A 56,607-nucleotide genomic window follows, 5' to 3' on the forward strand; every position below is an offset into this window, starting at 1 on the left:
CACCGCCAAACACCCAAGGCAGGAGCCCGGTGCGCGAATCGCGCACGCCGGGATCTGTGCGGGGGGTGCTCAGTAATGGGCATTCCTACCGCGACATAGTCCCGCCCCGCGGTTCGGTCATCCCCCACGATTCTCAAATTGGGGCGCTTGCCCGCAAGACAGCAGCGCAGCGGCCGTCTTGGTATAACCTGAAACCGATGCCGGGCCGCGGCAACCATGTTGCGTCAGCAGGTTTGGCAGGGTCGCTACGGGAGATGCCATGGCGGAGTGCGGAAGCAGGGCGTGCTGGTTTGGGCTGGGCATTGTGCTGGGCGCGGCGGTTGGCGGTGCCTGCGCGATGCTGGTACGCACGGCAACGGCACAGGGGGCCTCGCAGCCCGGGGCGCAGTCCGGGGCGCAATCACCGGCACAGTCATTGACACAGCCGCAGCCGGATGCACCGCTGGTGCCTTCCGATTCCACCTCCGATCGCGCGCTGACCGATGCCGCCACCGACGTGGTCGAGTATCGCGGCTTTGTCATCCACGTGTTCTGCCACGCGCTGGGAGGGGGGCGTTTCAAGGCCTTGTGCGATATCTGGGAATCTGGTGCCGTGGTGCTGGAAGGCGGCGCCCCGCCGACCATCCACGCGACGCCGGACGAAGCACGCGCTGCCGCGATCGAATGGGCCCGTCAATGGGTGCAGCGCAATGGCTGAGCCCGGGGTTGCCGCGCTCATCGCCATGTCAAAACCTGCCGATCCGGACGACAGGCCTGATAATCGCGGCTGAGCAGGCATGGCCGCGCCGCAATCCGGCGGACGGCCGTGACCGGATCGCGCCCGGCTCAGAGCTTCCAGGGCGTCCGTTTTAAGGAGAATTCATGTTTGTTTGTGGGAACCAGGCTTGCGGCGCGCGCTGGGAGCCGGATGAGGTGCAGATCCGCAACGAGGGGCAGGGGCCGGTATTCCGCTGCCCGCTATGCGGAGCGCGCAACCACGTCGAGGCACGCAAGGCGCGCGATGGCAGTACGGTCTACCGCCAGGTGACCGCGAAGCCGGCGCCGCGCTAGCCCGGCCGGGCGGCCCGCTGTGTTACCCCCACGCATGTGGGGTCAAATTCACGCGGTGGCCGCCTTAAGCTCGCCTGGGCGGGACCGTTAAACACAAAATGGACTTTGCCGACCTTCCCCAAGACTCTGCCTCCAATGCCGAACGCATGGGGTGGGCGAGCGCTTCGCCAGAAGTGATCGCCAAGGTGTTGAATTCGGCGCTGGCGGCGCAGGACCTTTCGGGGTTCGCCGCGCTGCTGTCGGATATCGCGCGCGACCGCGGGCTGAAGGGCCAACGCGCGGCGCACCAGTCGATCTATGACATGCCGTACGCCAGCCTGCTGCCGCGGCAGAAGCACTTGTTGTCCGATGCCTTCGAGCTGCTGATCCTGCTCGGTCTCGAGCTGCATCCGCGCCGTGCCGATGAAGATCCCGGCGCCGACTCGGACCATGAGGCGGACCACGACACCGATACGGACGCACACAGCGACGCGGACGAATAACCCACACCGCCCGGCATCGCCCGGCACACCCCACGCGCTACGCTAGGCGCGCTCCAGCATGCCGATCTCGCGCACCGCCACAGACAGCATCGACAATCCGGCTGCCCCCGAGGCGCGCTGGTCGGCCAGCATGCGCGTGAAGCGTTCGAGCGCGCCATGGCGGCTGGCCCGCCAGCCATCGATGCGCGCGTCGGGCGTATCGACCTCGCCGGGCTGCGACAGCACGCTGACCGTCAGCGCGCGCTTGAGCCGTCCCAGGTCTTCCAGCGTGGTGGTGCGCGCCAGCAGGTCCCAGTGCGTGTCCGAGGGCAGCGCCAGCGCGCGTTCGCGCAGCCAGCTGAAGCTGAGGTGGCTGTCCAGCGCAAAGTAGACCCCGGCCACCAGCTCCAGGCTGCGTTCGCAGGCGGCGGCCACTTCGGCGATATCCAGCGCCGCGGCGGAGATCTCGCTGCCCGCCACGCGCATCGCCAGGGCCTCGCCGACCCCGGCATCCATAAATGCCTTGGCGCGCTCCTGCAGTGCCGATGCATCCGCTGGCGGCAGCAGTCGCGGCAGTTGCGGCACCAGCCACTGCGCCGCCTGCGCAAAACGCGCCAGGTCCTCGCCCGCCTTGCCGCCGGCACGCAGATAGCGAATGAACCACAGGCAGGCGCGCTCCAGCAGCACCGCCACGGCGCCGAACATGCGCGCCTGCTCGGCATCGGGCACCCGGTTATCGAGCGCATCGATCTGCTGCCACAGCTCGGTCAGGCCGAACACATCGCGCGCGATCAGGCAGGCGCGCACGATATCGGCGGGGCGCGCGTCGGTTTCTTCCATGATCCGGTGCACGAAGGTGGCGCCGATGCGGTTGGCCAGCATATTGGTCAGGTGCGTGGCCAGGATCTCGCGCCGCAGCGGGTGGCGCTGCATCGCGTCGGCGTAGCGCTGGCGCAGCGGCACCGGGAAGTAATCGGCCAGCATGCCGGACACCAGGGAGTCCTCGGGCACATCCGAAGCCAGCAGCTCGTCGTACAGCCACATCTTGCTGTAGGCGAGCAGCACGGCGCGCTCAGGCGATGTCATCCCTTCGCCGGCCAGCTTGCGCTCGGCGATCTCTTCATCGGAGGGCAGGAATTCGAGCGCGCGATTGAGCCGCCCGGCCCGTTCGAGCCAGCGGATCAGGCGCGCCTCGCCGTCGAGCAGCGCGGCGCCGCTGCGCCCGGCCACCGACAGCGCCTGGGTCTGGTAGTAGTTGTCCTGCAGCACCAGCAGGCCGACTTCGTCGGTCATCTCGGCCAGCAGCTTGTTGCGCTGCTTCTCGGTCATCTCGCCGTCGGCCACCACCAGCCCCAGCAGGATCTTGATATTGACTTCGTGGTCCGAACAGTCCACGCCGGCCGAATTGTCGATGGCATCGGTATTGATGCGCCCGCCCTTGCGCGCGAACTCGATGCGGCCAAGCTGCGTGAAGCCCAGGTTGCCGCCTTCGCCCACCACCTTGCAGCGCAGCTCGTTGCCGTTGACGCGCACCGCGTCATTGGTGCGGTCGCCGGCCTGCAGGTGCGTTTCCTGGCTCGACTTGACGTAGGTGCCGATGCCGCCGTTGTAGAGCAGGTCCACCGGTGCCATCAGGATGGCGTGGATCAGCTCGGCCGGTGACAGCGTGGTGGCCGTGACGCCGAGCACCGCCTGCACCTGCCGCGACAGCGGGATGGTCTTGGCGGTGCGCGGATAGATGCCGCCGCCCTCTGAGATCAGCGTGGTGTCGTAGTCGGCCCAGCTCGAGCGCGGCAGGTTGAACATGCGCGCGCGCTCCTGCAGGCTCGAAGCCGGATCGGGGTTGGGATCGAGAAAGATATGGCGGTGGTCGAACGCAGCCACCAGCCGGATATGCGGCGACAGCAGCATGCCGTTGCCGAACACGTCGCCAGACATGTCGCCGATGCCGGCCACGGTGAAGTCGGTGGTCTGGATATCGATGCCCATCTCGCGGAAATGCCGCTTGACCGATTCCCACGCGCCGCGCGCGGTGATGCCCATTTTCTTGTGGTCGTAGCCGACCGAGCCGCCGGAGGCGAAGGCATCGTCCAGCCAGAAGCCGTACTCGGCGGAGATCGCATTGGCGAAGTCGGAGAACGTGGCGGTGCCCTTGTCCGCGGCCACCACTAGGTAGGGATCGTTGTCGTCGTGGCGCACCACGTCTGGCGGCGGTACCAGCTGACCGCCGACCAGGTTGTCGGTGAGGTCGAGCAGCCCGCGCAGGAAAGTCTGGTAGCAGCCGATGCCTTCCTGCAGCAACGCGTCGCGATCGGTGGGCGGCGGCGGGCGCTTGACCACGAAGCCGCCCTTGGAACCCACCGGCACGATCACCGTGTTCTTGACCATCTGCGCCTTCATCAGGCCCAGCACCTCGGTGCGGAAGTCTTCGCGCCGGTCTGACCAGCGCAGCCCGCCGCGCGCCACCCGGCCGCCGCGCAGGTGTACGCCTTCAACGCGCGGCGAGTAGACCCAGATCTCGAACATCGGCCGCGGCTCGGGCAGGCCGGGCACGCGCGCCGGATTGAACTTGAACGACAGGTAGGGACGCGGCTTGCCATCCTCGCCATGATGGAAATAGTTGGTGCGCACGGTGGCGTTGATCACGCCGAGGAAGAGCCGCAGGATGCGGTCCTCGTCGAGGTTGGGCACCTTGTCGAGCGCGGCTTCGATATCGGCCAGCAGCTTGTCGCAGCGCGCCTGGCGCGCGGTATCGGCGGCCACCTGGCTGTGCGTGTCGAAGCGCGCGACGAACAGCGCCACCAGCATGCCGGCGATGCCGGCGTTGCAGGTCAGCGCGCGTTCGATATAGGCGTCGCTGAAGGTGGAACCGACCTGGCGCAGGTAGCGCGCATAGGCGCGCAGGATGGTGACGTCGCGCGCGGCCAGCTCGGCGCGCAGCACCAGCCGGTTGAGGTCGTCGTTCTCGATCTCGCCGCGCCACGCACGCGCAAAGGCGTCCTCGAACAGCGCCTTCACGCGCGCGATATCGAAGTCCGCCTCGCTGCTGCCGTCGGCGATCTCCAGCCCGAAGTCGTGCACCCATACCGGCGTGCCGCTGTCGGGCTCGATCAGGTAAGGGCGCTCCTCATCGACGCGCACGCCGAGATGCTCGAGCATCGGCAGGCTCAGCGACAGCGCGATCGGCTCGCCGGCGCGGTACACCTTGAAGCGGAACGCGCCCGGCGCGGCTTCAATCGGGCGGTACAGGTTCATCGCCATACCGTTGCCGTGCAGTGCATGCTCCATCAGGTCGATATCGCGCACCGCGGTGCGTGCCGGGTAGTCCTCGCGATAGCCGGCGGGGAACGAGCCGCCATAGCGTTGCAGCAGCCGGTTGCCTTGTTCTTCGCCGTGGCTTTCATGCAGCGCCTCGGCGAGATCGTCCTGCCAGCGGCGGCTGGCGTGGACGATGCGATCTTCCAGTTCGCCCGTATCGACATGCGGCATCGTGCCGGGCTCGCCGCGCACGGTGAGCTGGATGCGTGCCAGCGGCGATTCGGACAGCAGCGGCGTGAATTCGCAGCTCGTGCCGTGGAAGGCCGCGGTCAGCAGCTTCTGGATCTTCTGGCGCAGGTCGGTGTTGTACTTGTCGCGCGGCACGAAGACCAGGCACGAGACAAAGCGGTCGAAGCGGTCGCGGCGCACGAAGAGCCGCGTACGCTGGTGCTCCTGCAGCCGCAGGATGCCGATGGTGATGTCGAACAGTTCGTCTTCGCTGGCCTGGAACAACTCGTCGCGCGGGTATTGCTCGAGGATGGTCACCAGCGATTTGTACAGGTGGCCCTTGGCGAGGAAACCGGTACGCGACAGGATGTTGGCGCACTTGCGCCGCACCAGCGGAATCTCGGCGATCGGCGCCATGTAGGCGGTCGAGGTGTACAGGCCGACAAAGCGGCGCTCACCGAAGAGCTGCCCCTGCTTATCCAGCAGCTTGACGCCGACATAGTCCAGATAGCCGGGCCGGTGCACGGTGGCGCGCGAATTGGCCTTGGTCACGAAGATCGGCGACGCGCCTTCGATGATGTCGGTGGCCGCGGCGGGCAGCGGCGTCAGGTCAGCGGCATCGGGTTCGCGCAGGCTCTCGCGCAGGATGCCCGCGCCCGAGTCCGGCACGCCCCGCAGGAAATAGCGCCCGTCCTGCGACACGAGCTGGTAGTCGCGCTGGCCGAGGAAGGTGAAGTGGTCGTCCATCATCCATTCGAGGAAGGCGCGCGCTTCCTCGCTTTCCGGCGAGGCGGCATCGGGCCCCTGGGCCAGCGCGGCGATGGTGGCCTGGGTGATCTCGCCCATCTTCGCCCAGTCTTCCACCGCCGCGCGCACGTCGACCAGCACCTGGCCGATGCCGCTGCGCAGCGCGTCCAGCCGCGCGGCCTCGCCGCTGCGGTCGATCTCGAAATGGATAAAGGATTCGAGGCGCGAGTTGTCGCCGGCCTCGCCCGCGCCGCCCGGCGCGATGCGCTCGATGCCGCCGCGCGTGCCGCGCCAGACGCGGAACACCGGGTGGATCGCGGAATGCAGCGCGAGCCCCTGCCGGTTGATCTCCATCGTCACCGAATCGACCAGGAAGGGCATGTCGTCGTTGACGATTTCCACCACGGTGTGGTCGGAGTGCCAGCCGTGCTCTTCCAGGTTGGGGTTGTAGACGCGGATGCGGGCCGTGCCGGGAACGAATTTCTGCGCGGTCTGCCAGTGCGCCATCACGGCGCCATAGAGGTCGGCGACTTCGCGCCGCAGCAGGTCTTCAGCGTCGGCCTGGTCGTAGTAATGCCGCAGGAAGGGCTCGACCACGCTGAAGGTTGCCGCCGGCAGCCGCTCGCGGGCGAAGGTGACCAGTTCGTCCAGCAGGTGCGCGACTTTGTCTTCGTTCTCCTGCGGCATGTTCCCTCCTCGCGGTGTCGATGGGTGCCGTGCCGCCGCGGGGGCGCAGCGGCCGCGACATGTGCCGGGGCATGCTCATACTTTAGGAAAAAACCGAGCTCCCGGCGCAATAAAGTGGCCGGGCATGGCGAGGATGAGAAGAGGAGGGGAAAGCGGAGGAGAAAGCGGAGGAGAAAGCGGAGGAGAAAGCGGCCGGTCCCGGCGCAGCTTGGCGGGACCGGCTTGCAGGACGCGTCAGGCGTCAGAACCGGACGCGGGCGAGAATGGGCGTTGACGCAGGGCGGTGCGCGATGGGCGGCAGGCCGGTGCAGGTGACGGGCGTGGCCGGTTTGTCCTGCGCTTCGCCGCCGACGCGGATCTGGCGCGTGGTGTGGTCGCTCAGCGTGATCTTCATCCGCTCGAGCAGGCTGCCCAGCGCCACGCGTTCCTGCGAGTTGAACGGCGCAACCGACACGCTATGCAGCGCGCTGAGGGCCTGCGAGGCGCGCTCGAGCCGGCCGGCGGCGGATTCGGCAATGCGCGGGGGAAGATTGTCGGAATACTCGATCCAGCCGTCGCGCTCCAGCTCGGCCAGCAGCAGCTCGGATCGGGTGGCATCGATCGGCATGGCGCCCGGCAGGGTCGAGCCGCGCACGAAAGCACCGCGCCGGATGGCGCGCAACAACAGCCATTTGGCGTAATTCAGGCCAGAGGCGGAGAGAGTCTGTTCTAACGCATCCTGCCAGGCGGTCACGGCATCTACCAGGGCAAGGACAACCGGCTCGTTGGGTTCGAGGGGTCTTGGCTGCATGAATGGCGTCTCCTGTTGTGAGTTCGCCGCCACTGCGATGCTAAAAGGCCGGAGCATGGCCGGCCCGGGCGGCACGGACGCCGATGCCTCTTTGGCGGGCACGGTCGACCGATGGGGCAGACACTAACAGAAACTGTTGCCGATGTTGTGACATCAAGGAAAGCCCCCCGACTACCGAGGGGCATAGTGCCGCGCGAGTCCCATCAGAGCGGTGTGGTATGAGGAAAGCGACTGGTTTCCATGCAGCACGCACATGATGAACGGCATCGGCGGCTTCGGTGGCTTTGCGCGCAATGCGCACCTGTCGGTGTTCGTGACCAAGTCGGTGGCCAAGGGCGGCATGTCTCAAATATCGTGCCGATGGTGGCGCATGTCGGCGTCCGCGACCGCGGCACCCTGCGGCCGCAGGAACCGGTGAAGCGACATCCGTGAAAATGGTATCGGCGCTGGCCGCCTGACAACCGGCGCGTCCCGATGCAAACGGCCCGCCGAAGCGGGCCGTTTTGGGTGGGTGCCGCCCGCGCGGGCGGCGGCGCGCAGAGGTTACTGCGCTTTGCCAGCGTTGCTGGCGGGAGCCTTGGCGCCGTCGGTGTACGGGTCCCGCTTGCCGGCCTTGGCGCCTTCGGTGTAGGGATCGAACTTGCCGGCCTTCGCGCCATCCGTGTTCGGGTCGAACTTCTTGCCCGAGCTACTGGTCAGGTCCGCCTTGGTCGATTGCTTCGCGCCATCGGTGTAGGGGTCGAACTTGCCTGACTTGGCCGGGTTCTGGTTCGGGCTGGCCTTCTTCTTGGTGTGGCCGCCGCTGTAGAGGTCGCCGCCGTCGGTGTAGTTCTTCTGCGCATAGGCCTGGGTCGCGCCGAGCGCGGCCAGTGCTGCAACAATCAGGGTCGGAACGGTTTTCGTCAGCATCTTTTTATCCTCGCGATGGTTGGCCGCGCAGCGCCTGCGCGAAGCCGGTTTGGGGCCAGCGTTGGCCGGCTTGCGCCGGTGGTGTGGCGGAGCACCCGGCTAATGTACCGAGTCGGCGCTGGTCCGCAAAGTGAATGTTTCTTCTACGTGTATTGAAGACAGTCGGCGCCGCCGGCGTACTGCGCGGGATCAAGTCGCAGCGGATTCGAGAAGCGATGGAGGGCCGCGGTGACCGTGCAGGCCTACGCGGAAAAGAAAACGGCTGCCGTTGCGGCAGCCGTTTTGCATGACCCTCTCGGGTTGCGCGTTGTCCCGCTTTATTCCAGCGTGATGTTCTGGTCGCGCGCGATCTTCTTGCGCAGGTCCAGTTCGCGCTTGATCTGCGCGGCGAACTGCGCCGAGGTATTGCCGTCGGTGAAGGCGCCGCTTTCAGCCAGCCGGCGCTTGACGTTCGGGTCCTGCAGCGCCTTGACCGCGGCATCGTGCACGCGCGTGACGATCGCCGCCGGCGTGCCGGCCGGTGCCACCAGGCCGTACCAGGCCATATTGTTCATGTCCTTCATGCCGGCTTCGGCGAAGGTCGGCACGTCGGGCAGGCCCTCGACGCGCTTGGGCGCTGCCACTGCCAGTGCGCGCAGCTTGCCGGCCTGGATATGCGGCATCGACGACGGCAGGTTGTCGAACTGGGCGTTGACCTGGCCGGCCAGCGTGTCGTTCAGCGCCGGGCCCGATCCCCGGTAGGGGATATGGACCATGTCGGTCTTGGTGATGTCCTTGAACAGCTCGCCGTCCAGGTGCGAGATGCTGCCCTTGCCGGCCGACGCGTAGCTGTACTTGCCGGGGTTGGCCTGCAGCAGCGCGACGAATTCCTTCACGGTCTTGGCCGGCACCTTCGGGTTCACCGTCAGCACGTTGGGCACGTTGACCAGGTTGGTGATCGGCGCGAAATCCTTGAGCGGATCGTACGGGTTCTTCGGGTTGGTGGCCGGGTTGGTCGCCATCGTGCTGACGGTGGCGATGCCCAGCGTGTAGCCGTCTGCCGCGGACTTGGCCAGCGCGTCGGCACCGATCGCGCCGCCGCCGCCGCCACGGTTTTCCACCACCACCGGCTGGCCCAGTTCTCGGCCCAGGCCGTCGGAGACTGCGCGCGCGACGATATCGGTGGTGCCGCCGGCCGCGAACGGAACGATCAGGCGGATCGGCTTGTTCGGGTAGGACTGCGCCTGGGCAAGGCCGGCGTGCGCCAGGCCAAGGGCGGCGAGGCAGGCGGCCGCGCCTGCGCTGAAGAGGGTAGGTACTGCTTTCAAGGATGCCTCCGTTCTTTCTTCACTGATGGCGCGCCGGGATTGTTCCGCGATACGGAACTATGTTCCACTATGGGCGCCGGAGCGATTGAAACGGGAAAGTGCTGGCAACGGAATTGGTGACAACCCGCGTATCAAGAAAACGGCGTTGGTGCCGTCCGCGCGAGGGCGTCGCGGGTGGGGCAGGAAACCCGATGCGGAAATGAAAAAAGCCGGAAGCAAGCTTCCGGCCTTTCATGAATTCGCTGGTGGGGCGTGAGTGACTCGAACACTCGACCTACGGATTAAGAGTCCGCTGCTCTACCAACTGAGCTAACGCCCCAACGAAGAAAAAGATTGTAGCAAGGTACCGGATGCGGCGCAATACCCTCTCGTCATTTTTTGCGAGCCGGGGTTGTGGCTGCGAGCCTGCCGACCGCTACAATGCGCACGCCCGCCTGTCACCCAGTCCCGCACCTAGTCCCGCACCCCTCCCATGCACGCCAGAGTCCTGCGCTATCTCGACGAGGTCGTCCGCCGCGGTTCGATCCGCAAGGCGGCCGAGCACCTGCACGTGGCGCCCACCGCGGTCAACCGCCAGATCCTGGACCTGGAGGCGGAGCTGGGCGCGCCGCTGTTCGAGCGCATCAACAAACGGCTGCGGCTGACACCGCTGGGCGAGATGGTGCTGGCCCACGTGCGCGAGACCCTGCGCGAGCACGACGCGCTGCGCGAACGCATCGCCGACTTCAAGGGCGCCCGTCGCGGCGACGTCACCGTAGCGGTCACCGCGGGCCTGGCGGGCTCGCTGATGCCGTCGCTGGTGCACGATTTCCGCCAGCGCTACCCGGGCATCGTCGTGCGCATCCATGATCTGCCGGTGGCGGATATCGTCGCCGCGGTGGAGCAGGGCGATGCCGATCTCGGCCTCGGCTACGACCTGCCCGAACTGCCCGCCTTCCGCGCGCTGGCCTCCAGCGACTGGCAGATCGGCGCGGTGGTGCCGCCGGGCCACCCGCTGGCCGCGCAGCCGTCGGTGCTGCTGAGCGAATGCGTGGGCCACCCGCTGATCCTGCCGGCGCCGTCGTTGTCGATCCGCGCGATCCTCGACGATGCCTTTGCCCGCAATGCCATCGAGGTGTCGCCGGTGGCCGAGTCCACGTCGACGGTGCTGATCCGCCAGCTGGTGATGCTGGGCACCGGCATCGCGCTGCTGAATCCGCTCGACGTGATGGAGGAGCGCGCGCGCCAGGCGCTGGTCTACGTGCCGCTGCGCGACCGCCACCTGCAGGGCCAGACGCTGACGCTGGTGGCACGCTCCCGCGCCCCGCTCAGTGCGGCGGCGGAGCTGATGGCCGAGCGCATCGCCGAAGCGCTGGCCGCGCTGTTCGCACAGGCGCGCTGAGCTGGTGTCCCGACCGGCGCTGTCCACTTTTTGTGGACACGATGGTCGGAATTCTGCGCTTAGGGACTGGCATCGCGGCGCCGTAGACTGGGGTCCATCCCATCTGACTCCCCAAGCAAAAGGAATTCCGCCATGACCCTGATTGCCCTGAACGCCGATGTGCTGGTCACCATGGACGCGCAGCGCCGCGAGATCCGCGATGGCGCCCTGGTCGCCGAAGGCCCGGCCATGCAGTGGGTCGGCGCCACGGCGGAACTGCCGCCGCAGTACCGCCGCATGGTCGACGAAGGCAGCGCACGGGTGCTCGACATGCGCGGCCGCGTGGTCACGCCAGGGCTGGTCAATACGCACCACCACATGTACCAGAGCCTGACGCGCGCGGTGCCTGCGGCGCAGGATGCTGAGCTGTTCTCATGGCTCACCAACCTGTACATGCTGTGGTCGCACCTGACGCCGGAAATGATCGCGGTATCCACCCGGACCGCGATGGCCGAGCTGATGCTGTCGGGCTGCACCACCACCAGCGACCACCTGTACCTGTATCCCAATGGCGCGCGGCTGGACGACTCGATCGCCGCGGCGCAGGAAATGGGCATGCGCTTCCATGCCGCGCGCGGCTCGATGAGCGTCGGCCGCAGCAAGGGCGGCCTGCCGCCCGACGTGGTGGTGGAACAAGAGGACGCGATCCTGCGCGACAGCCAGCGGCTGGTGGAGCAGTACCACGACAGCGCGCGCCACGCGATGCTGCGCATCGTGCTGGCGCCGTGCTCGCCATTCTCGGTGTCGCGCGACCTGATGCGCGAATCGGCCAATATGGCGCGGCACTATGGCGTATCGCTGCACACCCACCTGGCCGAGAACGACAACGACATCGCCTACTCGCGCGAGAAGTTCGGCCTGACGCCGGCGCAGTATGCCGAGGACCTGGGCTGGGTCGGCCATGACGTGTGGCACGCGCACTGCGTCAAGCTCGACGAGGAGGGCATCGCGCTGTTCGCGCGCACTGGCACAGGCGTGGCGCATTGCCCTTGCTCGAATATGCGGCTGGCCTCCGGCATTGCGCCGGTGCGGGCGATGCGCGATGCGGGCGTGCCGGTGGGGCTGGGCGTCGATGGCAGCGCGTCCAACGACGGCGCGCATATGCTGGGCGAGGCGCGCCAGGCGCTGCTGCTGCAGCGCGTGGGCTACGGCCCGGCGGCGATGAGTGCGCGCGAGGCGCTGGAGATCGCCACGCTGGGCGGCGCGCGCGTGCTGAACCGCGACGATATCGGCGCGCTGGCGCCGGGCATGTCGGCGGACTTCGTTGCCTTCGATATGTCGGGTGTCGGGTTTGCCGGCGGCGGCCACGATCCGGTGGCGGCGCTGGTGTTCTGCACGCCGGCCAATGTCGCGGCGAGCGTGATCAACGGGCGTGAGGTGGTGCGCGACGGCGCGCTGCTGACCGCCGATTTGCCGAACGTGCTCGTGCGCCACCGCGCACTGGCACACACGTTGTTCGAGCGCGCCAGCATCGGCGCCTGACAGAATCCGCGCCCGCCTGATTCAGCGGAAAAAGCAAAAGGCCGGAAGCATCGCTGCTTCCGGCCTTTCTGTATTCGCTGGTGGGGCGTGAGTGACTCGAACACTCGACCTACGGATTAAGAGTCCGCTGCTCTACCAACTGAGCTAACGCCCCAACGAAGAACGAGATTCTATCATGATTTTTTGCGCTGTCAAATGTTCCGTGAGCGCCCCGGCAAAACACGTCGGGGCGTCGCGGATGCGGCGTGTCGTCGCGTGCAGGGAACCGAACGCCAGCGCGGACGGTCTCCGGATTGAGCGCATTCGCACAGGCTCAACCATACGATTTCGCCTGAGCCATGTTAGGATTCTTCTCCACTTGCATATGGAGGGCTGCACCGATGGAAATCAAATTCCAAGAGCAAGAGCGCTACGACATCAACAATGAAGGCTTGCTCTTTCAGGCGATCGTCAATGGCGAGAAGGTGACTTGCGTGGTGACACGTGAAGCACTGTGGGAAGGCTTCAGCGCCGATCAGGTGCTGTCGCTGGAAGAGGCATTCCGTGCCGGCCGTGAAACGATCGAACGCGCCGCCGTGGTGCTGATCGAGCAGGGCGCGCCCCAGCCTATCGTCGTCAAGCGCGCCCACGTGGCGCCGATCTGATGAGGATGGATGCCCCGGCCAGCCCCAGGCATGCCGCGGGCGCCCATCCGTTATCAGCTACGTTGTCCAGTTTCCCAGCGTAGGGCCGTCCGGCCTTGCGTGCCCAGCCCGGCAACGCCGGTCCAGGGCGTCCGCAGTATCCCCCTTCAGTCTTTTTTAAGTCCCTTTTTCAGGTCTTTTCACTCGCCTTGCCATGCGCGGCGGGGCCGGGCCGCGATGCGCATTCGTCGAAGATGCGGGCCTGGCACTGGGCACAGATTTCCGGCGACAACTTGCCGATGATCGTGTGCAGCGCCTGCCGCTTGGTCGGGAAGACATGGTCCGGCCCGAGCTTGTCGGTGAAGCCGGTCTGTTCCCACGTCTGCAGCACTTGCGTGCGCGGCCGGTGGAAGTAGAGGTCGCCGCCCAGCGCACGGCGCTCGGCGAGTTCGCTTTCCCACATCTCGGCGCCGGCCAGGTCGATAAAGTTCATGCTCTTGGTCATCGCCAGCAGATGGGTCTGCCCGGGGTTGACCGTGCGCAGCCAGTGCAGGCGGTCGGTCACGTACTGCACCGCGCCGAAGTAGATCGCGCCTTCCATGCGCAGCAGCTTCAGTTGCGGGCATTCCGGCTGTGGGCGGCGCAGTTCGTCCAGCGGCGTGAAGCGACGGTCGGGGTCGTCGGCATCGGGTACCAGGCTACGCACCGCGGGCCGGGAGGTGCGGTACAGGTAGGCCACCAGCGACAGCACGGTGCCGAGCAGCACCGCCATTTCCAGCCGGATCACCAGCGTCGCGGCGAAGGTGCCGATGGCGATGGCGAACTCCGTGCGGCTCAGTGTGAAGATGCGGCGCAGCCGGGCGATATCGAGCAGGCCCCAGGCCACCAGCAGCAGCATCGCGGCGATCGCGGCCATCGGGATCTGTGCCAGCAGCGGGGCGCTGATCGCCACCAGCGCCACCAGCCACAGCGCCGAGAACACGCTGGCCAGCGGCGTGCGCGCACCGGCCTCGAAGTTCGGCACCGAACGGTTGAGCGAGCCGCACGAGATATAGCCGGAGAAAAAGCCGCCGACGATATTCGACAAGCCCTGGCCGATAAATTCGCGGTTGGCGTCGATATGCTGGCCGGAGCGCAGTGCCACCGCCTTGGCGATCGAGATCGACTGGCCCAGCGCGACGATGGTCAGCGCCGACGCGATCCCCAGCAGGTCAGGCAGCTTGCGCCAGTCCACGTCGGGCACGTGGAAGTGCGGCAGCGCCGACGGGATCGGACCGACCACATTGACATGCTGTCCGCCCACGCCGGCCCGGTTCAGCAGCAGCGCCACGCCGTACCCGGCCAGCAGCCCGAGCAGCATGAACGGCAGCTTGCGCCACAGCCGTTTGCATAGCAGCGTCACCGCCAGCGTCACCGCGCCCACGATGAGCGCCGAGCCGTTGATCGTATCGGCGTTCTCGAACAAGTGGCGCAACACGCCGAATGCGCTGGTGCCGGTCGGCACCTCCAGCCCGAACAGGTCCTTCAGCGCATACAGGCCGATCAGCGTCGCGGCACCGCAGGTGAAGCCGAGCAGCACCGATGGCGAGATGAAGTTGGCCAGCGACCCGAGCCGCAGCGTGCCTAGCGCAAGCTGCATCACGCCCACCACGATGGTGACCGCCAGCGCCAGCCCGATATAGGCCGGGCTGCCGGCAAAGGCCAGCGGGCTCAGCATGGCGAACAGCGCCAGGGAATTGGCATTGGTCGGCCCTGACATCACGTGCCAGCTCGAGCCGAACAGCGCCGCCACGATGCATGGCACCACCGCGCTGTAGATGCCGTACTGCGGCGGCAGGCCGGCCAGCGTGGCGAAGGCCACGCCCTGCGGCAGCACCAGCACGGCGCCGAGCAGGCCGGCGATGAGGTCGGCGCGCAGCGTGGCGGGGTCTACGCGCCGGCCCCACGGGAACAGGCGGGTGAGGATGGAGCCGGGATGGGACGCGGGCATGGGACGAAATGGCAGGGCTCAGCGCCGCCCGTCGCCGGGCGGCGCCGTAGCAGCGTTCAGCCGCAATGCAGCGTGGCAACCACCGGGGTGTGGTCCGACGGCTGGTCCCAGGTGCGCGGCACGCGGTCGATCACGCATGCCGTGCATTGCGCGGTCAGCGCCGGCGACAGCAGGATATGGTCGATGCGCAGGCCGGCATTGCGGCGGAACGCCAGCATGCGGTAGTCCCACCACGAGAACGCCTTCTCCGGCTGCTCGAACTTGCGGAAGGCATCCGCCAGCCCCAGCTCCACCAGCGCGGCAAACGCGGCGCGCTCCGGTGGCGAGACCAGGTTCTGGCCTTCCCACTTGGCCGGGTCGTGCACGTCGCGGTCTTCCGGTGCGATATTGAAATCGCCCAGCAGCGCCAGGCGCGGGTAGCGCGTCATTTCCTCGCGCAGCCACGCCGTCATCGCTTCCAGCCACTTCAGCTTGTAGGCGAACTTCTCCGACTCCGGCGACTGCCCGTTGGGGAAGTAGGCGCAGACCACGCGCAGGTCGCCGTAGGTGGCGGCGATCACGCGCTGTTGCGCATCCTCGAAGCCGGGGATGTTGCGCACCACGTCGGCGGGGCCGGGCATGCTGGCGTCGCGGGCGAGGATGGCCACGCCGTTGTACGTCTTCTGCCCGGTGTAGATGCTGTGGAAGCCGGCGTTCTCCAGCTCGGCGAGCGGGTACTTGTCGTCCGGCAGCTTCAGTTCCTGCAGGCACAGCGCGTCGATCGGCGCGCCGGCCTGCTCCTGCTCGGCCAGCCATTGCAGCACCTGCGGCAGGCGCACCTTCAGCGAGTTGACGTTCCAGCTTGCAATGCGAAGCGGTCCCTGAGTAGGCAAGGCCACCGCGCTCATGCCGCCATCCCGCCGTGGCGCAGCAGCACATCGATCTGCGGCGCGCGGCCGCGGAACGCGACGAAGGACTCCATCGCCGGACGGCTGCCGCCCACCGACAGGATTTCGCGCTGGTAGCGCGCGCCGGTCTCGCTGTCGAGCACGGTGCCCGACAGTTGCGCCGCTTCCTCGAACGCCGCGTACACGTCGGCCGACAGCACCTCGGCCCACTTGTAGCTGTAGTAGCCCGCCGCGTAGCCGCCGGCGAAGATATGGCTGAAGGTGTTCGGCCAGCGCGACAGCGGATGCTGCGGCACCACGTGCACGCGGTCATTGATCTGACGCGACAGGTCCAGCACCGACGCCTCGCCGGCCGGATCGAAGTCCGTATGCAGATGCATGTCGAACGACGAGAACACGATCTGGCGCAGCGTCATCATGCCGTTCTGGAAGTTCTTGGCGGCCAGCATGCGGTCGAACAGCGCGCGCGGCAGCGGCTCGCCGGTCTCGACATGCTGCGTCATGCCGGTCAGCACTTCATATTCCCAGCAGAAGTTCTCCATGAACTGCGACGGCAGCTCTACCGCATCCCATTCCACCCCGTTGATGCCCGACACGCCCAGCTCGCCCACCTGCGTCAGCATATGGTGCAGGCCGTGGCCGAACTCATGGAACAGCGTGATGACTTCGTCGTGCGTGAACAGTGCGGGCTTGTTGCCGACCGGCGCGGAGAAATTGCAGGTCAGGTAGGCCACCGGGGTCTGCACGCCGCCTTGCTCCAGCACCTTGCGGCCGCGCGCATCGTCCATCCACGCGCCGCCGCGCTTGCCTTCGCGCGCGTACAGGTCGATATAGAACTGGGCCAGCAGCGTGCCGTCGGCGGTGCTTACGCGGAAGAAGCGTACGTCCTTGTGCCAGGTCTGCGCCTGCTCGGGCTCGATGCGCACCGAGAACAGTTTCTCCACCACGCCGAACAGGCCTTCCAGCACCTTGGGTTCCGGGAAGTACTGCTTGACCTCGTGCTCGGAGAACGCATAGCGCCGCTGGCGCAGCTTTTCCGAGGCATAGGCCACGTCCCACGGCTGCAGGTCGGTCAGGCCGAGTTCGGATGCGGCAAACGCCTGCAGTTCGGCCCAGTCCTTCTCGGCATAGGGACGCGCCTTCACCGCGAGTTCGTCGAGGAACTTCAGCACCTCGGCGGGCGACTCGGCCATCTTCGGCACCAGCGAGACCTCGCCATAGCACTGGTAGCCCAGCATCTGCGCTTCTTCGCGGCGCAGCGCGAGCTGCTCGCGCATATTGGCGGTGTTGTCCCAGTCGGCCTGGCCCTGGCCGTATTGCGGGGCGAGCTCGGACGCGCGCGTGACGTTGGCTTCGTACAGCGTCTGGCGCAGCGCGCGGTCATCCGCGTACTGCAGCACCGGGAAGTAGGAGGGAAAGTGCAGCGTGAACTTCCAGCCGGCCTTGCCTTCCTTCTCGGCGGCGAGGCGGGCGGCTTCCTTCGCGTCGTCGGGCAGGCCGGCCAGGCGCGCCTCGTCCTCGACGTAGAGCGCATAGGTATTGGTGGCGTCCAGCACATGGTCGGAGAACGCCTTGGACAACTGCGCCTGCTGCTCCTGGATCTCGGCGAAGCGCGGCTTCTGGTCCTCGGGCAGTTCGGCGCCGCCCAGGCGGAAGCCGCGCAGCTCGTTGTCGATCAGCTGGTGGCGCGCCGCACTCATGCCGGCAAACTCGGGGCTGGTGGCCAGCGCCTTGTACTTGTCATACAGCGCCAGGCTCTGGCCGAGCGAGGACCAGAATTCGGTCATGCGCGGCAGGTTCTCGGCGTGCGCCTTGCGCAGCTCGGGCGTATCGGCCACGGCGCTCAGGTGGCTGACCACGCCCCAAGCGCGGCCCAGCGGCTCGGTGGCCGTTTCCAGCGCCTGCACGGCGTGGGCCCAGTCGGCCGGCGTGGCGGGGTCCTCCGCGCGCGCGACGGCCTGCTGCGCGCGTTCCAGCAGCACGTCCAGCGCCGGGCTGATGTGCTCGGGCCGGATCTCGGCAAAGCGGGGCAGGTCGGAAAAGTCCAGCAGCGGATTCTGGGCGTTGGCAGCTTGGTCCATGGCGTGTTCTCGGTTGGCTGGCCTGATGGGGCAATGTCCCGCAGATGGGGCCGGGGCGCCGGCTTTTCCAGTGCCCCGGGTGGCGTATGGTACGTATCGTACGCCGAAGCAATGTTAGCCCGCGGCGCGCTCCGCTGCTTCCAGCGTGTTTACCAGCAGCATGGTGATGGTCATCGGGCCGACGCCGCCGGGCACCGGCGTGATGTAGCCGGCCACCTCGCGGACGCCGGCAAAGTCGACGTCGCCGCACAGCTTGCCGTTGTCGTCGCGGTTCATGCCCACGTCGATCACGACCGCGCCGGGCTTGACCATGTCGGCGGTGATCAGGTTGCGCCGGCCGACCGCCGCCACCACCACATCCGCGTCACGGGTATGGGCGCCGATATCGCGCGTCTTGCTGTTGCAGATGGTGACGGTGGCGCCGGCCTGCAGCAGCAGCATCGCCATCGGCTTGCCGACGATGTTGGAGGCCCCGACCACCACGGCGCGCGCGCCGCGCAGCGGGAACTGGATCGATTCCAGCATCTTCATGCAACCGTAGGGGGTGCACGGGCGGAACAGCGGCGCGCCGGTCATCAGCGCGCCGGCGTTGGCCACGTGGAAGCCGTCGACGTCCTTTTCCGGGGCGATCGCTTCCAGCACCTTGTGGCTGTCGATGTGCTTGGGCAGCGGCAACTGCACCAGGATGCCGTGGATCCTGGGGTCGTGGTTCAGGGCATCGATGCGGGCCAGCAGGTCGGCCTCGGACAGATCAGCCGGGTAGCGGTCCAGCGACGAATAGAAACCGTTGTCCTCGCAGGCCTTGACCTTGTTGCGCACATAGACCTGGCTGGCCGGATCCTCCCCGACCAGGACCACCGCCAGGCCGGGCTGGTGGCCGCGTTCGGTCAGGCGGGCGGCGCGCTGGGCGGCTTCGGAGCGGATTTGTTTGGCAAGGGCGTTGCCGTCGATCAGTTGGGCGGACATGGAGGAATAGCGGATTTGTGACCGGAGGGGGATGCACCCGCGTACTTCGCGCGGGTTGCAAAGGCTAAAGGCGGATTATAAAGGTTGCGAGGCAGGGTGCGCGGGCACAGCGGCACGCAGCTTGACCGGAGGCGGTACCGCGCGCCGGCAGGGCTGGTAGCATCGGCCGCATGCTCACCGCGCTCCCGTCCCTGTTGTCCGATCCCTTGCTGGTCCTGGTGTCCCTGGCCGGGCTGCTATGGGCGCTGACGTGCCGGCCCTGGCAGCTATTGCGGCGCGATGCCCTGCAGAACGCGATGGCGCCCGGCCTGCCGCTGAGCGTGGCCGACACGCTCGCGGCCACGGTGATCCTGGCCTTTGGCGAAGCCTTCCTGACCGGCATGCTGGTGGCAGTCTTTGTGGTCTACCGGCCACAATGGGTGGTCACGTTCCGGGACGAGGAATACCTGAAGAGCTGAAGGACCGGGCGCCCGAGGGCGCCCGGAAACAGGCTGGCCAGGGAGAGATGAGGGGGCCAGCCGGCGCCTTGATTAACTGTTGCGCGACAGCGCCAGGCGCAACAAGTCGGCCACCGTGTTGACGTTGAGCTTTTCCATGATGTTGGCGCGGTGCGCCTCCACCGTCTTGATGGAAATGCCCAGGTCATCGGCGATCTGCTTGTTCAGGCGGCCGGCCACGATGCGCTCCAGCACCTGCTGCTCGCGCGTGGTCAGCTTGCCCAGCAGGTCCTTGGCGGCGCGCTGCTCGCGCGCGGCGGAATGGTCGGTGCGGGCCTTCTGCAGCATGCGCTCGACCAGCGCGCGCAGCTCCGACTCGTCGAACGGCTTCTCGATAAAGTCGATCGCGCCGCGCTTCATCGTCGATACCGCCATCGGCACGTCGCCGTGGCCGGTGATGAAGACGATCGGGATATTGATGTTCTCGGCGATCATCCGTTCCTGCAGCTCCGGGCCGCTCATGCCGGGCATGCGCACATCGAGGATCAGGCAGGACACCTGGCTGGCATCGTAGGCGGCGAGGAACTGTTCGGCGCTGGTGAAGCTGCGCACCTGATAGCCATTGCCCTCCAGCAGCCAGGTCAGCGAGTCGCGCATGGCTTCATCGTCGTCGACGATGAACACGGTCTCGCCGCGGTGGGGCGTGGGGTTTGGCGTTGCGGTCATGTAGTCTCCTCGGGACAACAATTCATTGCTGCGAAGTGTAACCGGCAGCGACCCTCTGTGGCGAGACAGGCCCCCCTCGTCGGGGGGGATGTGGGCGGCCGGCGGGCTCCGGAAGCTGGCGGCGGGTGTAGGCAGGTGTAGGCAGGTGAGGCGGGTGTGTCGACGGGGGCGGGCGTCGGCCCCGAAGGCGCGCCCCGGGTGTTATTGCTCGGCCATCACCGGCTGCAGCGGCAGCATGATCTTAAATGTACAACCGATGCCGTCGATATTGTTCTCCACCCACAGGCGGCCCTGGTGCGACTCGATGATCGAGCGGCAGATGTTCAGTCCCATGCCCATGCCGTCGGACTTGGTGCTGAAGAAGGGTTCGAACAGCCGTTCTTTGGTGGTCTCGTCGACACCCGGTCCCTGGTCGATCACATCGATATGGATGTTGTCGCCGATCTCGCCGTGCTCCACGCGCGCATGCAGCCGCACCACGCCGCCGGCGCGCAGCGCGGGCAGGCCGGCCATGGCTTCGACCGCGTTCTTGAGCAGGTTCACCAGCACCTGCTCGATGAGCACCGGGTCGACATAGACGGTCAGCGGCGGCGCCGGCAGCCGGGTCAGGATGGTGACGCGGCGGCGCGTGGCCTCCAGGTCGGCCAGGCCCACGGCGTCGGCGACGATATCGTGCAGCGAGGCCTCGCGGCGCTGCGGCTGGCTGCGCTTCACGAAGCCGCGGATGCGGCTGATGATGGTGCCGGCGCGCACCGCCTGCGCCGAGGTCTTCTCCAGTACCGGGATCAGGTCTTCGGGGGTGCTGCGGCCGGAATGCAGCCGCGCCACCGCGCCCATGCAGTAATTGTTGATCGCCGCCAGCGGCTGGTTCAGCTCGTGCGCCAGCGACGACGCCATCTCGCCCATGGTGGTCAGGCGGCTGGTGAACTGCAGCCGCTCTTCATGCTGGCGCGCCATTTCCTCGGCCGCCTTGCGCACCGTGATGTCGGTGGCGATCTGCATCTGCGCCAGGTGGCCGTCCACCCACTGGATATAGCGGCGGCGCACTTCGAACCACTTCTGCATGTCCGGCACGAACACCTCGCGCGCATCGGACGCATACGGCATCAGTTCGGAGGCGGGCAGGCCGGCGTAGGCGTCGATGTAGTCGGTGTTATCGCCCGAGACCTGTTCCTTGTCGAGCTCGTCGCCGGCCAGCTTCAGGTGGCCTTCGGCCTCCCAGCCGAACAGCTGGCGATAGTAGCGGTTGGCGAACAGCAGCTCGGCCTTGTCGGTGGCCAGCACCGAGACGGCGGCGTCCAGGCTCTCCAGCACCGTGGTGAAGCGGTCGTGGGCGGCGGCCAGTTCCTCGCGCGCGCGCTTGGGCTCGGTGATGTCCGTCATCGAGCTCATCCAGCCGGTATGGCGGCCGCGGCTGTCGACCAGCGGCGACACATACATGCGCGCGTAGAAGCTGCTGCCGTCGCGGCGCATCACGCGCATCTCGTAGCCGCCGGCGGGCGACTTGCCCTGCAGCGTCAGGTCGATCTGCTTCTGCATTTCCTGCTGGTCGTTGGGCGGCCAGTAGGGGAAGGGCGGCAGGCGGCCCACCAGGTCGTTCTCCTGCCAGCCGGTCATGCGGCAGAAGGCAGGGTTGACGTAGGTGATGCGGCCGTTCAGGTCGAGCGCGCGCAGGCCGATCAGCATCGAGTTTTCCATCGCGCGCCGGAACGAGGTTTCGGCCAGCAGCGCGCGCTGCGCCTCGGAGCGGCGGCTGGTGTGGCGCCACATGCTCCACAGGCTCCACAGCAGGAAGCACGACAGCCCCACCACCAGCCACAGCAGCATGTTGTTGGGCAGGTTCGACGGTGGCGGGTAGGCGTCGGCGCGCAGCGACAGCGAGTGGCCCGGCGGATCCAGCAGCACCTCGTACGACAGCGCATTGCCCGGCACCGGCCGCAGCGAGGTGCTGGCGCGGGTCTGGTTGTTCTTGTCGATCAGCGAGAAGCGGTAGCGCTCGGTCAGCTCTGGCGGCAGCAGGTGCGTCAGGATGCCGTTGATCGAGTACAGCGCGCCGAGCGTGCCGAGGAACTCGTTGTCGCGCACGATCGGCACTTCCATCAGCATGAAGCTGTCGCCGCGGTCATTGACCAGCGGGCGCGAGTACACCACGCGCTGGGTCTCGCGGGCGGCGTCGAAGGTGTCGAGCACTTCGGGCTCGAGCGGCTGGTCCTGGCTCTCGCGCAGCCGGTTGGCGAACTCGGAGGTCGATGGCAGCGACCAGCGCCCGCGCTTGGTGGCGTCGAGCCAGTTGACGAAGACGATCTCCGGGTTCTCGCGCAGGATTTCCTGCGCCGCGGTGCGGTAGGCGCCTTGCTCCAGTTGCGCGGCGGCGATGTCGCGCGCCAGCGAGGCGAGCTGGTCCTGGTTGCTCAGCAGGGACAGGCGCACGCGCTGCTGCGCCCAGGCGGCGTCACGGTACAGCGCGTCGCGCTGCTGCTGGCGCTCGGTTTCGTGCAGCGACCACAGGATCACGCCCATCGCCACCGTGAACAGCACGATGGCGACCAGCGGGATAAACATGAACCAGCTCGTGGCGACCAGGTTGCGCCAGCGCAGCCACCACAGCCCGCGCGGCGCCGCCACCGGAGCGCCGTCGTCCGGCCCCAGCGCCTCGATCGGGCCCAGACCGGCCGCCGGCGAGGGGGCGTGGCCGGTATCGCCATTGGCCGCCTTGGCTCTGCCCGAGACTTCGGGAGGGAGCATGGCGGCGCGCAGGCGGGAAAGAAATCGGGCGAGAAACTGGGCGGGAAACGGCATGGGAGGGATTGACGGCTGACCGACCAGTGTACCGAGATTATTGCAGTGCGTCGCTTGGGGAAAGCGCCAATGAATTTGCAGGGTTTTCTGCGCGGCCGGCCCGCTGATGGCTGGCCGGTCGCCGGCGATCAGGTGATTCTTTGTGCGCTGCCGCAATATTTCACATTATAAGAAACGATATCGCAATTTGAAAATTTCACTTGTGTTGGACTTTGGGCTTCCATAGAATCGGTTCGACCCAAGAATGCGGGCGGTAGCCATGCGCCTGCCGCGCGGAGAAACCGGAACAGGTTTCCCGGCGGTGGCCCGATGCACGGCGCAGCAGCCGCCGGACCCGCAACAGTGCGAGTCAACCCGTAGAGCCCCCAGGCCGGCGCTGCAAGCGCGGGCACGGAAGCACGAATTCACCCAGGAGACAGTCATGTCCGCCGTACCAGAGCAGATTCTCGGCGCGTCCAGCGCCAACGACGCCGATCCCCAGGAAACGCATGAATGGCTTGACGCGCTGCAGGGCGTCCTCGCTGCCGAAGGCCCCGAGCGCGCCGCGTTCCTGATCGACAAGCAGATCGAATACGCGCGCGTGAACGGCGTGACCCAGCCGTTCCACGCCGAGACGCAGTACATCAACACCATCCCGGTGGAGCAGCAGGCCCGCATCCCCGGCGACCAGGACATCGAGCACCGGATCCGCTCGTACACCCGCTGGAACGCGATGGCGATGGTGCTGCGCGCCAACAAGCACACCAACGTCGGCGGCCATATCTCGTCGTTCGCGTCGGCCGCGACGCTGTACGACGTGGGCTACAACCACTTCTGGCACGCCCCGTCGGACAAGCACGGCGGCGACCTGGTCTTCGTGCAGGGCCACTCGGCTCCGGGCGTGTACTCGCGCGCCTTCCTGCTGGGCCGCCTGACGCAGGACCAGCTCGACAACTTCCGCCAGGAAGTGGACGGCAAGGGCATCTCGTCGTACCCGCACCCGTGGCTGATGCCGGACTTCTGGCAGTTCCCGACGGTGTCGATGGGCCTGGGCCCGATCATGGCGATCTACCAGGCGCGCTTCATGAAGTACCTGAACAGCCGCGGCCTGGTGAACACCGAAGGGCGCAAGGTCTGGGCCTTCCTGGGCGACGGCGAGACCGACGAGCCGGAATCGCTGGGCGCGATCGGCATGGCCGGCCGCGAGAAGCTCGACAACCTGGTCTTTGTCATCAACTGCAACCTGCAGCGCCTGGACGGTCCGGTGCGCGGCAACGGCAAGATCATCCAGGAACTGGAGTCGGAATTCCGTGGCTCGGGCTGGAACGTGATCAAGGTGGTGTGGGGCAGCCGCTGGGATTCGCTGCTGGCGCGCGACACCAAGGGCCTGCTGATGAAGCGCATGATGGAATGCGTGGACGGCGAGTACCAGACCATGAAGGCCAAGGACGGCGCCTACGTCCGCGAGCACTTCTTCAACACGCCTGAGCTGAAGGCGATGGTGGCCGACTGGTCCGACGAGGACATCTGGCGCCTGAACCGCGGCGGCCACGACCCGCACAAGATCTACGCCGCCTACAAGGCCGCCAGCGAGCACAAGGGCCAGCCCACGCTGATCCTGGCCAAGACCATCAAGGGCTATGGCATGGGCGACGCCGGCCAGGCCATGAACGTGGCCCACCAGCAGAAGAAGATGCCGGTGGACGCGATCCGCAAGTTCCGCGACCAGTTCAGCATCCCGGTGCCCGACGACAAGCTCGAAGAGGTGCCGTACATCACCTTCGAGGAAGGCTCGAAGGAACTGGAATACATGCGCCAGGCGCGCATGAACCTGGGCGGCTACCTGCCGACGCGCCGCCAGAAGGCTGAAGCGCTGCAAGTGCCCCAGCTGTCGGCGTTCGAAGCGCTGCTGAAGGCCACCGGCGAAGGCCGCGAAGTGTCCACCACCATGGCCTTCGTCCGGATCCTGAACACGCTGCTGAAAGACAAGCAGATCGGCAAGCACGTGGTGCCCATCGTGCCGGACGAGTCGCGCACCTTCGGCATGGAAGGCCTGTTCCGCCAGGTCGGCATCTGGAACCAGGAAGGCCAGAAGTACGTGCCGGAAGACCATGACCAGCTGATGTTCTACAAGGAATCGCAGACTGGCCAGGTGCTGCAGGAAGGCATCAACGAAGCCGGCGCCATGTGCGACTGGATTGCCGCCGCCACGTCGTACTCGACGCACGGCGTGCAGATGATCCCGTTCTACATCTACTACTCGATGTTCGGCATCCAGCGGATCGGCGACCTGTGCTGGGCCGCTGCCGACATGCGCTCGCGCGGCTTCCTGCTGGGCGGCACCGCCGGCCGCACCACGCTGAACGGCGAAGGCTTGCAGCACGAGGACGGCCACTCGCACGTGTTCCACGCCGCGATCCCGAACTGCATCTCGTACGACCCGACCTTCCAGTTCGAACTGGCGGTGATCATGCAGGACGGCCTGCGCCGCATGTACGCCGAGCAGGAAGACATCTACTACTACCTGACGGTGATGAACGAGAACTACGAGCATCCGGAAATGCCGGCTGGCGTAGAGCAGGACATCGTCAAGGGCATGTACCAGTTCCGCAAGGGCGTCGAGAACAGCAACGCGCCGCGCGTGCAGCTGCTGGGCTCGGGCACGATCTTCCGCGAGGTGATCGCCGCCGCCGAACTGCTGAAGCAGGACTGGGGCGTCGAGTCCGACCTGTGGGGCTGCCCGAGCTTTACCGAGCTGGCCCGCGAAGGCCAGGCCGCCGAGCGCCACAACCTGCTGCACCCGACCGAGACCCCGCGCGAGGCGTTCGTCACGCAGAAGCTGAAGTCGGCCCGCGGCCCGGTGATCGCCTCGACCGACTACGTGCGCGCCTTCGCCGAGCAGATCCGTCCGTTCGTGCCGCGCCGCTACGTGGTGCTGGGCACCGACGGCTTCGGCCGCTCGGATACGCGCGAGAAGCTGCGCCACTTCTTTGAAGTGGACCGCCACTGGGTCACGCTGGCCGCGCTGAAGGCACTGGCCGACGAAGGCGCGATCGGCCGCGACAAGGTGGCCGAGGCCATCAAGAAGTACAACCTCGACCCGAACAAGCCCAACCCGATGTCGGTCTGATCCGGCAGCCTGCACCAACCCCCGCAGTACGGCGACGCCGTGCCGCGGGCGCCCCGGCCCCGTGCCGGAAGCGCCTTGCGGCACGGCGGCGTGACAGAAGCGGGCGGCGAAGGTAATCTCGCCGCTTGCGGATGTCGCGCGTGCCGGCCTGCCCAGGAGACACTGAATGAGTCAAGCGATTGAAATCAAGGTGCCGGATATCGGCGACTATGACGCCGTTCCCGTCATCGAAGTGCATGTGAAACCCGGCGACAGCATCAACGCGGAAGACGCGCTGGTGACGCTGGAATCGGACAAGGCCACCATGGATGTGCCCTCGCCGCAGGCCGGCGTGGTCAAGGACGTTCGCATCAAGGTGGGCGACAACGTGTCCGAAGGCTCGGTGCTGGTGATGCTGGAGGCGGCCAACGAGCCCGTCGCTGCATCTGCACCGGCACCGGCACCGGCCCCCGCTGCCGCGGCGCCGGCTCCCGCCGCCGCAGCCCCGGCACCCGCTCCCGCGCCGGCAGCAGCTCCCGCGGCTGCCCCGGCCGCAGGCGGTGGCGGCACCATCGAAGTCAAGGTGCCCGATATCGGCGACTACGACGCCGTGCCGGTGATCGAAGTCCATGTCAAGCCGGGCGACACCATCAACGCCGAAGATGCGGTGGTGACCCTGGAATCCGACAAGGCCACCATGGACGTGCCCTCGCCGCAGGGCGGCGTGGTCAAGGAAGTCAAGGTCAAGGTGGGCGACAACGTGTCCGAAGGCACGCTGCTGCTGATCCTGGAAGGCGCTGCCGGGGCGGCTGCCGCGGCACCGGCTGCTGCCGCTGCCGCACCTGCCCCTGCCGCCGCAGCGCCCGCACCGGCTGCGGCCCCCGCCGCCGCTCCGGCGCCTGCCGTAGCCCCGGCTGCCGCGCCGGCCCCGGCTGGCGTCACCGGCAAGGCCGCCCACGCCAGCCCCTCCGTGCGCAAGTTCGCGCGCGAGCTGGGCGTCGAGGTGTCGCGCGTGCCGGGCAGCGGTCCCAAGGGCCGCATCACGCAAGAAGATGTGCAGCGCTTCGTCAAGGGCGTGATGAGCGGCCAGACCGCCGCGCCGGCGCAGGCTGCCCCGGCTGGCGCCGGTGGTGGCGAGCTGGGCCTGCTGCCGTGGCCGAAGGTCGATTTCACCCGCTTTGGCGAGGTGGAAAACAAGGCCCTGTCGCGCATCAAGAAGATCTCGGGTGCCAACCTGCACCGCAACTGGGTCATGATCCCGCACGTCACCAACCATGACGAAGCGGACATCACCGACCTGGAAGCCTTCCGCGTCCAGCTCAACAAGGAAAACGAGAAGGCCGGCATCAAGGTGACGATGCTCGCATTCATGATCAAGGCCACGGTCGCGGCGCTGAAGAAGTTCCCGAACTTCAATGCCTCGCTCGACGGCGACAACCTGGTGCTGAAGAAGTACTTCAACATCGGTTTCGCTGCCGACACCCCGAACGGCCTGGTCGTGCCGGTGATCAAGGACGCCGACAAGAAGGGCGTATTCGAGATCAGCCAGGAAATGGGCGAGTTGGCCAAGCTGGCGCGCGACGGCAAGCTCAAGCCTGACCAGATGCAGGGCGGCTGCTTCTCGATCTCGTCGCTGGGCGGCATCGGCGGCACCTATTTCACGCCGATCATCAACGCGCCGGAAGTCGCGATCATGGGCGTGTGCAAGTCGTTCCAGAAGCCGGTGTGGGACGGCAAGCAGTTTGAGCCGCGCCTGACGCTGCCGCTGTCGCTGTCGTGGGACCACCGCGTCATCGACGGTGCCGAGGCGGCGCGCTTCAACACGTACTTCGCGCAACTGCTGGCGGACTTCCGCCGTATCCTGCTCTAACGCGGCGGCAGTGCACACCGGCACGGCGCCGGTGTGCGGCCAGGCTGAACGATAGGAGCGAGCCATGACTACCTGTGTTGTCGTAAGGAAGGGTTCCGAAGTGGCGATCGCGGCGGACGCGCTGGTCACCTTCGGCGATACGCGCCTGTCGCGCGCCTACGAGCGCAACCAGAAGGTCTTCCCGGTAGGCGACGGCTTTATCGCGCTGGCCGGGACCACCGCGCACTTTCCGGTCATGCGCACGCTGCTGGCGGGCCTGGGCGAGGAGTGCCGGCTGGGCTCGCGCGACGACGTGTTCCGTACCTTCCTGAAGGTGCACGAGAAGCTGAAGTCGGATTACTTCGTCAACACCAAGGAAGACGAAGACGATCCCTACGAGTCGTCGCAGATCGTCTGCCTGATCGCCAATCCGGCGGGCATCTTCGGCGTCTATTCGTACCGCGAGGTGTTTTCGTTCGACCGCTTCTGGGGCATCGGCTCGGGCCGCAACTACGCGCTGGGCGCGATGCATGCGGTGTATGACCGGCCGGACCTGGACGCGGGGGAGATCGCGCGCATCGGCGTCGATGCGGGCGTTGAGTTCGACAAGAGTTCGGCCGGACCGATCGAGGTCCATACCGTGCGGCTGCATGAGTGCGGCGCCACGGTGACTGCCGCCGAGGATGCGGAAGACATGGCGGCGGAAGACCTGGAGCCGGAAGACCAGCCGGCAGCGGACCACGAGTCAGACGACCCGGCAACCAACAACGACGGCGCGACCTGAAGCCGCAAGGCGGGCGCGCATTGAGGAGCAAAGCATGAGTGTGATCGAAGTCAAGGTGCCGGATATCGGCGATTTCGACGCGGTGGAAGTGATCGAGGTACTGGTCAAGGCCGGCGATACGGTCGAGATGGAACAGTCCCTGATCGTGCTGGAGTCCGACAAGGCGAGCATGGATGTGCCGTCGTCGGCCGCCGGCAAGGTGGTTGAGGTCAAGGTCAAGGTGGGCGACAAGGTTGGCCAGGGCGCGGTGATCTGCACCGTCGAAGCCCAGCAGGCCGCTGCGGCCCCCGCACCCGCGCAAGCGCCGGCTCCCGCAGCAGCGCCTGCCCCAGCCGCTGCCGCCCCGGCCCCCGCACCCGCGGCAGCCACGCACAGCGGCGGCGCCGACATCCAGTGCGAGATGCTGGTGCTGGGCGCCGGCCCCGGCGGCTACTCGGCCGCGTTCCGCGCCGCCGACCTGGGCATGAATACCGTGCTGGTGGAGCGCTACAGCACGCTTGGCGGCGTCTGCCTGAACGTGGGCTGCATCCCGTCCAAGGCGCTGCTGCACAACGCCGCGGTGATCGACGAAGCCAAGGCGCTGGCCGCCCACGGCATCCTGTTCGGCGAAGCCAAGATCGACCTGGACGGCCTGCGCCACTACAAGAACCAGGTGGTCGGCAAGCTGACCGGCGGCCTGGCCGGCATGGCCAAGGCACGCAAGGTGCAGGTGGTGCGCGGCATCGGCAACTTCCTCGACCCGCATCACATGGAGGTCGAGCTGACCGAAGGCGAGGGCAAGCGCAGCACCGGCAAGAAGACCGTGATCCGCTTCGAGAAGGCCATTATCGCCGCCGGCAGCCAGGCGGTGAAACTGCCCTTCATCCCGGAAGATCCGCGCATCGTCGACTCGACCGGCGCGCTGGAACTGCCTGAAGTCCCCAACAAGATGCTGGTCATCGGCGGCGGCATTATCGGCCTGGAAATGGCCACGGTGTACAGCACGCTGGGTGCCGAGATCGATGTCGTGGAAATGCTCGACGGCCTGATGACCGGCGCCGACCGCGACCTGGTCAAGGTCTGGGAAAAGAAGAACAAGGACCGCTTTGGCAAGGTCATGCTGAAGACCAAGACGGTTGGCGTGGAAGCGAAGCCGGACGGCATTTACGTCAGGTTCGAAGGCGAGCAGGCCCCGGCCGAGCCCGTGCGCTATGACCTGGTGCTGGTGTCGGTGGGCCGCGCGCCTAACGGCAAGCGCATCAGCGCCGAGAAGGCCGGCGTGGCCGTGAGCGAGCGTGGCTTTATCAACGTCGACAAGCAGATGCGCACCAACGTGCCGCATATCTTCGCGATCGGCGATATCGTTGGCCAGCCGATGCTGGCACACAAGGCCGTGCATGAAGCCCACGTTGCCGCCGAAGCGGCGCACGGCGAGAAGGCCTACTTCGATGCCAAGCAGATCCCGTCGGTGGCGTTCACCGATCCGGAAGTGGCCTGGGCCGGCCTGACCGAGGACGAGTGCAAGGCGCAGGGCATCAAGTACAGCAAGGGCGTGTTCCCGTGGGCCGCTTCGGGCCGCGCCATCGCCAACGGCCGCGACGAAGGCTTTACCAAGCTGATCTTCGACGAGGAAACCCATCGCGTGATCGGCGGCGGGATCGTCGGCACGCATGCGGGCGACCTGATCAGCGAAGTGTGCCTGGCGATCGAGATGGGCGCGGACGCGGTGGATATCGGCAAGACCATCCACCCGCACCCGACGCTGGGCGAGTCGATCGGCATGGCGGCGGAAATCTACGAAGGCGTTTGTACCGACGTGCCACCGCCGCGCAAGCGCTGAGCGTAGTTCGGTGCCATCACAGAACCCGCCCAACGGCGGGTTCCTTTTTGCCGGATTTTGCAATTAACCGCCAAGGCTTCCTTCCACACACGACTTAATGAGCTTGCAGCGAGTGGGGGTCCCAATAAAAAACGCCCCGTGGCGAAGCATCGTGCTTTTGCCACGGGGCGAATCGCAGTCGATTCGATTCAGTGGTTGTATTCGACGCTGGTATTGAACGACAGGTCGAAGGCGTCCGACCAGGTCACATTGACGAATGACGAGTCGGTTGCCCCGGTCGCGGCGGCGACGGAGGGGAAGGCCGTGCCCTGGTCGCCCGGCACATCCAGAGTGAGCGTCGTGCCCGGTGCAGCCGGCCTGGCCCGCGCCGACCCGTTGACGAAGACTTGTGGCGCGGCGCCGATGGTCGAGCGGATCTGCACGCTGCTCCGCTTGACGAACGGCACGCCGGCTGCGGACGTCCAGCTTACCGGGAACGTCGGGCCGCCCGTGAACGCGGCACCGGAGCCCGGCGTCAGCAGGTTGCGCACGGTCTGGCTGACCTCCTGCCACGCATACTGGCGCAGCGATTCCGGCGCCAGCGGCGGCGTGCGCAGCCTGACCTGGTATGTGCGCGCAGGCGTTGCGGTATTGCCGCCTTGATAAATGTCGAAGGTGTACACGCTGAACGGCGTGATGGCCGCGAGTTCCGAGGCGCTCAGCTGCGGATTGGACCAGGCCGCGTTGCCGACCGGCCAGGTGAGCTGTGCCGACGTATCCTGCGCCGCCCCGGCGAGCCGGTAGTTGTTGCGGCAGGCGTTCTGGCGGCTAAGCGCCGCGGCCTGGGCCGGGGTCTGCGAGGCGGTCAGTTGCGCGCGAATGTTCAGCGTATCGCAAACCCCGCCCGCGCCGACCGGCTGCAGGAAGATGCCATTGCGCAATCCCGGTCCCTTCACGATAGCGAAGTCGACCGGCACGCCGTTGCGGTCGACCGTTCCGACCTGCAGGCTCAACGAACTGACAAAAGCGTTGGCACCCGCGGTTGCCTTCGTCGGGTTCAGCCAGTCCCATTTCTGGACCAGGCCCACCACCCGGGTCAGCACCTGGCGCTGGTTGCCGACCATGCGCCAGCCGGTATCGTCGCTGGTTCGGGCGCCTGGCTGCAGGGCCACCTGGACGATCGCCTGCGTGCCGTCACGGATGCCGTCGGTGCGGGTCCATGACAACTTGATCCAGAGCTTGTCCGTCGCCTGGACGCGGATGACCTCGGGCAGGCTGAAGGTGGCGCCGTTCATCGCATCATCGGCAAAGATGCCCGGCGCGCTGGCGCCCTGCGGCATGGCGAACTCCTGCTCGGCGTCAGCACCATTGTTCAGGTAGCTCGGCGGCACGCCTGGCTGCAGGGCGCCGGCGTCAACATCATCGACGAAGATGCGGCTGCATGCGGGCACGTTGCCATCCACGCGCGCCGTAGCCGTCGAGCTGCCGCCGAAGCACTGGTTGAAGGCAGCCTGCAGGCCGGCCAGGTCGCTGGCGGCCGGAAGGTCAGACACAGGGATGCCGCCGATGGTGGCGACGCTTGGCAGGCTGGCCGCGTCGCTGGCGCTCGGCGCTACGCCCGGTGCGAGCTGGAGCAGGGCAGGCGTATCGCTGGACGCTCCGGCCACCGACGAGAGCTGCACGCCGCCGTTCGGCAGCACGTTGACCTTCACCTGGTCGAGCAGCCGGTCGAGCCCCGGGGCGCCGGCCGTCAGCGGGCCTGAAATCAGGTCGACGCCGGCGTTGCCGGTGGCGCTCAGGAGGTCGGCCAGCGCATCCGAGTAAGCCTTGACCGTGGTGCTGATCGCAGTCGGCGTGACCTTGGACTGCAGCAGGCCGGAGTCCGTCAGCAGTCTGGTCGGGTTGTCACCGACGATGGTCGCCGCAATGGCGTTGGTCAGCGGCGTGATGTTGATGGTCTGCGTCCCCGCGGTCGCGCTCAGGCTGATCAGCGTGGCCTGCGAGTCCGCGACATTGCCGGTGGCCACTAGCACGAACGGCGCCGCCAGCCCGGTCACGTCGCACTGAAAGGAGCCGGTGGTGGCGTCCGCCGGGCAATCGACCGATTTGCCGCTGGCATCGCTCAGGGTCACGGTGGCGCCTTGCATCGCCGCGCCGGTAGCCGCCACGCCGCTGACCGTTTGTTTGGTGGGTGTCGTCGTGACCGGTGGCGGGCTGGTGGTGCCGGTGGTGTCGCCGCCGGACGAATCGCCGCCGCCGCAGGCCGACAAGGCCAGCACGGCAATGCCGAGTGCAATGGGTGTGAGCTTCATGATTTCCCCGGTTGTTCAGGTAATGAACTGCAAGCCAGTGGCAGATATCTTCTGGAGGGCAATCTGCCTGAGTGGCCAGGGGGAATTGGATGGAGTCCGGATTCGCCTGGCTCGCCGGGATTCTCCGTAAGGCCAGCGAGGGTCCGCATCATTCATCCGGATGAAACAAGTAAATACCCCCAATCCGAGGGGCATGAATCGGCCACCAGCTTGTGCAAGCTACCGGTAATCAAGAAAAGAAAAGACGGCGGCACCCGGCTCGTCAAGCGGCTGCTGAACTGACGGACAGGGGAGCGGGGGAAATGCAAAAGGACCATCTGATCGGGGACTTGTATGAGGCCGCGCTGCGTGAGGACGGCTTCCTGGAGGTATTCCAGAACGTCGCCGAGACCCTGGGCGCCAATGTATTCCACATGTTCAGCTGGGATGCCATGCGCAACGCGCCGCATCTTTCCATCTACACGCCCGACCGGGACTGGGACACGGTAGTCCGGCGCTACGACCAGTATTACGGCGCCCTGGATCCGCGGCGCAGTTTTGTCGAGAAAGCAGGCATCGGTAATTTTGTCTGCTGCCAGGATTACCTGACCGACGAGGACGTTGCGCGCAGCGAGTTTTTCCAGGATTACCAGATTCCTTCAGGCTTGCGTTACCTGATGGGTGTACGCCTGGCGCGCGCGGGCAGCGACGACATTCTGCTCGGCTTGCTGAGGGCCAATGACCGGCCGCCGTACACACAGAACGAGCGCGCCGCCGCGGCCGGCATGGCCGGCCATCTGCAGCGTGCCATCAACCTGTGGCGGGACGCCCGCATCCTGCATCGCGATGCCGCGCTTGGCAATGAGCTGATGGCGCAGCTGGGGCTGGCCGTATTCGCGCTCGACCGGCGGATGCGGGTCGTATTTGCCAACCAGGCCGCGGAGGCCATGTTGCGCGCCACGATGTGCCTGAGGCTCGAGCATGGCCGGCTGGCGGCGGGCAGCGCCGTGGAAAATGAAGCCATGCAAGCTGCCATGGCGCGTGCGGAAAAGACGCGCAAAGGGGAGAGCCTGGCACTGCGGACAGCAGCGGGGCTGCCGCCCGAGATCTTCCTCTGTATTGCAAGCCTGCCGGCAGGGGCCACGCGCACGGCATTTGGCGATGCCACGTTGCTGGTGACTGCCAGGCGGCGCGGCACGGCCCCGCTGGTTGCCGCCAAGGCATTGCAGCAGGCCTTCAGGTTGTCGGCCGCCGAGGCGGCGGTGGCCGAAGCGCTGATTTGCGGCAAGACTCCCGACGAGTACGCTGCCGGTGCCGGGGTATCCCTTGCCACCGTGCGTACGCAGTTGCGGGCGATCTTCGAGAAGACCTGCACGCGATCGCAGGCCGAAGCCGTGGGCGCGATGCTGTGGGTCCTGTCACAGCCAGGGGGTGACCGCTAGCGCTTGCCGATATTTGCGCCGAAGGCAAAAAAATACCCGACCTCAAGAGGTCGGGCTTAACGATACCTTTGGACAAGGAGACCGCGGTACCGAGGAGACATCGGCAGACAAGGCAGCGCCGGTCACTCGGGCGGGACGCTACCTTCATCGTTGGCAAAACACACCGCGTGTGGATCCATGCAATGCCAGCTTTCGATCCCCGATGCGCTTTGCCAACGGACCGGCCGGAGCCGGTCCATCGGATGATGCTGACTGCTACTGCCGCTACTGCGATCAGGCAGCCGTGGCCGGCTTCTTGGCAGCCGCCGTACGCGCCGCGGTGGCGCTGGCTTGCTGGGCAGCCTTGGTCGCAGCCGTCGCCGCAGCCTGGAAGTTGGTTTCAGCGATTTCGACCGCTTGCTTGGTCGCCTTCTGCACCGACTCGTAGGCGTTGTTGGCGGCGGAGATCGCCGACTTCACGATGGCCACGGTCGATTCCGAACCGGCCGGGGCGTTCTTGGCGAAGTTTTCGACCAGAGCCTGGACGTTCTTCGAGCCTTCGGCCAGCTGGGCCTCGGCCACCTTGGCGAATTCGCTCTGGGTTTCCGAAGCGATTTCGTACAGGTGACGGGTGTAGGCCAGGGTCTTTTCGGCGACCGGCTGCACGGCTGCGGCCTGGATGGCCAGCAGTTCCTGTGCGTCCTTGGCCGACAGGGCCTTCTTGGCGTTGTCCACGTTTTCAGCGAACGTGGTCTTGACGACCTGCAGGTTCAGCTCGACAAGCTTCTCGACGCCTTCAAACGCCTTGGTAGTCAGGCCGAACAGCGTTTCGAGGTTGGCTTTTTGCGCTGCTGCGACTTGTTCCGGGGTGAGGATCATTGCTGGTCTCCAGTGGTGAACTTCAAGGTCAAGCAAAATTAAGCCGCCTAGATGTCAGGGCCGTGACGGTGTTAAACCCGCTTCGGCCAGCCCAGGCGTATGGGTAGGTCAGGGCGCACCCCGTATTTTGGTGCGCCGCAACAATTGCCATTCTAGAGATGCTTTTTTCAATGTCAAGTGAATTTTGTGCAATGCACAATGAAGTCTTGCTTAGAGTACTGGCAAGTGCTGAGAGCGCCATCCTGGCCGCCCTCAGGCGATGGCGGGGCGAGGGTGCTACCATCGCGGATTGCCTCGCCCGCCCGGCGTGGCCGCCGCCGCGATACCGACAAGACGTGAACAGAACCGCCCAGGCCACTCCATGCTAGCTTATTACGCCGACCATTTTGTGCTGCCGCTGCCGCCGGGGCACCGCTTTCCGATGCGCAAGTACAGCATGCTACGCGACGCGGTGGCGGCGGGGGTACCCTCCCTGCGGCTGGCCGAAGCTCCGCGCGCCGGCGACGATGCGCTGCTGCTGGCACATACGCCGGAGTATGTCGCGGCGGCCTCCGCCGGCACACTCGACGCGGCCCGCCAGCGCGAGATCGGTTTCCCGTGGTCCGAGGCCATGGTCGAGCGCTCGCGGCGCTCGGCCGGCGCCACCATCGCGGCGTGCCGGACGGCGATGCGCGAAGGCGTCGCCGTGAACCTGGCCGGGGGCACGCATCATGCCTATGCCGACAAGGGTGGCGGTTTCTGCGTGTTCAACGATGCCGCCATCGCCGCGCGCGTACTGCAACGCGATGGCGACCTGCGCCGCGTGGCGGTGATCGACCTCGACGTGCACCAGGGCAACGGCACCGCGTCGATCCTGCAGGGCGATCCGTCGGTGTTCACGCTGTCGCTGCATGGAGAGAAGAACTACCCGTTCCGCAAGGAGGCCAGCGACCTCGACGTCGGCCTGCCCGACGGCTGCGACGACGCCACTTATGCGCAAGCGCTGCGGGACGCGCTCGATGCGCTGTTCAGCCGCTTCGATCCCGACCTGCTGATCTACCTGGCCGGCGCCGATCCGCACGAAGGCGACCGCCTCGGGCGGCTCAGGCTGACCATGGCGGGGCTGGCGCAGCGCGACCGGCTGGTATTCGACGCCGCGCTGGCGCGCAGGCTGCCGGTCGCGGTGGCGATGGCAGGCGGCTACGGCAACCGGATCGAAGACACCGTTGCGGTGCACGTGCAGACCGTCGGCCTGGCCGCGCAGTATCACGCCCGCCACGCCGAGCTGGCGGTGGTGTCATGAGCGGCGTGGCGGAGCAGCGGCGCGTCGCCGCAACCAGCACCGGGGCCGCGCTGTGGCTGGCGGCGATGCCGTGGCTGTTCGTGCTGATCTGGAGCACCGGCTTTATCGTCGCCAAATACGGCATGCCGTATGCCGAGCCGATGACCTTCCTGTTCCTGCGCTTTGCCGGCGTGGTGGTGCTGATGGTGCCGTTCGTGCTGCTGGCGCACGTGCCGCTGCCACAGGTGGCAGGCAGCAAGCAGACCGACTGGCGCGTGGTCGGCCATATCGCCGTGGCGGGGCTGCTGCTGCAGGCGGGCTACCTTGGCGGGGTATGGGCCGCGATCAAGCTGGGCATGTCGGCGGGGGTATCGGCACTGATCGTCGGCATGCAGCCGATCCTGACCGCGCTGATCGCCTCGCGCCTCGGTGAGCGCATCGGCTTGCGCCAATGGCTGGGCCTGCTGCTGGGCATCGCCGGCGTGGCGCTGGTGGTGGTCAACAAGATCGGCACCAGCGGGCTGACGCCGGCAAGCCTGGCGCTGGCCGGCGCGGCCTTGCTCAGCATCACGGTGGGCACGGTCTACCAGAAGCGCTTCTGCCCGGTGTTCGACCTGCGCATGGGTTCCGTGATCCAGTTCGCCGCGGCGGCGCTGGCGTGCCTGCCGTTCATGTTCCTGTTCGAGACCCGTGAAGTGCAGTGGACCGCCGAGATGCTGGGCGCGCTGGCCTGGTCGGTGGTGGCGCTGTCGATCGGCGCGATCTCGCTGCTGTTCGTGCTGATCCGGCGAGGCGCAGCCACCAAGGTATCGAGCCTGATGTACCTGACCCCGCCCACCACTGCGGTGATGGCCTGGCTGCTGTTCGGCGAGCGCATCCCGCCGCTGGCAGCGGCCGGCATGTTGCTGGCGGCGCTTGGCGTGGCACTTGTCATCCGCCGCTAGTCCGGGCGCGTTCGTGTCGCTGACGCCGAGGTTTCGGCGGCGCTTTCGGCGCTTTCCCATCGACGCTTCCCGGTTGGCGTTTTCCCTAACCGTCCGACCCCGTCCTGTTCCGTTCCCGTCCCATGAAACCGCAAGCCGAGCCGCGTAGTGCCTATCCGTACTTCCAGCCGATCACCACGCGTTGGATGGACAACGATGTCTATGGCCACGTCAACAACGTTGTCTACTACAGTTATTTTGACACCGTGGTGAATACCTACCTGATCCGGCAGGGCGTGCTCGACTTCACGTCGGGCGACACGATCGGGCTGGTGATCGAGACGCAGTGCAACTACTTCTCGTCGCTCAGCTTCCCGGAGACCGTTGTAGCAGGCCTGCGCGTGGCCCGGCTGGGCACTTCCAGCGTGCGCTATGAAGTCGGGCTGTTCAGCGGCGACAACGAGCTTGCCGCCGCGCAAGGGCATTTCATCCACGTCTATGTCGATCGCGCCACGCGCCGGCCGGTACCGCTGCCGGGCGCGCTGCGCGAGGCGCTGCTGCCGCTGGCGGTAGCCGGCGCGCAGGGGTAAGACGGGGCAACAGGAGATGAACAAGATGTCCCTCGGGATGCAACTGGGTTCGCAGGACGCTGTCGACTGCGTGGATCGCGCGATCCTCACGCGGCGTTCGGTGCGGGCGTTTCTCGATACCCCCGTGCCGCGCGAGACCGTGGAAGACATCCTGGCCGTGGCCAGCCGCGCGCCGTCGGGCACCAATACCCAGCCGTGGCGCGTCTATGTGCTGTCGGGCGAAGCCAAGGCCAAGCTGTGCGCCGATGTGCTGGCCGCCTATGAAGACCCCGAGCGCGACAGCAAGTACATGGAAGAGTATCCGTACTACCCGCGCGAATGGGTCAACCCTTACCTGGCCAGGCGGCGCAAGGTGGGCTGGGACCTGTACGGCCTGCTGGAGATCAGCCGTGAGGACAAGGCGCGCATGCATGAGCAGCATGCGCGCAACTTCCGTTTCTTCGATGCGCCGGTGGGGATGATCTTCACCATCGACCGCATCATGGAGCAGGGCAGCTGGCTGGACTATGGCATGTTCCTGCAAAGCATCATGGTCGCGGCCAGGGCGCGCGGGCTCGATACCTGCCCCCAGGCGGCGTTCACGCAGTTCCACAAGATCATTTCCAGCCACCTGCGGCTGCCATCCGAAGAGATGGTGGTATGCGGCATGTCGCTGGGTTTTGCGGATCCGGAAGCGCTGGAAAACCGGCTGACTACCGAACGGGAACCGGTCAGCAGCTTTGCGCGTTTCCTCTCATAGTGAGATTTGTATCAATGTGTAACGATTGCTGCCGATATACCAGACGAATTCCTGTATCGGCGGGATCGTTGCCTTGGGGATGGCAGGGTCAGTTGGAGGTGGATGCTGAGGCAGTCCGGTTTCGAACAGCGTTGTACGTGATGAAGCGTCAACTTATTCCACATCGTGGAAATGTTTGTAAATCGAACTTTAAGGAGCGTCTGTAAGTCTTTAATCTTGCTAACAATTTCTTAATTTCCTACACTAGCGCCATTCTTATGCGCTGAACGAATCATGTTCCGGTCTGATTCCATTTTTTCCAGATTCTTCGGCTCCACGCCCCTGTCCGCCGTCGCCGCCGCGGTCCTGGTGTCGGTGTCGATGGTCGCGGCGCCCGTGGCCGAAGCGGCCACCAAGTCCGCAACTACCCAAAAAACCTCTAAAAAATCGGCTAACGTCGAGAAAAAGAGTGCTTCCAAGACGGCATCCGCCAAGTCGCGCAACAGCAAGGTAGCCAAACGCGAGGCGACTTCCTCGCGCAAGGTCATCGTGCTGAAGAAGGGCAAGCGCCAGGTCGTGGTGGCCCAGCGCGCCGCACCGGTGCGTGCCGCCTTTACGCCGCCGGCCAAGCCCTCGCTGGGTGAAGCCATGGGCCTGCGCGATACCAACGACGCGCTGGCGCTGCGTTCCAGTGTGGCGCTGGTGATGGACCAGACCTCCAACGAGGTGCTGTTCCAGAAGAACGCCAGTGCGGTGCTGCCGATCGCCTCGATCACCAAGCTGATGACGGCGCTGGTGGTGATGGATGCACGCCTGCCGATGGACGAGGTGCTGACCATCACCGAGGAAGACCGCGACAACGAGAAGCACAGCAGCTCGCGCCTGCGTTTCGGCACGCAGCTGACGCGCCAGGAACTGCTGCTGCTGGCGCTGATGTCGTCCGAGAACCGCGCCGCGTCGGCGCTGGGCCGCCACTATCCGGGCGGCCTGCCGGCCTTTGTCCAGGCGATGAACCGCAAGGCGCGCGAGCTGGGCATGAACGACAGCCACTTTGTCGATTCCAGCGGCCTGTCGAGCAGCAATGTGTCGAGCGCGATGGACCTGGTGCGCATGGTGAACGCCGCGTATCGCAACCCGACCATCCGCGAGTTCTCGACCCAGACCGAGCATGAAGTCAACGTGCAGGGCCGCACCCAGCACTACGTCAGCACCAATCGCCTGGTGCGCGGCGGCAACTGGGAAATCGGCCTGCAGAAGACCGGCTTTATCTCCGAGGCCGGCCAGTGCCTGGTGATGCAGGCCAAGGTACACGGCCGCAACGTGGTGATGGTGTTCCTGGATTCGGCCGGCAAGCTGTCGCGCTTTGCCGATGCCAACCGCGTCAAGGACTGGCTGGAGCACTCGCCGTCGTCGCCGCAGCCGCATGGCTTCCCTTCGTCCCCTAATCTGACGCAGCGCCCGGGCGGGGCGCACGCGATCCTGGCTTCGCAGCAAGCGCGCGGCATCTGATTTCGCATCGCCTGACCGGAAAAAACGCGCCGTGCTGCGGCGCGTTTTTCTTTGGGGGCCTGCGCGCTGTCAGAGCAGCTTGCCGGGGTTCATGATCCCGGCCGGGTCGAACACGGCCTTGATCTCGCGCATCAGCCGCAGCTCCAGCGGATCCTTGACTTCGAGGAAGGCGTGGCGCTTGAGCTGGCCGATGCCATGCTCGGCGCTGATGCTGCCGCCGTAGCGCATCACTTCATCCAGCACCGCATCGGTCACCGCATCGCCTTGCCTGGCCGCCCAGTCCTTGTCGGCCCCGGCCGGCCGCGACAGGTTGTAGTGCAGGTTGCCGTCGCCGAAGTGGCCGAAGATAAAGGGCCGGATGGCGGGATCGAGCTGGCGCAGCCGGGCCTCCATCGAGTCCATGAAGGTCGGGATCTGCTCGATCGGCAATGACACGTCGTGCTTCAGGTGGGGGCCGTCGGCGCGTTGCGCTTCGGAGATCTCCTCGCGCAGCTTCCACAGCGCCTGCAGCTGCGCAAGCGAGGCCGACACTGCCGCATCGAGGCACAGCTCGCGCTCCAGCGCGTCGCCGATCACGCGTTCGAGCAGCGCGTTGAGCGCGTCCTCGTCGGTGGTATCGGCCAGCTCCACCAGCACGTACGCCGGGTAGCGCTGCGCGAACGGCTCCTGCACGCCTTCCGCATGCGTGAGCACCAGGTCCAGGCAGTCGCCGGTAAAAAACTCGAACGCCTGCAGCCGTGCGCCGCACTGCTCGAACAGCAGCTCGTACAGTTGCAGCGACTGCGCCGGCGAGGCCACCGCCGCCAGCACCACGCTGCGCGTATCGGTGCGCGGGAACAGCCGCAGCGCGGCCGCGGTGATCACGCCCAGCGTGCCTTCCGAGCCGATCAGCAACTGCTTCAGGTCATAGCCGGTATTGTCCTTGCGCAGCGTGCGCAGCCCATGGAACACCTCGCCGTTGGGCAGCACCGCTTCCACGCCGAGCACCAGCTCGCGCGCCATGCCATAACGCACCACGTTGACGCCGCCGGCATTGGTCGCCAGGTTGCCGCCGATCTGGCAGGAGTCCTCCGCGGCCAGCGACAGCGGCAGCAGCCGGTTGGCCTTTTGCGCGGCGCGGCGCAGGTTGCCAAGGATGCAGCCGGCCTCGGCCACCATGGTGTTGGCGATGGTGTCGAGCGAGCGCACCGCGTTCATGCGCTCCAGGCTCAGCACCACATTCTGCGGCTGCGCATCGGGCGTGGCGCCGCCGCACAGGCCGGTATTGCCGCCGCGCGGCACCACCGGCACCGCTGCCTGCTGGCACAGCGCCAGCGCACGCGCGACCTCGTCCACGGTGCGCGGCCGCACCACGGCCTGGGCCTGGCCGCGGTAGATGCCGCGCCAGTCGGACAGCCATGGGGCGATGTCGTCGGGGTGGGTCAGGACGGTGTCGGTGCCGAGGGCTTCGGTAAGGCGTTGCGCGAATTGGCCGGTTTGCATGATGGCGGTGTCGTCCGTGTCGTCGGTGTCGTCTTAAGGGAGGGAAGGGCGGGCGCCCCCCGCGGCCGCCGGCGTTTCAGCGGCGCGCGTGCGCAAGGTCAGGCCAAGCCGCCGTGCGGCGCATTGCAGGTGCGTGACTGCCGCCGCGCGCGCTGCCGCGGCGTCGCCGCGCCGGATGGCATCGACGATCGCTTCATGCTCGGCATGCACGCTTTCGGCCAGCCCGGCCTGGCGCAGCGTATTGGCGCGCGCGGTGGCAACGGCCTGGTGCAGTTGCAGGTTCAGGTACTGCAACAGCTGGCGGTAATACGGGTTGTGCGTGGCGGCGGCAATGCCGATATGGAAGGCGGCGTCGATATCGGCGGCCGGCTGCGCATCGTAAAGATGGGCGCGCAGGCGCTGCAGCAGCGTGCTCAGCGTCTCGATGTCCTCATCGGTGCGGCGTACTGCGGCCAGCGCGGCGGCGGCGCCTTCGAGATCGATGCGCAGGTCGTAGAGGTCGGCCAGGCCGGCCGCATCGATATCCGGCTCGCGCGGCAACTGGAAGCCCGCCGCGCCGGTGCGCGAGCGCACCGTGCAGCCGACACCCTGGCGCGTCTCAACAAAGCCCTGCGAACGCAGGTGCTCGGTGACCTCGCGGATCACCGCGGCGCTGACGCCATATTGCTCGGCCAGCTGCCGGCCGGTGGGCAGGCGAGTGCCCACCGGATAGGCGCCGCTCTCGATGTCGGCGCGTAGCTGGCGGGTGACCTGTTCGGTCAGGGTGACGGCACGGGTTCGCATGGCGCCGATTATAAGGTTTGCTGGTTATCTGAAAACTAAGGGTAAACCAGCGGATCAGGCAAATAAAAGGGCCGCCAAAAGCAAAACGCGCGGACCGCCGTTGCCGGCCGCCCGCGCGCCTTGTTATGCCTGTCCTGCTTTTTGCCGCCTTGTGCGGCTCAGGCCGCGGCTTCCGTCACGTAACCCATGCCACGCGAGATCTGCAGCGCGGTGTCCTTCAGGTTCTGCAGCCAGCTATCCTGCAGCCGGTCGGCAGGTGCCGACAGCGACAGCCCGGCCACCAGCCGGCGCGAGTCGTCATAGATGCCGGCGGCGATGCAGCGCACGCCCAGCTCCAGCTCCTCGTTGTCGCGGGCGTAGCCATTGGTGCGGACCCAGTTCAGTTCGCGTTCAAGCTTGGTCAGGTCGGTAATCGAGGTGCGGGTGTGCCCGGCCAGCCCGGTGCGGGTAGCGTAGTTGCGCACGCGCGCCGCTTCGTCCGCGGCCAGGAACAGCTTGCCGACCGAGGTCAGGTGCAGCGGGGCGCGGCCGCCAATGGCGCGCACCACCTGCATGCCGGAGCGCTCGCTGTAGGCGCGCTCGATATAGACAATCTCGTCGCCCTGCCGTACCGACAGGTTGACAGTCTGGCCCGTGACGCGGTGCAGCGCGCGCATCGGCGCCAGCGCCGCCTCACGCACCGACAGGCGTGCCTTGACCAGGTTGCCCAGTTCCAGCAAGCGCATGCCGAGACGGTAGCTGCCGGGATCGGAGCGATCGACGAAGCGGCACGCCACCATGTCGTTCAGGATGCGGTGGGCGGTGGAGGGATGCAGCCCGGTGGCCAGCGAAAGCTCTTTCAGGCTGACCGGATCGGCGTGCTGCGCGAGGGCGTCCAGCAGGGTCATCATGCGCTCGATGACCTGAATGGACGTCTTGCCGGGTGACTTGTCTGCGTCGGACATAGGTGGAAAAGAGAAAATGCTGCTTTGCGGCAAATTTAAGCGTCTGTCTGATTCTATCTCGCATCGTGAAAATTTCAATAGGTGAAATGACATTACGGTAAGAATTGGGCCGTGATGTCGCTCACTCAAAGTGATGTGCATGGCACCGGACAAATGGTCGTGCTGAAGCGTTTGTGCGCCACGCGAGGCGCCAAGCGCGCATAATTGCGGGGTTTCGGGGTCTGGAGAAGCAAGCAATGCGAGTTGGTCTGTTCGCCACCTGCCTGGTGGACCTGATGCGGCCGGAGATCGGTTTTTCCGTGCTCAAGCTGCTGGAAGCCGCCGGCTACGAGGTCATGGTGCCCGAGGCGCAGACCTGCTGCGGCCAGCCGGCCTACAACTCGGGCGAGCGCCGCGTGTCGCGCGACCTGGCGGAGAAATTCCTGCGCGAGTTCGAGATGTTCGACTACATCGTGGTGCCGTCGGGCAGTTGCGGCGGCATGATCCGCCACCATTACGCCGACCTGCTGCGCGACGATCCCGAGCTCAACGGCCGCTACGAGCGCCTGCGCGAACGCGTGTTCGAGCTGACCGAATTCCTGGCCGACGTGGCCCAGGTCGAGGCGCTGCCGTCTTCGTTCGCCGGCCACGTCACTTACCACGATTCCTGTTCCGGCCTGCGCGAGTTAGGCGTCAAAAGCCAGCCGCGCGAACTGCTGGCGCGCCTGCCCGGCGTGCAGTTGACCGAGATGAAGGACTGCGAGGCCTGCTGCGGGTTCGGCGGCACTTTCTCGGTCAAGTACGGCGATATCTCGACGGCGATCGTCGACGAGAAGTGCGCCAATATCAAGGCCAGCGGCGCCGATGCGGTCGTGCTCGGCGACCTGGGCTGCATCCTCAATATCGAAGGCCGCCTGCGCCGCACCGGCGACAGCAGCACGCGCGTGCTGCATATCGCCCAGGTGCTGGCCGGCGACGCCTGACCTCCGCCGACACCGGGAACCCGCCACGATGCAAGTCCACAGCATGGAATTCAAGGCGCGCGCCGGCCAGAAGCTGGCCGACCAGCGCCTGCAGCAGAACCTGAAGAAGCTATCGACCAAGTTCGTCACCGCGCGCGCCGATGCGATCCGCGACATCGATTTCGATGCCACGCGCGAGGCGCTGAAGGAACGCCGCAACCGCGCGCTGGAAAACCTCGACGTCTGGCTCGCCACCTTCGAAGAGAACGCGCGCAAGCGCGGTGCCACCGTGCTGTTCGCCGAGACCACCGCCGACGCTGCACGCCTTGTCGCCGAGATCGCGCAGAAGCATGGCGTGAAGAAGGTCATCAAGAGCAAGTCGATGGTGACCGAGGAAATGCGCCTGAACCAGGTATTGGGCGAGATGGGCGTGCAAAGCATCGAGACCGACCTGGGCGAGTACATCCTGCAGATCAACGACTCTGAACCGCCGTCGCACATCATTGCGCCGGTGGTGCACAAGGACAAGGACGAGATCGCCGGCCTGTTCGCCCGCGTCCACCACAAGCCGCGCCTGACCGAGATCCCGGAGATGACGCGCGAGGCGCGCGAAGTGCTGCGCCCCGAGTTCCTGAGCGCCGACATGGGCGTCACCGGCGGCAACTTCATCATCGCCGAGACCGGTTCCGTGGCGGTCGTCACCAACGAGGGCAACGAGGGCATGTGCACGGTAATGCCGCGGGTGCACGTGGCCGTGACCGGCATCGAGAAGGTACTGCCGACGCTGGAAGACCTGGCCACGGTGATGCGGCTGCTGCCGCGCTCGGCCACGGGGCAGGCGATCTCGAACTATTTCTCGCTGCTGACCGGCCCGCGCGCGGAAGGCGAGCGCGATGGCCCGCAGCATATGTATTTCGTGCTGGTCGATGGCGGCCGCAGCGGCCTGATCGGCGGCGACTTCCAGGAGATGCTGCGCTGCATCCGCTGCGGCGCCTGCATGAACCATTGCCCGGTCTACCAGAAGATCGGCGGCCATGCCTATGGCTGGGTCTACCCGGGACCGATGGGCAGCGTGCTGACGCCGAGCTATGTCGGCCTCGCCAACGCGATCGACCTGCCACAGGCGGCGACCATGTGCGGCGAGTGCAATCGTGTGTGCCCGGCCTCGATCCCGCTGTCCGACCTGCTGCGCAAGCTGCGCGAGAAGCAGATGGAGCGCGGCCTGCGGCCATGGCAGGAGCGGTTCGCGCTGCAGGCGTGGGGTTATGTCGCCAAACGCCCCGAACTGTATGCTTTCGCCACCCGCATCGGCGCCTGGCTGCTGGGGCGCATGGGCGGCCGCAACAAGCTGATCGCCAGCCTGCCGATGGCCGGCAAGGGCTGGACCGAAACCCGCGACATGCCCGCCCCGGCGGGCCGCACGTTCCGCGAACTCTACAAGGAAAGGAGGGCACGTTCATGAGCGCCGCCAACAACGAAGCACTGGCGCGCATGCGTGCCGCACTGGACCAACACCTGGCCGGAACCATGCCCGCAGGCGAACTGGTGCGCGCGTGGCGCGAAGCGGGCAGCGGGCTGTCGCTGCCACCGGTCTACGGACAGGCGATGGAAGAGCTGCTGCGCCGGCTCGAGATGTCGGCGGTGTTCGCTCAGGACAGCTGCTCGTTCTCGAGCTCGGCGGTGACGGACCAGCTGACGCGCTGGCTGGACAAGGCGGCGACGGTCTGAGGCTTCAGTACAGCACCACTAGCCTTTCATCATCCCCGTCAGCATATCCACGAATTCCAGCGCCAGCCGCGACAGCGGTTCGGTCTGCACATGGAAGATCTGCACCGAGGCATTGACCTTGGTGCGTATCGGCACCGCGACGATATTGGGCCAGCTCTGGCCGAACACGGTCATGGCATCGACCAGCGCGATGCCGGCGCCCGCCTGCGCCAGCGCGCGCGCCACGTGCGCCTGTTCCACCTGCACCCGCATATCGGGCTGGTTGCCCTCGCTGCCGAACATCTCGCGGACCAGCAATCCGAACGGCACGTCTGGTCCATAGCCGATCAGGTCTTCTCCAACCAGCTCCGCCGGGCGCACCCAGCTGCGCGTGGCCAACCGGTGATCCGCCGGCACCAGCGCCACGATCGCGTTCTTCACCAGCAGGCGCGCCTCCAGGTTGGGGTGCACCAGCGGCATGTTCGACACGGCCAGGTCCACCTGTCCCGACAGTAGCGCGCGCAGCATATTGCCGGGGATCTGCGTACGCACCACCACGCGCACCGCCGGGTGTGCCCCGCGAAAGCTTGCAAGCGCGCGCGGCAGCACGGTCTGGCCCAGGTTGGGGCTGCACGTGAGGCGCAGGCTGCCGGTGCGGTTGGCCGCCAGGTCCTCGGCGATCTCGTTGACGCGCTCGATCCCTTCGTAGACCGCATTCACCTCGCCCAGCAGGCGCCGCGCTTCGGGCGTAGGGTAGAGCCGCCCCTTGGTGCGGCGGAACAACGCCAGGCCCAGGCGCTGCTCGGTGTGCGACATCAGCCGGCTGATGGCCGGCTGCGACACATACAGCAGCTTGGACGCGCCGCTGATCGAGCCGGTCAGCATCACGGCGCGGAATACCTCGATCTGGCGCAGGTTCATTTTCATGGCATTAACCTGATGTTAAGGCTGGCGGACATATAAGCATATGACAGTCAATGGCGCCATACCTACACTGGACTCCATCGACACACGCCATGCGCCGCAAGGCACGCAGCAGCCGTGTGCAGGTTTTCCATCCCAGAAGCAGGAGACTGTATGAGCGACATCCATCTCACCTATATCAACGGCAAGGACATCGCGCGCCTGGAAATGACCGACGCCGAGATCCTCGACGCGGTCGAACAGGCGCTGGTAGCGCAGGGCAACGGCCAGACCGTGATCGAGCCGCGCGTGCACCTGATTCCCGACCCCGCGTTCAACGGCCACTTCAATGTGCTGCGCGGCTACGTGGCGCCGCTGGGGCTGGCGGGCGTCAAGATCGTCGGCGACTTCGTCGACAACTACAAGCTCGGGCTGCCGTCGGAAATGGCGATGCTCAACCTGTTCGATCCGCGCACCGGCGTGCCTGTGGCAATGATCGACGCGACCTTCATCACCGATGCCCGCACCGGCGCGCTGACCGCGCTCGGCGCCAAGCATCTGGCGCGCCGCAACAGCAAGGTGCTGGGCCATATCGGGGCGCGCGGCACCTCCTACTGGAACGTGCGCCTGCTCGACAGCCTGTTCGACTTCGACGAGATCCGCGTGCACTCGCGCCGCCCCGAAAGCCGCAATGCCTTCGCCGCGCGGCTGGAGCGCGATCTCGGCAAGAAGATCGTGGTCACCGAAGACTGGGAGTCGTGCGTGCGCGGCGCCGATATCGTGATCGAGGCCTCGCGCCTGGAGCGGCCGACGCCGATGCTGAAGACCGACTGGATCAAGCGCGGTGCCTTTGTCGTGCCGTACGGCACCATGAGCGCGGTCGAGCTGTCGCTGACCGACATCATGGACAAGCTGGTGGTGGATGACTGGGGCCAGTGCAAGGGCGGCATGTTCGGCTCGCTGCGCGCGCATGTGGAAGCCGGCAAGCTGTCGGAACAGACGCTCTATGCCGAGCTGGGCGAGATCGTCGCCGGGCGCAAGCCGGGCCGCCAGAGCGACGACGAGACCAACCTGTTCTGGCACCGCGGGCTGTCGCTGAGCGATATCGCGCTGGGCCACGCCATCCTGAAAAAGGCCGAGAGCCGCGGCCTGGGCCAGAGGTTGCTGTACGCATGATCGCCAACGCCCGCATGTACTCGGTCAGCGCGCCGGTGGAGCAGGCCTGGCGTGCGCTGCTGGCGCACGTGGCCGACCGCGCCGGCGTGGACCTGCCGTATGTCGAGCATGCCGCGCCGGCCCCGGTCAACGCGCTATGGGCGCGGCCGGACTGCGGCTGCGTGTTTATGTGCGGGTATCCCTATGCCAGCGCGGCGGTGCCGCCGCAACTGCTGGCCGCGCCGGTGCCTGCGCTGGCGCGCTACGGCGGACGACCGGTCTACTTCAGCGAATTCATCGTGCGCGCGGACGCGCCGGTGCAGACGCTGGCGCAGACCTTCGGCGCTCGGCTGGCATGCATGCTGCCTGAGTCCAACTCGGGCTACAACGCGCCGCGCCATCACCTGATGCGGCTGGCGCCGGCCGGCACCCGTGCGCTGTACCGGCCTGCCGCCGCGCCCACGCCGACCCCGCGCGAGGTCATCGATGCGGTCATCGGCGGAGATGCCGAGGTGGGTGTGGTCGACAGCTATGTGCTGGACCTGCTGCGCCGCTTTGAACCCGGGCTCGCGGGCCAGCTGAAAACGCTGGAGGTGACTCCGGCCGCGCCGATTCCCCCCCTGGTGGCATCGGCGCAGGCTGACCCGCACGAGTGCGCGTATGTGCGTGCCGCGCTGCTGACGCTGCATGAGGGGGCAACGGGGACCGCGCTGCTGTCCATGCTGGGGCTGGCGCGCTTCGCGCCGGTGCAGCCGGCCGACTATGCCGTTCTGCCTGCGCTCGCACGCGAAGCGGACCAGGCAGGGTTTGCGCTGACCGATGCCGGAGCGGACACGGCTACGCACCATCACTAGACTGCCGGCGCGGTGGGGGAGCCAAGCCTGATCACTGCCAAATAGGGGAAACCGTCATGAAGACCGCTGTGAAACCTGATGTGGAAGTTGCCGTGAAGCCCGCTGTAAGTTCTCTCTATCGGCGCACTGCCATGCGCGGCCTGCTCGCCTGCATCGCGGCCTGCGCGCCGTGGCTCGCCGCCGCGCCTGCGCTGGCCCAGCCGCCCGCGTACCCCGCCAAGCCGATCCGCATCGTGGTGCCGTTCGCCCCGGGCGGGCCCGCCGACGTGCTCGGCCGCGCGGTCGGCGAAGGCATCGCCAAGGCCACCGGCCAGAGCGTGCTGGTGGAGAACAAGGCCGGCGCCGCCGGTACCATCGGCGTCGACATGGTGGCCAAGGCCGCGCCGGACGGCTATACGCTGGCGCTGGTGCCGGTCGGCAATATCGCGGTGAACCCCACGCTGATGCCGAACCTGCCATACAAGCCGGCCGACCTGGCGCCGGTGGCGATGCTGGCCACCGCCGAGAACGTGCTGGTGGTCAATGCGGCCACGCCGGTCAAATCGCTGGCGGAGCTGGTCAAGCTGGCCGGGCAGAAGCCGGGCGAACTGAGCTTCGCCTCGCCCGGCGCCGGCAGCCAGGCGCACCTGGCCGGCGAACTGCTGCAGCTCGACGGCCGTATCAAGCTGAACCACGTGCCGTACAAGGGCGTCAGCCCCGCCATGACCGATCTGGTCGGGGGCCAGGTGACGATGATGTTCGCGCAGATGTCGGCGGCGCTGCCCTATATCAAGGCCGGCAAGCTGCGCCCGCTGGGTGTGGCCAGCGCCAAACGCTCGGCGGTGCTGCCCGATGTGCCGACCATTGCCGAACAGGGCTTCCCGAAGTTCGAGGCGGTGTCGTGGTATGCGCTGATGGCGCCGGCGGGAACGCCCGCGGAGATCGTGCGCAAGCTCAGCCAGCACGTTGATGCGGTGCTGGCCGATGCGACGCTGAAGGAAAGGCTGGCCACGCTGGGGATGGAAGCGGCGGGCGGTACGCCGCAGCAGCTTGCGGCCGCGATACAGAAGGAGAGTGCGCGCTGGGCTGGGGTGATCCGGCAGCGGCAGATCACGATCGATTGAGGGTTCGGACGTTCTGAAAAACGCTGCTGGTTTGCTCCCCTCTCCCGCAAGTCGGGAGAGGGAGAACACACTCAGCGCCCTTAGATGCCGGGAGACTGCGCAAAATAACGGGGAGCAGAAGCTCCCCGTTTTTACGCTGGATCACCCCAGCAACAACGCATCATCATCCAACTGCTCATGCCGCGTCTGCTCGAACATCTTCAGCAGGTCCGGCACATCCAGCCCCTTGCGCTTGTCGCCCGACACATCCAGCACCACCTGCCCCTGGTGCAGCATCACCGTGCGCTGCCCATAGTCCAGCGCCTGGCGCATGCTGTGCGTCACCATCATCGTGGTCAGCTTGCTTTCCTCGACGATGCGCGCGGTCAGCTCCAGCACGAAGGCGGCGGTCTTCGGGTCCAGCGCGGCGGTGTGCTCATCCAGCAGCAGGATGCGCGACGGCTGCAGCGAGGCCATCAGCAGGCTGACCGCCTGGCGCTGGCCGCCGGACAGCAGGCCGATGCGGTCGGTCAGCCGGTTTTCCAGCCCCAGGTTCAGCAGCCGCAGCTTCTCGCGGAACAGCTCGCGCGAGCCGCGGTTCAGCGCCGCGCGGAAGCCGCGCCGGCTGCCGCGCGCCATCGCCAGCGCCATGTTTTCCTCGATCGTCAGCGCCTCGCAGGTGCCGGCCATCGGGTCCTGGAACACACGCGCGACCAGGTGGGCGCGGTCCCACGCCGGCTTGCGCGTGACGTCGGTGTCGTCGATGGTGATGCGGCCCGAGTCGACCATCTGGTCGCCGCTGATCGCATTCAGGAAGGTGGACTTGCCGGCGCCGTTGGAGCCGATCACGGCCACGAACTGGCCGCTCGGGATCTCCAGGCTGAGCCCGCGCAGCGCGCGGGTCTCGATCGGGGTGCCCGGGTTGAAGGTGAGCTTCAGGTCTTGTGCGCGCAGCATCTCAGGCACCTCCGTTCTTGCGGGCGAACAGCTTCTTGCGCGTGGCCGGCAGCACCAACGCGATCGTCACCAGCGCGGCGGTGACCAGGTTCAGGTCCTGCGCCTTCAGGCCGATGAAGTCGCTGTTCAGCGCCAGCGCGATAAAGAAGCGGTACAGGATGGCGCCCAGCACCACCGCCAGCGTGGTCCAGATCAGGCGGCGCGCCGGCAGCACGGTTTCGCCGATGATCACGGCGGCCAGGCCGATCACGATGGTGCCGATGCCCATCGAGATATCGGCGCCGCCCTGGGTCTGCGCGAACAGCGCGCCGGCCAGTGCCACCAGCGCGTTGGACAGCGCCATGCCGGCCAGCGTGGCGCGGCCGGTGGCGATGCCCTGGGCCCGTGCCATGCGCGGGTTGGCGCCGGTGGCGCGCATCGCCAGGCCCAGCTGTGAGCTGAAGAACCAGTCCAGGCCGACCTTGGCGATCACCACCACCACGAACAGCACCAGCGGACGCAGCACGTAGTCAGGCAGCCACTCCGGCTGCAGGATGGTGAACATGGTGGGCTCGGTGATCAGCGGCACGTTGGGGCGGCCCATGATGCGCAGGTTAACCGAGTACAGCGCGATCATCATCAGGATACTGGCGAGCAGATCCATGATCTTGAGGCGCACGTTGAGCCAGCCGGTGATAAAGCCGGCCAGCGCACCCGCGGCGATCGCCACGGCGGTGGCGACAAACGGGTCCTGGCCAGTGGCGATCAGTGTCGCGGCCACGGCGCCGCCCAGCGGAAAGCTGCCGTCAACAGTCAGGTCGGGAAAGTTGAGGATGCGGAAGGAAATCAGCACCCCGAGCGCCACCAGGCTGAAGATCAGGCCGATCTCCAGGGCGCCCAGAAGGGAAAAGAGAGACATTGGGGGAATCCTGTTGCAGGGTCCGGCGGCTGCCTGGTCGCCGGCTTCGGGGCAGGTGGGCCGGCGTGCCCGGGTGGAGCCGCCGGCCGCCTCGCCCTGTTCTGTGCCGCCGTTCCGGGTAAGACCGGCGGAGCACCCGCCGTCTTGCGACGGCAGGGGTGGCAGTGCTTCGCAGTGCTTACTTGATGACGGTCTTGGCTTCCTTGATCAGCTCCGGCGACAGCGTGGCGCCTTGCTTGGCGGCGGCACCGGTGTTGACGAAGAGTTCCAGGTTGTCGCTGGTCTGCGAGGCGATCGCGCCCGGCTTCTCGCCCTTCAGGATGCGCACCACGACCTTGCCGGTCTGGTGGCCCAGGTCGCCATAGTTGACGCCCAGCGCGGCCACGGCGCCACGCTTGACGCTGTCGGTATCGGCAGCGACCAGCGGGATCTTCGATTCGTTGGCAACCTTGACCAGCGCCTCATACGCCGACACCACGTTGTTGTCGGTGTTGGTGTAGATCACGTCGACCTTGCCGATCAGGCTCTTGGCGGCCGGGCCGATGTCCACGGTGCGCGGCGCGGCGGCTTCCTTCAGGGTCAGGCCTTCCTTGGCCAGCAGCTCCTTCAGTTCCTTGACCACCACCACCGAGTTGGCTTCACCCGGGTTGTAGACCATGCCGACGTTCTTGGCCTTGGGCACCACGCGCTTGATCAGCGCGACTTGCTTGTCCAGCGGCAGCTTGTCCGACACGCCGGTCACGTTGGTGCCCGACGCCGACCAGCTCTTGACCAGCTGCGCGGCAACCGGATCGGTCACGCCCGAGTACACCACCGGCACGCTCTTGGTGGCGGCGACCACGGCCTGGGCCGACGGGGTGGCGATGGCAACAATGGCATTCGGGTTGTCGCCGACGAACTTGCGGGCGATCTGCGCGGCGGTGCCGGTATTGCCCTGGGCGCTCTGGTATTCCCACTTCAGGCTCTTGTCGGCGTCATAGCCGGCGGCCTTCAGTTCGGCGCGCACGCCGTCGCGGATGGCGTCCAGCGCCGGATGGTCGACGATCGACAGCACCTTGACGGTCTGGGCCTGCACGGCGCCGCCGTACAGCAGAGCCAGCGCCACGGCGCCGCCCAGGATCGACTTGGTTGCTGCGAGACCCTTGATGGACTTCATTATCTGTTCTCCCCCGATAGCTCGGTTCTGGATAGGATGCGGCCGCGGATGGTTCGGTCCGCCGTCCTGGCACCCGCGCGCACGCTGGCGTACGGTGCCGGTCCGGGCGTGCGCGGCGGCTTCCTGCGGCTGGAGGGAGCGTGCGCGGGCGCGTCGGATGCGACAGCGATAAGCCTGCGAGGATACCATTTCTCGCGCACGAAATGCTCAGTCATCATGCCGAAGTGGGGCATCTGATGCTGTCAGACGCCCGCAATCAGCCATCGAGGCGCATATTATTGCGTGGGATTCGTGATTTGCTTGTGGATTACCCCGATTGCGGTGACGACATCTTCATGCCGTTGCGCGTCCCCGGCGTCGAGGTTCTCCTCGGCTCAGCGGCGCAGCGCGGCCGCGCATTCACGCACCAGCGCCGGGCCGCGATAGATCAGGCCGCTGTAGACCTGCACCAGCTTTGCGCCGGCATCGATCTTGGCGCGCGCATCGGCGCCGCTGAAGATCCCGCCCACGCCGACGATCGGTACCGCATCGCCGACCACTGCGTGCAGCGCGCGCACCACCCGCGTCGAAGGCTCGAACACCGGACGCCCGGACAGGCCGCCGGCTTCGTCGGCATGCGGCAGGCCCTTCACCGCATCGCGCGAGATCGTCGTATTGGTGGCGATCACGCCGTCGATCTTGTGCCGCACCAGCGCGTCGCCGATATTGCCGATCTGGTCGGCATCGAGATCCGGCGCGATCTTCAGCGCCAGCGGCACATAGCGCTTGTGCTGGTCGGCCAGGCGTTGCTGCGCGTTCTTCAGCGTCGACAGCAGGCTGTCCAGTTCGCTCGCGCCCTGCAGCTGGCGCAGGTTCTTGGTGTTGGGCGACGAGATATTGACCGTCACGTAGCTGGCGTGCGGGTAGACCCGCTCCAGGCAGTACAGGTAGTCGTCGTTGGCGCGCTCGATCGGCGTATCGGCGTTCTTGCCGATATTCAGGCCCAGCACGCCGCCCTCGGCCTTCCAGCGCGACGCCCGCACGTTGGCGACGAAGGCATCGACGCCGCCGTTGTTGAAGCCCATGCGGTTGATCAGCGCATCCGCCTGCGGCAGCCGGAACATGCGCGGGCGCGGGTTGCCAGGCTGCGCGCGCGGCGTGACCGTGCCCACCTCGATAAAGCCGAAGCCGAACGCCGCCAGCCCGTCAATATAGGCACCGTCCTTGTCCAGCCCCGCAGCCAGCCCGACCGGGTTGGGAAAGCGCACCCCCATCACCGTGCGCGGGTCGTCGGCGATCTTGTTGCCGAGGCAGCCGGCCAGGCCCATGCGGTGGGCGCGGATCAGGTTGTTCAGCGTGAAGTGGTGGGCGTCCTCGGCATCCATCGAGAACAGGGCGGGGCGAAACAGGGGGTAGAGCGCGTTGAGCACGTGGGGAGGCGGCCGGCGGGGCGGCGCAGAAGTCGATACCAGGCCGGCATTGTAGCGGCTGGGCCGCTGGCCCGCGCGGCCCGGCGCTGGCAGCCCGCTATTCCTGCGTGGGCGGCGGCACCGGCCCGGCCGCCTCTGAGGCGACGTCCTCGAACGCGTGCCAGTGGTTGCTGGTCAGCACCTGCAGCGGGTGGAAGCGCGCCTTGTACGCCATCTTGCGGCTGTCGGCGATCCAGTAGCCGAGGTACAGGTGCGGCAGCCCCAGCGCGCGCGTCTGGCGGATCTGCCACAGGATGTTATAGGTGCCGTAGCTGGCGTTGCGCTCGAGGGGGTCGTAGAAGGTGTAGACCGACGACAGCCCGTCGTCGAGCACATCGATCATGCTGACCATGCGCAGGCGCCCGGCCTCGGGCGAGCCCGGCGGTTCGCGGAACTCGACCAGGCGCGAGTTGACGCGGCTTTGCAGGAGGAACTGCTCGTACTGGTCGCGGCTGTCCTGGTCCATGCCGCCGCCGGCGTGGCGCATCGACTGGTACAGCAGGTATAGCGAATAGTGCTCTTCGACGTAGGTCAGCGGCGCCACCAGCGCCTGCAGGTGCTCATGCCGGCGCCAGGCGCGGCGCTGCGAGCGGTCGGGCGAGAACTGGTCGACCAGCACGCGGCACGGCGTGCAGGCATGGCAGTCGTCGCAATAGGGGCGGTAGGTGAAGATGCCGCTGCGGCGGAAGCCCGCGCGCACCAGCCGGGAGTAGACGTCGGCATTGATCAGGTGCGCCGGCGTGGCGACCTGCGAGCGTGCCATGCGGCCTTCGAGATAGCTGCAAGCGTAGGGCGCCGTGGCGTAGAACTGCAGCGCGGAGAGCGGTAGTTCCTTCAGCTTGCTCATGGCTCTGGGGGCTCCGGGCGGGACGGTGCGGGTGGACGGACAGAAAGCGGTAGCGTCCACTACCAGGTTCAGCCGGCCGGGGTCGCTGGCGTCCCGGCCCAGCGCGCCAGCACCGATTTGTCAAACCGCCACGGGCTGATCGCCGGCTGCGCCGTCGCCATCCGCACGTGCCTGACAAAATCCGCGCGGGGAATGTGGCGCGCACCCAGCGAGGCCAGGTGATCGGTTTCCTGCTGGCAGTCTATCATCGCCACGCCGTGATTGCCGAGGAACGCGCACAGCGCGGCCAGCGCGATCTTGGAGGCGTCGGTGCGGTGCGCAAACATCGATTCGCCGAAGAACATCCGGCCCAGCGCCACGCCATACAGGCCGCCGACGCGCTCGCCGCGGTACCAGCTCTCGACCGAGTGCGCCATGCCGTTGCGGTGCAGTGTGCCGTAAGCGGCAATGATGTCGTCGGTGATCCAGGTGCCGTCCTGGCCGTCGCGCGGCGTGGTGGCGCAGGCGCGCATCACCGCCTGGAAGTTCTCGTCGACGCGGACTTCCCAGTCGGCATCGCGCAGCACGCGCCTCAGGGTCTTGCGCAGCGTGACCGAGACGCGCAGCGCCGGCGGCGCCAGCACCATGCGCGGGTCGGTGCTCCACCACAGCACCGGCTGGCCGCTGGAATACCAGGGAAAGATGCCTTGCCGGTACGCCAGCAGCAGCCGCTGGGGCGACAGGTCGCGGCTGGCCGCGAGCAACCCGGGCGCGTCCGAATCGGGGCCGAGCGCGTGCTCAACCGGTGGAAACGGGTCTTGCGGGTCCAGCCAGGCGATCATGCGGGCCGTGCCGTAGGGCGCGATCAGCGCTTGCCGGTCCGCCGCTCAGGGCGTGACCGTGGCCCGGCTGGTCAGCGGGCGCATGGGCTTGTCGATGTCCAGGCTGTGCAGCCGGAAGCTGCCGTCCTGCAGCCGGCCGGCGGCGCGGTCGGCAAAGAAACATTGCAGTGTGTGGATCACGGTGGGGAAGGCCAGTTCATCCCAAGGCACATCGGCTTCTTCCACCAGCTTGACCTCGAGGCTTTCCTCGCCCGGCGCGATATCCAGGTCATCCAGCGTGGCCAGGTAGAAAAGATGCACCTGGTGCACGTGCGGCACGTTCAGGATTGAGAACAGCTCGCCCACCTGCACGCGGGCGCCGGCTTCTTCCAGCGTTTCGCGCGAGGCCGCCTGCGCGGTGGTCTCGCCGATCTCCATGAAGCCCGCCGGCAGCGTCCAGAAGCCGTAGCGCGGCTCGATGGCGCGCTTGCACAGCAGGATCTTGTCCTCCCACACCGGAATCGTGCCGACAACGTTGCGGGGGTTGACGTAGTGGATGGTGCCGCAGTTGTCGCAAACGCTGCGCGGGCGGTTGTCGCCGTCAGGCACGCGCAACACGACCGCATGGCCACAGTTCGAGCAGAATTTCATGAGGGGCGTCCGGGAGGAATGGCGAAAGTGTATCACCCCG

The 56,607-nt window shown here is 66.8% G+C and carries 46 protein-coding genes, 2 tRNA genes and 1 pseudogene; 24 read left to right on the forward strand and 25 right to left on the reverse strand.

What is annotated here, in order from left to right; genetic code table 11:
- The first annotated feature begins 259 nt into the window (after nt 1–259).
- The 3 genes from AB1I47_RS16720 to AB1I47_RS16730 all read left to right on the forward strand — a co-directional run bounded on the left by AB1I47_RS16720 (nt 260) and on the right by AB1I47_RS16730 (nt 1,532).
- Nucleotides 260–697, forward strand: a complete 438-nt coding sequence (locus AB1I47_RS16720; protein WP_354684862.1) for a hypothetical protein — start codon at nt 260–262, stop codon at nt 695–697.
- A gap of 164 nt (nt 698–861) precedes the next feature.
- Nucleotides 862–1,050: a hypothetical protein gene (locus tag AB1I47_RS16725; protein WP_354684863.1), complete on the forward strand. Its 189-nt coding sequence runs from the start codon at nt 862–864 to the stop codon at nt 1,048–1,050.
- Nucleotides 1,051–1,148: 98 nt separating this feature from the next.
- Nucleotides 1,149–1,532: a hypothetical protein gene (locus tag AB1I47_RS16730; RefSeq protein ID WP_354684864.1), complete on the forward strand. Its 384-nt coding sequence runs from the start codon at nt 1,149–1,151 to the stop codon at nt 1,530–1,532.
- Nucleotides 1,533–1,574: 42 nt separating this feature from the next.
- Here the strand turns inward: AB1I47_RS16730 and AB1I47_RS16735 are convergent, their stop codons facing one another.
- Together AB1I47_RS16735 and AB1I47_RS16740 are read right to left on the reverse strand one after the other, a co-directional pair.
- Nucleotides 1,575–6,431, reverse strand: coding sequence for an NAD-glutamate dehydrogenase (locus AB1I47_RS16735; RefSeq protein ID WP_354684865.1), 4,857 nt, complete (start codon nt 6,429–6,431; stop codon nt 1,575–1,577).
- Nucleotides 6,432–6,672: 241 nt separating this feature from the next.
- Nucleotides 6,673–7,221, reverse strand: a complete 549-nt coding sequence (locus AB1I47_RS16740; RefSeq protein WP_354684866.1) for a MarR family transcriptional regulator — start codon at nt 7,219–7,221, stop codon at nt 6,673–6,675.
- Nucleotides 7,222–7,468: 247 nt separating this feature from the next.
- On the opposite strand from AB1I47_RS16740, the pseudogene AB1I47_RS16745 reads away from it, so the two are divergent.
- Nucleotides 7,469–7,596, forward strand: a pseudogene (locus AB1I47_RS16745) (acetyl-CoA hydrolase/transferase C-terminal domain-containing protein); the annotation flags it as partial.
- A gap of 168 nt (nt 7,597–7,764) precedes the next feature.
- On the opposite strand, the gene AB1I47_RS16750 reads toward AB1I47_RS16745, so the two are convergent.
- The 3 genes from AB1I47_RS16750 to AB1I47_RS16760 all read right to left on the reverse strand — a co-directional run bounded on the left by AB1I47_RS16750 (nt 7,765) and on the right by AB1I47_RS16760 (nt 9,756).
- A complete protein-coding gene (locus AB1I47_RS16750; protein ID WP_354684867.1) occupies nt 7,765–8,130 on the reverse strand; it encodes a hypothetical protein in 366 nt (121 codons plus the stop codon).
- 317 nt (nt 8,131–8,447) lie between these two features.
- Nucleotides 8,448–9,437 (reverse strand): tripartite tricarboxylate transporter substrate binding protein BugE, encoded by a 990-nt coding sequence (locus tag AB1I47_RS16755; RefSeq protein WP_354684868.1) that lies wholly within the window; start codon nt 9,435–9,437, stop codon nt 8,448–8,450.
- A 243-nt stretch (nt 9,438–9,680) separates the two neighbouring features.
- A tRNA-Lys gene (locus AB1I47_RS16760) sits at nt 9,681–9,756 on the reverse strand.
- 153 nt (nt 9,757–9,909) lie between these two features.
- Here AB1I47_RS16760 and AB1I47_RS16765 point away from each other — a divergent pair.
- On the forward strand, nt 9,910–10,818 hold the full coding sequence (locus tag AB1I47_RS16765; protein WP_354684869.1) for a LysR family transcriptional regulator: 909 nt from the start codon (nt 9,910–9,912) through the stop codon (nt 10,816–10,818).
- A gap of 132 nt (nt 10,819–10,950) precedes the next feature.
- Nucleotides 10,951–12,339: an 8-oxoguanine deaminase gene (locus tag AB1I47_RS16770; RefSeq protein WP_354684870.1), complete on the forward strand. Its 1,389-nt coding sequence runs from the start codon at nt 10,951–10,953 to the stop codon at nt 12,337–12,339.
- 78 nt (nt 12,340–12,417) lie between these two features.
- Here the strand turns inward: AB1I47_RS16770 and AB1I47_RS16775 are convergent.
- Nucleotides 12,418–12,493 (reverse strand) — tRNA-Lys (locus AB1I47_RS16775).
- Nucleotides 12,494–12,719: 226 nt separating this feature from the next.
- Here AB1I47_RS16775 and AB1I47_RS16780 point away from each other — a divergent pair.
- On the forward strand, nt 12,720–12,983 hold the full coding sequence (locus AB1I47_RS16780) for a DUF1488 family protein (RefSeq protein ID WP_022534433.1): 264 nt from the start codon (nt 12,720–12,722) through the stop codon (nt 12,981–12,983).
- Between the two features lie 169 nt (nt 12,984–13,152).
- Here the strand turns inward: AB1I47_RS16780 and AB1I47_RS16785 are convergent, their stop codons facing one another.
- The 4 genes from AB1I47_RS16785 to folD form a co-directional block, all read right to left on the reverse strand.
- On the reverse strand, nt 13,153–14,952 hold the full coding sequence (locus AB1I47_RS16785; RefSeq protein WP_354684871.1) for a SulP family inorganic anion transporter: 1,800 nt from the start codon (nt 14,950–14,952) through the stop codon (nt 13,153–13,155).
- 56 nt (nt 14,953–15,008) lie between these two features.
- Nucleotides 15,009–15,839 carry an exodeoxyribonuclease III gene (xth, locus tag AB1I47_RS16790; protein WP_354684872.1) on the reverse strand — a complete coding sequence of 277 codons (831 nt, stop codon included), beginning with the start codon at nt 15,837–15,839 and terminating at the stop codon, nt 15,009–15,011.
- Nucleotides 15,836–17,920, reverse strand: a complete 2,085-nt coding sequence (locus AB1I47_RS16795) for a M3 family metallopeptidase (RefSeq protein WP_354684873.1) — start codon at nt 17,918–17,920, stop codon at nt 15,836–15,838. The genes xth and AB1I47_RS16795 overlap by 4 nt, the downstream gene beginning before the upstream one ends.
- Before the next feature lie 114 nt (nt 17,921–18,034).
- On the reverse strand, nt 18,035–18,886 hold the full coding sequence (gene folD, locus AB1I47_RS16800) for a bifunctional methylenetetrahydrofolate dehydrogenase/methenyltetrahydrofolate cyclohydrolase FolD (RefSeq protein ID WP_354684874.1): 852 nt from the start codon (nt 18,884–18,886) through the stop codon (nt 18,035–18,037).
- Between the two features lie 170 nt (nt 18,887–19,056).
- Between folD and AB1I47_RS16805 the strand changes: the two genes are divergently transcribed.
- A complete protein-coding gene (locus AB1I47_RS16805) occupies nt 19,057–19,344 on the forward strand; it encodes a hypothetical protein (protein ID WP_354684875.1) in 288 nt (95 codons plus the stop codon).
- 72 nt (nt 19,345–19,416) lie between these two features.
- On the opposite strand, the gene AB1I47_RS16810 is transcribed toward AB1I47_RS16805, so the two are convergent.
- Both AB1I47_RS16810 and AB1I47_RS16815 read right to left on the reverse strand, forming a co-directional pair.
- The gene (locus AB1I47_RS16810) at nt 19,417–20,049 is read right to left on the reverse strand and encodes a response regulator transcription factor (protein ID WP_029047707.1); all 633 of its coding nucleotides are present in this window, start codon (nt 20,047–20,049) and stop codon (nt 19,417–19,419) included.
- A gap of 201 nt (nt 20,050–20,250) precedes the next feature.
- The gene (locus AB1I47_RS16815) at nt 20,251–22,794 is read right to left on the reverse strand and encodes a PAS domain S-box protein (RefSeq protein WP_354684876.1); all 2,544 of its coding nucleotides are present in this window, start codon (nt 22,792–22,794) and stop codon (nt 20,251–20,253) included.
- Between the two features lie 475 nt (nt 22,795–23,269).
- On the opposite strand from AB1I47_RS16815, the gene aceE reads away from it, so the two are divergent.
- The 4 genes from aceE (at nt 23,270) to lpdA (ending at nt 30,388) form a co-directional block, all read left to right on the forward strand.
- A complete protein-coding gene (aceE, locus tag AB1I47_RS16820; protein ID WP_354684877.1) occupies nt 23,270–25,957 on the forward strand; it encodes a pyruvate dehydrogenase (acetyl-transferring), homodimeric type in 2,688 nt (895 codons plus the stop codon).
- 166 nt (nt 25,958–26,123) lie between these two features.
- Complete coding sequence (gene aceF / locus AB1I47_RS16825; protein ID WP_354684878.1) at nt 26,124–27,806, forward strand: dihydrolipoyllysine-residue acetyltransferase; 1,683 nt, start codon at nt 26,124–26,126, stop codon at nt 27,804–27,806.
- Nucleotides 27,807–27,870: 64 nt separating this feature from the next.
- Nucleotides 27,871–28,569, forward strand: a complete 699-nt coding sequence (locus AB1I47_RS16830; RefSeq protein ID WP_354684879.1) for an Ntn hydrolase family protein — start codon at nt 27,871–27,873, stop codon at nt 28,567–28,569.
- Between the two features lie 34 nt (nt 28,570–28,603).
- Complete coding sequence (gene lpdA, locus AB1I47_RS16835; RefSeq protein WP_354684880.1) at nt 28,604–30,388, forward strand: dihydrolipoyl dehydrogenase; 1,785 nt, start codon at nt 28,604–28,606, stop codon at nt 30,386–30,388.
- Nucleotides 30,389–30,576: 188 nt separating this feature from the next.
- On the opposite strand, the gene AB1I47_RS16840 is transcribed toward lpdA, so the two are convergent.
- Nucleotides 30,577–32,679, reverse strand: a complete 2,103-nt coding sequence (locus tag AB1I47_RS16840) for a hypothetical protein (protein ID WP_354684881.1) — start codon at nt 32,677–32,679, stop codon at nt 30,577–30,579.
- A gap of 302 nt (nt 32,680–32,981) precedes the next feature.
- On the opposite strand from AB1I47_RS16840, the gene AB1I47_RS16845 reads away from it, so the two are divergent.
- Nucleotides 32,982–34,100: a helix-turn-helix transcriptional regulator gene (locus tag AB1I47_RS16845; protein WP_354684882.1), complete on the forward strand. Its 1,119-nt coding sequence runs from the start codon at nt 32,982–32,984 to the stop codon at nt 34,098–34,100.
- A 273-nt stretch (nt 34,101–34,373) separates the two neighbouring features.
- Here AB1I47_RS16845 and phaP1 read toward each other — a convergent pair whose 3' ends face one another.
- The gene (gene phaP1 / locus AB1I47_RS16850; protein ID WP_354684883.1) at nt 34,374–34,958 is read right to left on the reverse strand and encodes a TIGR01841 family phasin PhaP1; all 585 of its coding nucleotides are present in this window, start codon (nt 34,956–34,958) and stop codon (nt 34,374–34,376) included.
- A gap of 361 nt (nt 34,959–35,319) precedes the next feature.
- Between phaP1 and AB1I47_RS16855 the strand changes: the two genes are divergently transcribed.
- The 5 genes from AB1I47_RS16855 (at nt 35,320) to pbpG (ending at nt 39,959) form a co-directional block, all read left to right on the forward strand.
- Nucleotides 35,320–36,240 (forward strand): histone deacetylase family protein, encoded by a 921-nt coding sequence (locus tag AB1I47_RS16855; protein ID WP_354684884.1) that lies wholly within the window; start codon nt 35,320–35,322, stop codon nt 36,238–36,240.
- Complete coding sequence (locus AB1I47_RS16860; RefSeq protein ID WP_354684885.1) at nt 36,237–37,163, forward strand: DMT family transporter; 927 nt, start codon at nt 36,237–36,239, stop codon at nt 37,161–37,163. Before AB1I47_RS16855 ends, AB1I47_RS16860 begins: the two co-directional genes overlap by 4 nt.
- 122 nt (nt 37,164–37,285) lie before the next feature.
- Nucleotides 37,286–37,732, forward strand: coding sequence for an acyl-CoA thioesterase (locus AB1I47_RS16865; RefSeq protein WP_354684886.1), 447 nt, complete (start codon nt 37,286–37,288; stop codon nt 37,730–37,732).
- A 16-nt stretch (nt 37,733–37,748) separates the two neighbouring features.
- Nucleotides 37,749–38,471 carry a nitroreductase gene (locus AB1I47_RS16870; RefSeq protein ID WP_354684887.1) on the forward strand — a complete coding sequence of 241 codons (723 nt, stop codon included), beginning with the start codon at nt 37,749–37,751 and terminating at the stop codon, nt 38,469–38,471.
- A 273-nt stretch (nt 38,472–38,744) separates the two neighbouring features.
- Complete coding sequence (gene pbpG, locus AB1I47_RS16875; RefSeq protein ID WP_354684888.1) at nt 38,745–39,959, forward strand: D-alanyl-D-alanine endopeptidase; 1,215 nt, start codon at nt 38,745–38,747, stop codon at nt 39,957–39,959.
- A gap of 69 nt (nt 39,960–40,028) precedes the next feature.
- Here pbpG and AB1I47_RS16880 read toward each other — a convergent pair whose 3' ends face one another.
- The 3 genes from AB1I47_RS16880 to AB1I47_RS16890 form a co-directional block, all read right to left on the reverse strand.
- The gene (locus tag AB1I47_RS16880) at nt 40,029–41,441 is read right to left on the reverse strand and encodes an FAD-binding oxidoreductase (RefSeq protein ID WP_354684889.1); all 1,413 of its coding nucleotides are present in this window, start codon (nt 41,439–41,441) and stop codon (nt 40,029–40,031) included.
- A gap of 33 nt (nt 41,442–41,474) precedes the next feature.
- Nucleotides 41,475–42,224: a FadR/GntR family transcriptional regulator gene (locus AB1I47_RS16885; protein ID WP_354684890.1), complete on the reverse strand. Its 750-nt coding sequence runs from the start codon at nt 42,222–42,224 to the stop codon at nt 41,475–41,477.
- Between the two features lie 158 nt (nt 42,225–42,382).
- Nucleotides 42,383–43,168, reverse strand: coding sequence for an IclR family transcriptional regulator (locus AB1I47_RS16890; RefSeq protein WP_354684891.1), 786 nt, complete (start codon nt 43,166–43,168; stop codon nt 42,383–42,385).
- Nucleotides 43,169–43,404: 236 nt separating this feature from the next.
- On the opposite strand from AB1I47_RS16890, the gene AB1I47_RS16895 reads away from it, so the two are divergent.
- The 3 genes from AB1I47_RS16895 to AB1I47_RS16905 are packed head-to-tail and all read left to right on the forward strand — an operon-like array spanning nt 43,405 to nt 45,837.
- The gene (locus AB1I47_RS16895) at nt 43,405–44,130 is read left to right on the forward strand and encodes a (Fe-S)-binding protein (protein WP_354684892.1); all 726 of its coding nucleotides are present in this window, start codon (nt 43,405–43,407) and stop codon (nt 44,128–44,130) included.
- 28 nt (nt 44,131–44,158) lie between these two features.
- Nucleotides 44,159–45,571, forward strand: coding sequence for a LutB/LldF family L-lactate oxidation iron-sulfur protein (locus AB1I47_RS16900; protein WP_354684893.1), 1,413 nt, complete (start codon nt 44,159–44,161; stop codon nt 45,569–45,571).
- Nucleotides 45,568–45,837 (forward strand): hypothetical protein, encoded by a 270-nt coding sequence (locus AB1I47_RS16905; protein WP_354684894.1) that lies wholly within the window; start codon nt 45,568–45,570, stop codon nt 45,835–45,837. Before AB1I47_RS16900 ends, AB1I47_RS16905 begins: the two co-directional genes overlap by 4 nt.
- Before the next feature lie 18 nt (nt 45,838–45,855).
- On the opposite strand, the gene AB1I47_RS16910 is transcribed toward AB1I47_RS16905, so the two are convergent.
- The gene (locus AB1I47_RS16910) at nt 45,856–46,743 is read right to left on the reverse strand and encodes a LysR substrate-binding domain-containing protein (protein WP_354684895.1); all 888 of its coding nucleotides are present in this window, start codon (nt 46,741–46,743) and stop codon (nt 45,856–45,858) included.
- A gap of 150 nt (nt 46,744–46,893) precedes the next feature.
- Here AB1I47_RS16910 and AB1I47_RS16915 point away from each other — a divergent pair, with 150 nt between their 5' ends.
- The 3 genes from AB1I47_RS16915 to AB1I47_RS16925 are packed head-to-tail and all read left to right on the forward strand — an operon-like array spanning nt 46,894 to nt 49,831.
- Nucleotides 46,894–47,895, forward strand: coding sequence for an ornithine cyclodeaminase family protein (locus AB1I47_RS16915; protein ID WP_354684896.1), 1,002 nt, complete (start codon nt 46,894–46,896; stop codon nt 47,893–47,895).
- A complete protein-coding gene (locus tag AB1I47_RS16920) occupies nt 47,892–48,728 on the forward strand; it encodes a phosphate/phosphite/phosphonate ABC transporter substrate-binding protein (protein WP_354684897.1) in 837 nt (278 codons plus the stop codon). The genes AB1I47_RS16915 and AB1I47_RS16920 overlap by 4 nt, the downstream gene beginning before the upstream one ends.
- A gap of 56 nt (nt 48,729–48,784) precedes the next feature.
- Nucleotides 48,785–49,831, forward strand: a complete 1,047-nt coding sequence (locus AB1I47_RS16925; RefSeq protein WP_354684898.1) for a tripartite tricarboxylate transporter substrate binding protein — start codon at nt 48,785–48,787, stop codon at nt 49,829–49,831.
- 141 nt (nt 49,832–49,972) lie between these two features.
- On the opposite strand, the gene AB1I47_RS16930 is transcribed toward AB1I47_RS16925, so the two are convergent.
- From AB1I47_RS16930 to AB1I47_RS16960, 7 genes are all read right to left on the reverse strand, one after another.
- Nucleotides 49,973–50,767: an ABC transporter ATP-binding protein gene (locus tag AB1I47_RS16930; RefSeq protein ID WP_354684899.1), complete on the reverse strand. Its 795-nt coding sequence runs from the start codon at nt 50,765–50,767 to the stop codon at nt 49,973–49,975.
- Between the two features lies 1 nt (nt 50,768).
- A complete protein-coding gene (locus AB1I47_RS16935) occupies nt 50,769–51,665 on the reverse strand; it encodes an ABC transporter permease (protein WP_354684900.1) in 897 nt (298 codons plus the stop codon).
- Nucleotides 51,666–51,843: 178 nt separating this feature from the next.
- Nucleotides 51,844–52,821, reverse strand: coding sequence for an ABC transporter substrate-binding protein (locus AB1I47_RS16940; protein WP_354684901.1), 978 nt, complete (start codon nt 52,819–52,821; stop codon nt 51,844–51,846).
- Between the two features lie 374 nt (nt 52,822–53,195).
- A complete protein-coding gene (locus AB1I47_RS16945; RefSeq protein WP_354684902.1) occupies nt 53,196–54,230 on the reverse strand; it encodes a quinone-dependent dihydroorotate dehydrogenase in 1,035 nt (344 codons plus the stop codon).
- A 97-nt stretch (nt 54,231–54,327) separates the two neighbouring features.
- Entirely contained in the window at nt 54,328–55,116 is a 789-nt protein-coding gene (locus AB1I47_RS16950) for an arginyltransferase (RefSeq protein ID WP_354684903.1), read from the reverse strand.
- Between the two features lie 68 nt (nt 55,117–55,184).
- Entirely contained in the window at nt 55,185–55,937 is a 753-nt protein-coding gene (aat, locus tag AB1I47_RS16955) for a leucyl/phenylalanyl-tRNA--protein transferase (protein ID WP_354684904.1), read from the reverse strand.
- A 45-nt stretch (nt 55,938–55,982) separates the two neighbouring features.
- Entirely contained in the window at nt 55,983–56,567 is a 585-nt protein-coding gene (locus AB1I47_RS16960; RefSeq protein WP_354684905.1) for an NUDIX hydrolase, read from the reverse strand.
- Between the last annotated feature and the right edge of the window lie 40 nt (nt 56,568–56,607).

This window comes from Cupriavidus necator (genome assembly GCF_040578825.1).
GTDB classification, from domain to species: Bacteria; Pseudomonadota; Gammaproteobacteria; order Burkholderiales; family Burkholderiaceae; genus Cupriavidus; species Cupriavidus necator_E.

Bases quoted from the DNA above. Each gene is read 5' to 3' on its own strand.
- AB1I47_RS16770 (WP_354684870.1), top strand. From the start codon at position 10,951: ATGACCCTGATTGCCCTGAACGCCGATGTGCTGGTCACCATGGACGCG.
- AB1I47_RS16730 (WP_354684864.1), top strand. From the start codon at position 1,149: ATGGACTTTGCCGACCTTCCCCAAGACTCTGCCTCCAATGCCGAACGC.
- AB1I47_RS16830 (WP_354684879.1), top strand. From the start codon at position 27,871: ATGACTACCTGTGTTGTCGTAAGGAAGGGTTCCGAAGTGGCGATCGCG.
- AB1I47_RS16890 (WP_354684891.1), bottom strand. From the start codon at position 43,168: ATGTCCGACGCAGACAAGTCACCCGGCAAGACGTCCATTCAGGTCATC.
- AB1I47_RS16895 (WP_354684892.1), top strand. From the start codon at position 43,405: ATGCGAGTTGGTCTGTTCGCCACCTGCCTGGTGGACCTGATGCGGCCG.
- AB1I47_RS16940 (WP_354684901.1), bottom strand. From the start codon at position 52,821: ATGAAGTCCATCAAGGGTCTCGCAGCAACCAAGTCGATCCTGGGCGGC.
- AB1I47_RS16925 (WP_354684898.1), top strand. From the start codon at position 48,785: ATGAAGACCGCTGTGAAACCTGATGTGGAAGTTGCCGTGAAGCCCGCT.
- AB1I47_RS16950 (WP_354684903.1), bottom strand. From the start codon at position 55,116: ATGAGCAAGCTGAAGGAACTACCGCTCTCCGCGCTGCAGTTCTACGCC.
- aat (WP_354684904.1), bottom strand. From the start codon at position 55,937: ATGATCGCCTGGCTGGACCCGCAAGACCCGTTTCCACCGGTTGAGCAC.
- AB1I47_RS16930 (WP_354684899.1), bottom strand. From the start codon at position 50,767: ATGCTGCGCGCACAAGACCTGAAGCTCACCTTCAACCCGGGCACCCCG.
- AB1I47_RS16855 (WP_354684884.1), top strand. From the start codon at position 35,320: ATGCTAGCTTATTACGCCGACCATTTTGTGCTGCCGCTGCCGCCGGGG.
- AB1I47_RS16935 (WP_354684900.1), bottom strand. From the start codon at position 51,665: ATGTCTCTCTTTTCCCTTCTGGGCGCCCTGGAGATCGGCCTGATCTTC.
- AB1I47_RS16870 (WP_354684887.1), top strand. From the start codon at position 37,749: ATGAACAAGATGTCCCTCGGGATGCAACTGGGTTCGCAGGACGCTGTC.
- AB1I47_RS16780 (WP_022534433.1), top strand. From the start codon at position 12,720: ATGGAAATCAAATTCCAAGAGCAAGAGCGCTACGACATCAACAATGAA.
- AB1I47_RS16785 (WP_354684871.1), bottom strand. From the start codon at position 14,952: ATGCCCGCGTCCCATCCCGGCTCCATCCTCACCCGCCTGTTCCCGTGG.
- folD (WP_354684874.1), bottom strand. From the start codon at position 18,886: ATGTCCGCCCAACTGATCGACGGCAACGCCCTTGCCAAACAAATCCGC.
- AB1I47_RS16960 (WP_354684905.1), bottom strand. From the start codon at position 56,567: ATGAAATTCTGCTCGAACTGTGGCCATGCGGTCGTGTTGCGCGTGCCT.
- AB1I47_RS16765 (WP_354684869.1), top strand. From the start codon at position 9,910: ATGCACGCCAGAGTCCTGCGCTATCTCGACGAGGTCGTCCGCCGCGGT.
- AB1I47_RS16750 (WP_354684867.1), bottom strand. From the start codon at position 8,130: ATGCTGACGAAAACCGTTCCGACCCTGATTGTTGCAGCACTGGCCGCG.
- xth (WP_354684872.1), bottom strand. From the start codon at position 15,839: ATGAGCGCGGTGGCCTTGCCTACTCAGGGACCGCTTCGCATTGCAAGC.
- AB1I47_RS16900 (WP_354684893.1), top strand. From the start codon at position 44,159: ATGCAAGTCCACAGCATGGAATTCAAGGCGCGCGCCGGCCAGAAGCTG.
- AB1I47_RS16910 (WP_354684895.1), bottom strand. From the start codon at position 46,743: ATGAAAATGAACCTGCGCCAGATCGAGGTATTCCGCGCCGTGATGCTG.
- AB1I47_RS16740 (WP_354684866.1), bottom strand. From the start codon at position 7,221: ATGCAGCCAAGACCCCTCGAACCCAACGAGCCGGTTGTCCTTGCCCTG.
- AB1I47_RS16905 (WP_354684894.1), top strand. From the start codon at position 45,568: ATGAGCGCCGCCAACAACGAAGCACTGGCGCGCATGCGTGCCGCACTG.
- AB1I47_RS16735 (WP_354684865.1), bottom strand. From the start codon at position 6,431: ATGCCGCAGGAGAACGAAGACAAAGTCGCGCACCTGCTGGACGAACTG.
- aceF (WP_354684878.1), top strand. From the start codon at position 26,124: ATGAGTCAAGCGATTGAAATCAAGGTGCCGGATATCGGCGACTATGAC.
- AB1I47_RS16845 (WP_354684882.1), top strand. From the start codon at position 32,982: ATGCAAAAGGACCATCTGATCGGGGACTTGTATGAGGCCGCGCTGCGT.
- pbpG (WP_354684888.1), top strand. From the start codon at position 38,745: ATGTTCCGGTCTGATTCCATTTTTTCCAGATTCTTCGGCTCCACGCCC.
- phaP1 (WP_354684883.1), bottom strand. From the start codon at position 34,958: ATGATCCTCACCCCGGAACAAGTCGCAGCAGCGCAAAAAGCCAACCTC.
- AB1I47_RS16805 (WP_354684875.1), top strand. From the start codon at position 19,057: ATGCTCACCGCGCTCCCGTCCCTGTTGTCCGATCCCTTGCTGGTCCTG.
- AB1I47_RS16880 (WP_354684889.1), bottom strand. From the start codon at position 41,441: ATGCAAACCGGCCAATTCGCGCAACGCCTTACCGAAGCCCTCGGCACC.
- AB1I47_RS16795 (WP_354684873.1), bottom strand. From the start codon at position 17,920: ATGGACCAAGCTGCCAACGCCCAGAATCCGCTGCTGGACTTTTCCGAC.
- AB1I47_RS16885 (WP_354684890.1), bottom strand. From the start codon at position 42,224: ATGCGAACCCGTGCCGTCACCCTGACCGAACAGGTCACCCGCCAGCTA.
- AB1I47_RS16815 (WP_354684876.1), bottom strand. From the start codon at position 22,794: ATGCTCCCTCCCGAAGTCTCGGGCAGAGCCAAGGCGGCCAATGGCGAT.
- AB1I47_RS16840 (WP_354684881.1), bottom strand. From the start codon at position 32,679: ATGAAGCTCACACCCATTGCACTCGGCATTGCCGTGCTGGCCTTGTCG.
- AB1I47_RS16865 (WP_354684886.1), top strand. From the start codon at position 37,286: ATGAAACCGCAAGCCGAGCCGCGTAGTGCCTATCCGTACTTCCAGCCG.
- AB1I47_RS16860 (WP_354684885.1), top strand. From the start codon at position 36,237: ATGAGCGGCGTGGCGGAGCAGCGGCGCGTCGCCGCAACCAGCACCGGG.
- AB1I47_RS16720 (WP_354684862.1), top strand. From the start codon at position 260: ATGGCGGAGTGCGGAAGCAGGGCGTGCTGGTTTGGGCTGGGCATTGTG.
- lpdA (WP_354684880.1), top strand. From the start codon at position 28,604: ATGAGTGTGATCGAAGTCAAGGTGCCGGATATCGGCGATTTCGACGCG.
- AB1I47_RS16810 (WP_029047707.1), bottom strand. From the start codon at position 20,049: ATGACCGCAACGCCAAACCCCACGCCCCACCGCGGCGAGACCGTGTTC.
- AB1I47_RS16725 (WP_354684863.1), top strand. From the start codon at position 862: ATGTTTGTTTGTGGGAACCAGGCTTGCGGCGCGCGCTGGGAGCCGGAT.
- AB1I47_RS16915 (WP_354684896.1), top strand. From the start codon at position 46,894: ATGAGCGACATCCATCTCACCTATATCAACGGCAAGGACATCGCGCGC.
- AB1I47_RS16920 (WP_354684897.1), top strand. From the start codon at position 47,892: ATGATCGCCAACGCCCGCATGTACTCGGTCAGCGCGCCGGTGGAGCAG.
- aceE (WP_354684877.1), top strand. From the start codon at position 23,270: ATGTCCGCCGTACCAGAGCAGATTCTCGGCGCGTCCAGCGCCAACGAC.